This is a genomic window from Nocardiopsis moroccensis (assembly GCF_055763695.1).
The window spans coordinates 2,502,967-2,559,668 of sequence record NZ_CP199747.1 but is presented as its reverse complement, the minus strand read 5'-3'; the positions used below and the strand labels follow the sequence as shown (position 1 = coordinate 2,559,668).

The 56,702-nt window shown below is 71.9% G+C and carries 49 protein-coding genes and 1 pseudogene (2 of these 50 only partly in view); 29 read left to right on the top strand and 21 right to left on the bottom strand.

Annotated features, from left to right (window positions below):
- Together ACUKCB_RS11360 and ACUKCB_RS11355 are read left to right on the top strand one after the other, a co-directional pair.
- Window positions 1-785 carry the 3' portion of a hypothetical protein gene (locus ACUKCB_RS11360; RefSeq protein ID WP_473040477.1) on the top strand. It extends 4 nt beyond the left edge of the window, so 785 of the gene's 789 nt are visible here — the last part of the coding sequence; the start codon falls outside the window, past its left edge; it ends in the stop codon at window positions 783-785.
- On the top strand, window positions 785-3,049 hold the full coding sequence (locus tag ACUKCB_RS11355) for a TIGR03986 family type III CRISPR-associated RAMP protein (RefSeq protein ID WP_473040476.1): 2,265 nt from the start codon (window positions 785-787) through the stop codon (window positions 3,047-3,049). Before ACUKCB_RS11360 ends, ACUKCB_RS11355 begins: the two co-directional genes overlap by 1 nt.
- On the opposite strand, the gene ACUKCB_RS11350 is transcribed toward ACUKCB_RS11355, so the two are convergent.
- Both ACUKCB_RS11350 and ACUKCB_RS11345 read right to left on the bottom strand, forming a co-directional pair.
- Window positions 3,015-3,287 carry a hypothetical protein gene (locus ACUKCB_RS11350; protein ID WP_473040475.1) on the bottom strand — a complete coding sequence of 91 codons (273 nt, stop codon included), beginning with the start codon at window positions 3,285-3,287 and terminating at the stop codon, window positions 3,015-3,017. The genes ACUKCB_RS11355 and ACUKCB_RS11350 overlap by 35 nt on opposite strands.
- A 22-nt stretch (window positions 3,288-3,309) precedes the next feature.
- Entirely contained in the window at window positions 3,310-4,491 is a 1,182-nt protein-coding gene (locus ACUKCB_RS11345) for a hypothetical protein (protein WP_473040474.1), read from the bottom strand.
- Between the two features lie 643 nt (window positions 4,492-5,134).
- On the opposite strand from ACUKCB_RS11345, the gene ACUKCB_RS11340 reads away from it, so the two are divergent.
- From ACUKCB_RS11340 to ACUKCB_RS11315, 6 genes are all read left to right on the top strand, one after another.
- On the top strand, window positions 5,135-6,283 hold the full coding sequence (locus ACUKCB_RS11340) for a S1 family peptidase (RefSeq protein WP_473040473.1): 1,149 nt from the start codon (window positions 5,135-5,137) through the stop codon (window positions 6,281-6,283).
- A 241-nt stretch (window positions 6,284-6,524) separates the two neighbouring features.
- The gene (locus tag ACUKCB_RS11335; protein WP_473040472.1) at window positions 6,525-6,887 is read left to right on the top strand and encodes a hypothetical protein; all 363 of its coding nucleotides are present in this window, start codon (window positions 6,525-6,527) and stop codon (window positions 6,885-6,887) included.
- Between the two features lie 93 nt (window positions 6,888-6,980).
- Window positions 6,981-9,152, top strand: coding sequence for a CRISPR-associated protein (locus ACUKCB_RS11330; protein ID WP_473040471.1), 2,172 nt, complete (start codon window positions 6,981-6,983; stop codon window positions 9,150-9,152).
- A 130-nt stretch (window positions 9,153-9,282) separates the two neighbouring features.
- On the top strand, window positions 9,283-10,944 hold the full coding sequence (locus tag ACUKCB_RS11325; RefSeq protein ID WP_473040470.1) for an alpha/beta hydrolase: 1,662 nt from the start codon (window positions 9,283-9,285) through the stop codon (window positions 10,942-10,944).
- 252 nt (window positions 10,945-11,196) lie between these two features.
- The gene (locus ACUKCB_RS11320; protein WP_473040469.1) at window positions 11,197-12,720 is read left to right on the top strand and encodes an alpha/beta hydrolase; all 1,524 of its coding nucleotides are present in this window, start codon (window positions 11,197-11,199) and stop codon (window positions 12,718-12,720) included.
- Window positions 12,721-12,789: 69 nt separating this feature from the next.
- On the top strand, window positions 12,790-12,921 hold the full coding sequence (locus tag ACUKCB_RS11315) for a hypothetical protein (protein ID WP_473040468.1): 132 nt from the start codon (window positions 12,790-12,792) through the stop codon (window positions 12,919-12,921).
- Between the two features lie 547 nt (window positions 12,922-13,468).
- Here ACUKCB_RS11315 and ACUKCB_RS11310 read toward each other — a convergent pair.
- A complete protein-coding gene (locus ACUKCB_RS11310; RefSeq protein ID WP_473040467.1) occupies window positions 13,469-14,542 on the bottom strand; it encodes an AraC family transcriptional regulator in 1,074 nt (357 codons plus the stop codon).
- A gap of 128 nt (window positions 14,543-14,670) precedes the next feature.
- Here ACUKCB_RS11310 and ACUKCB_RS11305 point away from each other — a divergent pair, with 128 nt between their 5' ends.
- Window positions 14,671-15,099, top strand: coding sequence for a DUF6069 family protein (locus ACUKCB_RS11305; protein WP_473040466.1), 429 nt, complete (start codon window positions 14,671-14,673; stop codon window positions 15,097-15,099).
- Between the two features lie 135 nt (window positions 15,100-15,234).
- Window positions 15,235-16,791 carry a UDP-N-acetylmuramoyl-L-alanyl-D-glutamate--2,6-diaminopimelate ligase gene (locus ACUKCB_RS11300; RefSeq protein ID WP_473040465.1) on the top strand — a complete coding sequence of 519 codons (1,557 nt, stop codon included), beginning with the start codon at window positions 15,235-15,237 and terminating at the stop codon, window positions 16,789-16,791.
- Between the two features lie 391 nt (window positions 16,792-17,182).
- Here ACUKCB_RS11300 and ACUKCB_RS11295 read toward each other — a convergent pair whose 3' ends face one another.
- Complete coding sequence (locus tag ACUKCB_RS11295; RefSeq protein ID WP_473040464.1) at window positions 17,183-17,710, bottom strand: winged helix-turn-helix transcriptional regulator; 528 nt, start codon at window positions 17,708-17,710, stop codon at window positions 17,183-17,185.
- A gap of 111 nt (window positions 17,711-17,821) precedes the next feature.
- Between ACUKCB_RS11295 and ACUKCB_RS11290 the strand changes: the two genes are divergently transcribed.
- Both ACUKCB_RS11290 and ACUKCB_RS11285 read left to right on the top strand, forming a co-directional pair.
- Window positions 17,822-18,550, top strand: coding sequence for a thioesterase family protein (locus tag ACUKCB_RS11290; protein ID WP_473040463.1), 729 nt, complete (start codon window positions 17,822-17,824; stop codon window positions 18,548-18,550).
- A 143-nt stretch (window positions 18,551-18,693) separates the two neighbouring features.
- The gene (locus ACUKCB_RS11285) at window positions 18,694-19,863 is read left to right on the top strand and encodes a thiolase family protein (RefSeq protein WP_473040462.1); all 1,170 of its coding nucleotides are present in this window, start codon (window positions 18,694-18,696) and stop codon (window positions 19,861-19,863) included.
- Between the two features lie 117 nt (window positions 19,864-19,980).
- Here the strand turns inward: ACUKCB_RS11285 and pgl are convergent, their stop codons facing one another.
- From pgl to tkt, 5 genes are all read right to left on the bottom strand, one after another.
- A complete protein-coding gene (pgl, locus tag ACUKCB_RS11280; protein ID WP_473040461.1) occupies window positions 19,981-20,727 on the bottom strand; it encodes a 6-phosphogluconolactonase in 747 nt (248 codons plus the stop codon).
- Window positions 20,724-21,650 (bottom strand): glucose-6-phosphate dehydrogenase assembly protein OpcA, encoded by a 927-nt coding sequence (locus ACUKCB_RS11275; RefSeq protein ID WP_473040460.1) that lies wholly within the window; start codon window positions 21,648-21,650, stop codon window positions 20,724-20,726. The genes pgl and ACUKCB_RS11275 overlap by 4 nt, the downstream gene beginning before the upstream one ends.
- A 28-nt stretch (window positions 21,651-21,678) precedes the next feature.
- The gene (zwf, locus tag ACUKCB_RS11270) at window positions 21,679-23,226 is read right to left on the bottom strand and encodes a glucose-6-phosphate dehydrogenase (protein WP_473040459.1); all 1,548 of its coding nucleotides are present in this window, start codon (window positions 23,224-23,226) and stop codon (window positions 21,679-21,681) included.
- Between the two features lie 133 nt (window positions 23,227-23,359).
- A complete protein-coding gene (tal, locus tag ACUKCB_RS11265) occupies window positions 23,360-24,466 on the bottom strand; it encodes a transaldolase (protein ID WP_473040458.1) in 1,107 nt (368 codons plus the stop codon).
- 87 nt (window positions 24,467-24,553) lie between these two features.
- Window positions 24,554-26,647 carry a transketolase gene (gene tkt, locus ACUKCB_RS11260; RefSeq protein ID WP_473040457.1) on the bottom strand — a complete coding sequence of 698 codons (2,094 nt, stop codon included), beginning with the start codon at window positions 26,645-26,647 and terminating at the stop codon, window positions 24,554-24,556.
- Between the two features lie 622 nt (window positions 26,648-27,269).
- On the opposite strand from tkt, the gene ACUKCB_RS11255 reads away from it, so the two are divergent.
- A complete protein-coding gene (locus ACUKCB_RS11255) occupies window positions 27,270-28,247 on the top strand; it encodes a heme o synthase (RefSeq protein WP_473040456.1) in 978 nt (325 codons plus the stop codon).
- 44 nt (window positions 28,248-28,291) lie between these two features.
- Here ACUKCB_RS11255 and ACUKCB_RS11250 read toward each other — a convergent pair whose 3' ends face one another.
- Complete coding sequence (locus tag ACUKCB_RS11250; RefSeq protein ID WP_473040455.1) at window positions 28,292-28,711, bottom strand: hypothetical protein; 420 nt, start codon at window positions 28,709-28,711, stop codon at window positions 28,292-28,294.
- Between the two features lie 105 nt (window positions 28,712-28,816).
- Here ACUKCB_RS11250 and ACUKCB_RS11245 point away from each other — a divergent pair, with 105 nt between their 5' ends.
- Window positions 28,817-30,100 (top strand): PrsW family intramembrane metalloprotease, encoded by a 1,284-nt coding sequence (locus tag ACUKCB_RS11245; protein ID WP_473040454.1) that lies wholly within the window; start codon window positions 28,817-28,819, stop codon window positions 30,098-30,100.
- On the opposite strand, the gene ACUKCB_RS11240 is transcribed toward ACUKCB_RS11245, so the two are convergent.
- Window positions 30,039-31,157: a COX15/CtaA family protein gene (locus ACUKCB_RS11240; protein WP_473040453.1), complete on the bottom strand. Its 1,119-nt coding sequence runs from the start codon at window positions 31,155-31,157 to the stop codon at window positions 30,039-30,041. The genes ACUKCB_RS11245 and ACUKCB_RS11240 overlap by 62 nt on opposite strands.
- Before the next feature lie 170 nt (window positions 31,158-31,327).
- A complete protein-coding gene (locus ACUKCB_RS11235) occupies window positions 31,328-31,513 on the bottom strand; it encodes a hypothetical protein (RefSeq protein ID WP_191271394.1) in 186 nt (61 codons plus the stop codon).
- A gap of 570 nt (window positions 31,514-32,083) precedes the next feature.
- Between ACUKCB_RS11235 and ACUKCB_RS11230 the strand changes: the two genes are divergently transcribed.
- The 4 genes and pseudogenes from ACUKCB_RS11230 (at window position 32,084) to ACUKCB_RS11215 (ending at window position 37,188) form a co-directional block, all read left to right on the top strand.
- Complete coding sequence (locus ACUKCB_RS11230) at window positions 32,084-32,491, top strand: MerR family transcriptional regulator (RefSeq protein WP_473040452.1); 408 nt, start codon at window positions 32,084-32,086, stop codon at window positions 32,489-32,491.
- Window positions 32,492-32,510: 19 nt separating this feature from the next.
- Window positions 32,511-33,850, top strand: a pseudogene (locus ACUKCB_RS11225) (GTP-binding protein).
- Between the two features lie 48 nt (window positions 33,851-33,898).
- Window positions 33,899-35,221 (top strand): MFS transporter, encoded by a 1,323-nt coding sequence (locus tag ACUKCB_RS11220; RefSeq protein WP_473040451.1) that lies wholly within the window; start codon window positions 33,899-33,901, stop codon window positions 35,219-35,221.
- A gap of 467 nt (window positions 35,222-35,688) precedes the next feature.
- Window positions 35,689-37,188: a SulP family inorganic anion transporter gene (locus ACUKCB_RS11215; protein ID WP_473040976.1), complete on the top strand. Its 1,500-nt coding sequence runs from the start codon at window positions 35,689-35,691 to the stop codon at window positions 37,186-37,188.
- A 142-nt stretch (window positions 37,189-37,330) separates the two neighbouring features.
- On the opposite strand, the gene ACUKCB_RS11210 is transcribed toward ACUKCB_RS11215, so the two are convergent.
- The gene (locus ACUKCB_RS11210; protein ID WP_473040450.1) at window positions 37,331-38,245 is read right to left on the bottom strand and encodes an EamA family transporter; all 915 of its coding nucleotides are present in this window, start codon (window positions 38,243-38,245) and stop codon (window positions 37,331-37,333) included.
- A 6-nt stretch (window positions 38,246-38,251) separates the two neighbouring features.
- Complete coding sequence (locus ACUKCB_RS11205; RefSeq protein WP_473040449.1) at window positions 38,252-38,620, bottom strand: hypothetical protein; 369 nt, start codon at window positions 38,618-38,620, stop codon at window positions 38,252-38,254.
- Window positions 38,621-38,774: 154 nt separating this feature from the next.
- Between ACUKCB_RS11205 and ACUKCB_RS11200 the strand changes: the two genes are divergently transcribed.
- A complete protein-coding gene (locus ACUKCB_RS11200) occupies window positions 38,775-39,470 on the top strand; it encodes an RICIN domain-containing protein (protein ID WP_473040448.1) in 696 nt (231 codons plus the stop codon).
- A gap of 177 nt (window positions 39,471-39,647) precedes the next feature.
- Complete coding sequence (locus ACUKCB_RS11195; RefSeq protein ID WP_473040447.1) at window positions 39,648-40,043, top strand: hypothetical protein; 396 nt, start codon at window positions 39,648-39,650, stop codon at window positions 40,041-40,043.
- Here the strand turns inward: ACUKCB_RS11195 and ACUKCB_RS11190 are convergent.
- From ACUKCB_RS11190 to ACUKCB_RS11180, 3 genes are read right to left on the bottom strand one after another with little or no spacing between them, the layout of a single operon-like run.
- Window positions 40,026-40,826 carry an inositol monophosphatase family protein gene (locus tag ACUKCB_RS11190; RefSeq protein ID WP_473040446.1) on the bottom strand — a complete coding sequence of 267 codons (801 nt, stop codon included), beginning with the start codon at window positions 40,824-40,826 and terminating at the stop codon, window positions 40,026-40,028. The two genes, ACUKCB_RS11195 and ACUKCB_RS11190, sit on opposite strands and share 18 nt — an antisense overlap.
- 56 nt (window positions 40,827-40,882) lie before the next feature.
- Window positions 40,883-41,719: an ABC transporter permease gene (locus tag ACUKCB_RS11185; protein WP_473040445.1), complete on the bottom strand. Its 837-nt coding sequence runs from the start codon at window positions 41,717-41,719 to the stop codon at window positions 40,883-40,885.
- Entirely contained in the window at window positions 41,716-42,657 is a 942-nt protein-coding gene (locus ACUKCB_RS11180; protein WP_473040444.1) for an ABC transporter ATP-binding protein, read from the bottom strand. The genes ACUKCB_RS11185 and ACUKCB_RS11180 overlap by 4 nt, the downstream gene beginning before the upstream one ends.
- A gap of 498 nt (window positions 42,658-43,155) precedes the next feature.
- On the opposite strand from ACUKCB_RS11180, the gene ACUKCB_RS11175 reads away from it, so the two are divergent.
- From ACUKCB_RS11175 to ACUKCB_RS11140, 8 genes are all read left to right on the top strand, one after another.
- Window positions 43,156-43,923, top strand: coding sequence for a helix-turn-helix transcriptional regulator (locus ACUKCB_RS11175; RefSeq protein ID WP_191271377.1), 768 nt, complete (start codon window positions 43,156-43,158; stop codon window positions 43,921-43,923).
- Between the two features lie 19 nt (window positions 43,924-43,942).
- Window positions 43,943-45,355, top strand: a complete 1,413-nt coding sequence (sufB, locus tag ACUKCB_RS11170; RefSeq protein WP_191271375.1) for a Fe-S cluster assembly protein SufB — start codon at window positions 43,943-43,945, stop codon at window positions 45,353-45,355.
- Between the two features lies 1 nt (window position 45,356).
- The gene (gene sufD, locus ACUKCB_RS11165) at window positions 45,357-46,517 is read left to right on the top strand and encodes a Fe-S cluster assembly protein SufD (protein WP_473040443.1); all 1,161 of its coding nucleotides are present in this window, start codon (window positions 45,357-45,359) and stop codon (window positions 46,515-46,517) included.
- Window positions 46,510-46,845: a non-heme iron oxygenase ferredoxin subunit gene (locus ACUKCB_RS11160; protein WP_473040442.1), complete on the top strand. Its 336-nt coding sequence runs from the start codon at window positions 46,510-46,512 to the stop codon at window positions 46,843-46,845. The genes sufD and ACUKCB_RS11160 overlap by 8 nt, the downstream gene beginning before the upstream one ends.
- Window positions 46,846-46,853: 8 nt before the next feature.
- On the top strand, window positions 46,854-47,615 hold the full coding sequence (gene sufC, locus ACUKCB_RS11155) for a Fe-S cluster assembly ATPase SufC (RefSeq protein ID WP_473040441.1): 762 nt from the start codon (window positions 46,854-46,856) through the stop codon (window positions 47,613-47,615).
- A 2-nt stretch (window positions 47,616-47,617) separates the two neighbouring features.
- Entirely contained in the window at window positions 47,618-48,916 is a 1,299-nt protein-coding gene (locus ACUKCB_RS11150; protein WP_473040440.1) for a cysteine desulfurase, read from the top strand.
- A gap of 98 nt (window positions 48,917-49,014) precedes the next feature.
- Window positions 49,015-49,488: a Fe-S cluster assembly sulfur transfer protein SufU gene (gene sufU, locus ACUKCB_RS11145; protein ID WP_473040439.1), complete on the top strand. Its 474-nt coding sequence runs from the start codon at window positions 49,015-49,017 to the stop codon at window positions 49,486-49,488.
- On the top strand, window positions 49,489-49,866 hold the full coding sequence (locus ACUKCB_RS11140; protein WP_191271362.1) for a metal-sulfur cluster assembly factor: 378 nt from the start codon (window positions 49,489-49,491) through the stop codon (window positions 49,864-49,866).
- Window positions 49,867-49,959: 93 nt separating this feature from the next.
- Here the strand turns inward: ACUKCB_RS11140 and ACUKCB_RS11135 are convergent, their stop codons facing one another.
- Together ACUKCB_RS11135 and ACUKCB_RS11130 are read right to left on the bottom strand one after the other, a co-directional pair.
- Window positions 49,960-50,712: a DUF2470 domain-containing protein gene (locus ACUKCB_RS11135; protein WP_473040438.1), complete on the bottom strand. Its 753-nt coding sequence runs from the start codon at window positions 50,710-50,712 to the stop codon at window positions 49,960-49,962.
- A 191-nt stretch (window positions 50,713-50,903) separates the two neighbouring features.
- Window positions 50,904-53,255 (bottom strand): hypothetical protein, encoded by a 2,352-nt coding sequence (locus ACUKCB_RS11130; RefSeq protein WP_473040437.1) that lies wholly within the window; start codon window positions 53,253-53,255, stop codon window positions 50,904-50,906.
- 685 nt (window positions 53,256-53,940) lie between these two features.
- Between ACUKCB_RS11130 and ACUKCB_RS11125 the strand changes: the two genes are divergently transcribed.
- Window positions 53,941-54,882, top strand: coding sequence for an SGNH/GDSL hydrolase family protein (locus ACUKCB_RS11125; protein ID WP_473040436.1), 942 nt, complete (start codon window positions 53,941-53,943; stop codon window positions 54,880-54,882).
- 111 nt (window positions 54,883-54,993) lie between these two features.
- Here ACUKCB_RS11125 and ACUKCB_RS11120 read toward each other — a convergent pair whose 3' ends face one another.
- Together ACUKCB_RS11120 and fabF are read right to left on the bottom strand one after the other, a co-directional pair.
- The gene (locus ACUKCB_RS11120; protein WP_473040435.1) at window positions 54,994-56,193 is read right to left on the bottom strand and encodes an EAL domain-containing protein; all 1,200 of its coding nucleotides are present in this window, start codon (window positions 56,191-56,193) and stop codon (window positions 54,994-54,996) included.
- Between the two features lie 163 nt (window positions 56,194-56,356).
- Window positions 56,357-56,702 carry the 3' portion of a beta-ketoacyl-ACP synthase II gene (fabF, locus tag ACUKCB_RS11115; RefSeq protein WP_473040434.1) on the bottom strand. The gene runs 893 nt beyond the window's last position, so the window shows 346 of its 1,239 coding nt (coding positions 894-1,239); its start codon lies beyond the right edge, outside the window; its stop codon occupies window positions 56,357-56,359.

Sequence of the window (56,702 nt, the reverse complement as noted above, 5' to 3'; positions counted from 1 at the left end):
GCGTGCACGCACATGAACCGCCCGCACCGGCGGGGGTGGACGTCGGACCGCTGTCGCCCGAACGGGTCGAGGAGGTCCTCACCGACGTGTTCGTCCGGGGGGAGCGCTGCCGGGCGCTCGACGCCGCGGGACCGCCAGGGCCCCGGGGCGGCCCCCAGTGGCTGCTGGCCGAACTCGGCGACGGCCGGATCACCGGGGCCTGCCCCTCGGGCCGGTGGCGCCGGTCGGACGCACCGCCCACCGCGCACCTGTCCGCGCCCCCGCTCGACCCTCGCACCGACCGGTGGCGGGTCCTGGAGGTCCTGGTGTTCGGCCCGCACGCGCAGATCCGCCTGGGCGAGGGGGCGGACGCGGGGTGGGTCGCCGCCGACGCCCCGGGCGACCTCCCGGAGTGGCTGCGCCCCCGGGACAGGTCCTTCCTGCTCCAGGGCTGGGTCGGGGACGCCGACAGCCGCACCCTGGAAGGAGAGGTGCCCCTGTCGGTGACCCGGGAGCCCTCCGGGGCCGAGGCGGTCCTCCCGGTGGCCTGGACCGGTTTCTCCGGCCGCCTGCGGATGCTCCCGGAACAGGGGCGCGGAGCCCTGGAGAGTACCGGGACCTGGCTGACGGTCCGGGAGTACTGGGCCTGCGATCCCGTCACGGGCGCGGTCGGGGTGGCCTTCCACCGGCTCACCGGGGTGTGTGCCGGGACCAAGCCCACCGGCCCGGAGTTCGAGGTGGGCACCGGAGACGAGACGGGTACCGGTGGCCCGGCGGGCGTTCGGGGCCGGGCGGGGGAGCGCTGATGGTGGACCCCCGGCACGTCGCCGCCCGGCTGAACCCCGACGCACCGGAGCCCGAGGGACAGCCGCGCCACCACCGGGCCACGGCCCCCTACGGCCTGGTCCGGCTGGCCGAGACACCCGTGCCCGCCGCCGCACTGCACCCCGACCACGACACCCGGGCGGTGCTCCGCTCCCACGAGCGCACCGTCCCGGGGACGCACTCGGGCTGGATCGACCTGACCCTGACCACCCTGACCCCCACCTTCGTCGGCCGGACCCCGGGCAGGGGCGGTGTCCACGCCTCCATCCGCTTCCCGGACGGGGACCGGTCCCTGCCCGTGGTGCCCGGCTCCACCTTGCGCGGGCTGGTCCGCAACACCCTGCGCATGCTCACCGGCGGCGAGAGCGGTCCGGTCAACACCCCCATGCTGTTCTTCCGGGCACCGGTGCGCGTCGACCCGGACAGCGCCGACAGCTCCCCCTCCCCCCGGGCCCGCCACGTCGCGGCCAGGCAGCACGACCACTACCGCAGACGCCGGGCCGGGCTGCGCACCAGGCAGGGGTTCCTGTACCACTCCCCGGGTGAGGCGGCGTGGTACGCCGTCGAGGTGCCCGCCACCACGCTGGAACCCGAACCGGGCCGGGCGCTCAAGGTGTCCTTCGCAGTGCTCCGGGAGAGCCTGCGCACCTGGGACTTCGGGGTCGGCGACTTCCCCGACCCGCCCCGCGGCAGCACCTACGTCCCCACCGCGCACGAACAGCACGGCCGCCTCCAGCACCGCTGGGTGTACGCGGTCCACCTGCCGGGGCGGCGCGTGGTCGCCGCGGTCGCTCCCACCGAACCGCAGGCCCGCGCCCACCTGGCCGAACGCGCCGGGAACGGGGCGCGGCACGAACACACGGGTCCCGGGCACGGGAGCTCCGGGCGCACGGGTCCCGGACACGGCGGGGTGGTCCCGGCCCTGCTCGTGCTGACCGGGGCCGCCGCCGAGGAACGGCGCAACGCCTACCTCTTCCCCGCGCCACCGGACCTGCGGACCGGCCGGCGCCCGGTGCCCGACGCCATGGTGGAGCTGTTCGAATCGGCGGAGCAGGTCACCGACTACCAGCGGGCCGCCTTCCCCCCGACCCTGGGCACCGGCGACGGGGACCCGGCCCGGCCCCCCGTCGCCGGGACCGGGGGTGGCGGGCTGCCCCGACGGGGCCTGGAACCGGTCTGGTTCGACGTGGACCCCTCCGGCCGCGTGGTCTCCTTCGGCCGTTCCGGCGGCTACCGGATCACGGTCAGCGACGACAACCCGATCCGCCGCGCCGTCCCCGAGCGGGTCCTGGGGCCCCAGCACGGCGACCCCGACCGCGCCGACCGAGCCGGGCGGACCATCGACGTGTGCCGGGCGGTGTTCGGCGACACCGACGTCTTCGCGGGGGAGGCCGGAGCGCTCCGGGGCCGGGTCTCCTTCGGCAACGCCCTGAGTACGGACCCCGAGCCCGACTACCCCGACGGCGCCGCGCTGCGGGTGCAACTGCTCTCCCCGCAGCGCGGCTGCTTCGCCAACTACCTCGCCCAGGGCCCCGACGCGGCGGCGGGCGAGCGGCCCGACATCGTCACCTGGTCGCACGAGGGGCGGATCCGCCTGGGCGGGTACAAGGCCTACCTGCACCGGCACGACCCCCGCCTGGGCACGCCGGTCCGCTACGACGAGCGGGCCCGGAGCGAACTCGGGATCACGGTGGTCCCCCGAGGAGCCGAGGCCGTGCCGCCCCGGGACACCCAGCGCGACATCGTCCCGCTCCGCGACGGCCTCACCCTGCGCTCCCGCATCACCTTCACCAACCTCACCGACGCCGAACTCGGCGCCCTGATGCGGGCCCTGCTCCTGGCCAACCCCGCCGACGGGGGAGACCCCGCGGACCCCGGGCACGCCCACAAGATCGGTATGGGCAAGGCCCTGGGCATGGGCAGCGTGCACCTGCGCCCCGAACTCCACCTGGTCGACCGCCGCGCTCGCGCCGCCGACCTCTCCCTGAGCCCCGTCGCGGGGGTCACCCGTGCAACCGGGGAACGGGTGGAGGCCTTCCTGGGTGCCTTCTCCGCGGCCCTGGCGGGGTACCGGGGAACGGAGGACTGGAGAGAGGTGGACCAGGTGGTGGACGTACTCCTGGCCAGCCGCTGGCGGGGCCGTCTGCCGTGCTCGGAGACGGCGGTGATGTCGCTGCGCCGGTTCGCCGAGTACCCTGTCCTGCCCCCGCTCACCGAACGGTTCGGGGGAGCAGCCGCAGGATGAGCAGGCCGACGGCGAACGACACCGCGCTCCCGACGGCCACGGCGGCGTGCAGCCCGCGCAGGAACGCCTCCCGCGCGGAGTCGGCCACCGCCGCGGACAGCCCCGGGGTCGCCAGGGCCTCGTTCAGGGTTCCCGCGACCTCGGGCCCCGTCAGCCGGAAGACCAGGGCCGCGAGCGACCCGAGCAGGGAGATGCCCAGCGCGTTGCCGATCTCGTTTGGTGAATCCGGGCGGCTCACGGCCGAGGGGACTGGCCTCCGCTCAGCCGTGCCCGCTGATGGCCTCTGCGAGGGCCTCCAGCAGGTCGGCCCGGCGGTCGGGCTCGTCCTGGGCTCCCCGCCACAGCTCCGGGGGTTCGGGGCCCTTCTCCAGGAGGCGGCACAGCAGGGTGTCGAGCGAACCCCGGGGGTCGGCGTCGAAGTCCGCCCGGTGGGCCTGGGCCTGCGCGGTCAGTTCCCGGGCGAGCCGGATCAGCCACGTCCGCTCGCTTTCGCCCAGGACCTCGTGCCGGCGGCCGTTCGGCTCCGGGGTGTCGGGGGCGTCCCCGTACCGTGCGGGCGGGTCGGGGACGGGGGCGTAGGGGGCGCTGCGGGACCGCCCCCTGGCCCGTTGGACCAGTGCGAAGTGGCCGGGCATGTCCACGGCCATCCGGCCCAGCACCCCGGTGAGCCTGCGCGCCACCTCCTCACCGCTCATGGCCGGCAGCAACCGGCGCAGGAGCAGTCGTCGGCGTTGGTCGGGGGTGCGGCCGGGGTCGGCGTCACGGCCGGCGGCGAGTTCGGCGAGCTTGCGCAGCAGGTAGTCGCCGGTGGCGGTGGAGACCATCGGAGGTTCCCGGACCGCGGTGAGCGGGCGCCCGTGCAGGTCCGCGACGGGGACCGCGTTGCCGTCCTCGGTGAACGACACCGACTCGCCGGGGTGGACGTCCTCGGGCAGGTCGGCGGCGGGGTTCCCCCACCCGGCGGTGAGTACCAGCATGGCCAGGGCCTCCTGCTCGACCACGTCGGTGGCGATCCGGGCGACGTCGCGGCGCTGGGCCCAGCGCCGGGGGCGCTCGGAGAAGGCGCAGCGGATCCTGCCGTCGGGGGCGGGCTGCGGGTAGACGCGCCGCAGGTTCTTGTAGGACCGGTCGCGGCGGACGTCGTCCAAGGCGTCACGGAGCCGGTGCGCGGCGGTGCGGTCCACACCGTCGGTGCCCCCGGCGCCGGGCTCGGCCCGGGCCATGCGCACGGCCACGACGCCGCGCGGGTCGCCGCCGTGTCCGGTGCACGCGCAGTGCTCGAAGCACAGGTCGACGTAGTCGCAGAACTGCTCGGAGTGGCTGGCGCAGCCCTGCGCGGTTCCGTCCGCCGAGCACGGCCCGCAGCCCAGGACACGTGTGAACACGCGTAGGAAGGCGGCCGAACCGAACAGCTCCCCGGCGGAGCAGTGGTGCTTGCTCACGAACTCTTCTCCCCGGATGTTCCGGGGCTGGGACGCTTCCCCAGCCCTTCCGGGGAAACGCGCGAACGAGGCGTGAGCCTTTGGTGACACTCCTGCGTCAACGGGAGGTCGTACAACAAAATAGGACCGCTGTGGCTGGAATGTCAATAGCCGACCTTGGTGCCGAAAACGACCAAAAGTGAACATTTTCGATTAATCGGTCATTGTTCGCACGGGGCTCAGGGTGGACAGCGGGCCATCCCCGGTGGCGCCCCGGGCCCCGGTCGCAGGTGAGACGGAGTGCGTCACCGAACGTCAGCGGAACGTGGCCGGATCAGGCCATGCCTGCTCCCCTTCCCCTGGGGGTCGAGATGCGTTAGAGGCGCCGTTCTGGGAGCGGTCCCAGGCTTCGCGGTGCCCGATTTCCGGCGAGGTATGCGCGCGCTCCACCTGGCATTTTGGGGATTTCGTCGAATATGAAAGGAATCCTTGTGAATTCGGAGAGTATTCGACCCGTTGTCGGTATCCTCCGCTTCCCTTACGTTGGCCCGGTGTTCACCACCCCATGGACACATGGCCGTCCGCAGAGCCATTCACCTCACGGACTGTCTATCCCCCCGGGCTCAGGAGCGCGCTCCTGCCCAGAAAACGAAAGGGCAGCACCTTGCATCGACCCCCCATCGGGCGTGCCGTCGCAACCACCACCCTCGCGTTCGGACTGGCACTGGCAGCCACCGGAGTGGCCGCCGCCGACCCCGAGGTGTCCGAGATCCCCGCCGCGCAGGTCGCCGCCATGCAGGAGGCGTTCGGCCTCAGCGGCTCGGGCGTCGCCGACCTCCTCGACGCCCAGGACCAGGCCGCCGACCTGGAGGCCGAGCTGCGGGAGCAACTCGGCACCGACTTCGGTGGAGCGGTCTTCGACGTCGAGACCCACCAGCTCACCGTCCAGACAACCGACAGGTCGTCCTACGGCCAGATCCGCAGCGCGGGAGCCGTTCCCGAGTTGGTCACCCACGGCGAGGAGGGGCTCGGCGACGCCGTGTCGGCCCTGGACGCCGTCGAGGACAGCGCGGCGGTGAGCGTCCACGGCTGGTACGCCGACCCTGACCGCGACCGGGTCGTCATCGAGGTGGACGAGGGCCGGTCCGCCGACGCCGAGGCGCTGGCCGCCGAGGCCGGCGTCGACGCCTTCACCGTTCAGGAGAGCGCCGAGCGGCCCCGGATCTACGCCGACATCGTCGGCGGCAACCCGTACTACTTCCAGGACGGTGGCAGCTGGTACGTGTGCTCCGTCGGCTTCGGTGTGGAGGGCGGCTACGTCACGGCCGGCCACTGCGGCGACGAGGGCTCCGACACCTGGAACGACGCGCCGGGCACCGAACAGATCGGCACGGTCGCCGGATCCGTCTTCCCCCGCAGCGACATGGCGTGGGTCGAGATCACCGACCCCGGCTTCACCGCCACCCCGCTGGTCAACGACTACGACGGCGGCACCGTGACGGTCACCGGCTCCGAGGAGGTCCCCGTGGGCGCCTCGGTGTGCCGCTCGGGCCGGACCACGGGTTGGCACTGCGGCGTCATCGAGGCCAAGGACCAGACCGTGCGCTATCCGCGCGGCCAGCACGTCCACGGTCTGACCCGCACGACCGCCTGCGCCGAGGGCGGTGACTCCGGCGGCTCCTGGCTGGCCGGCACCGAGGCCCAGGGTGTGACCTCCGGTGGTTCCGGCGACTGCACGAGCGGTGGCACGACGTACTTCCAGCCCGTCAACCCGATCCTGGAGCAGTGGAACCTGACCCTGCTCACCGGCTGACCGGGAACCGGGTCCCCGTACCCCGCCCCGGGACGGCAGGCGCCGTCCCGGGGCGGTTCCGTGTCCGCAGGCGCGACCGGGCCGGGCTTCCTCCCTGCGGTGCCGCTGCCCGCCGCGGCTTCGGGGCCGGGCCGAAAGGTGTCCGAGAGAGTGCGGTGAGGGCCTCGGAGCGGGGTGCGTCGCGGCTGTTCGGGCGAAGCGGGCGGCCGGCATGGAGCGAGAGGGAGCGGGAGGTCGCCGGATGCCCGTGGTCAATCTGACCCCGCACGTGGTGACGGTCGTCGACGAGCAGGCGCGCGTGATCCGAAGTTGGCCCGAGTCGCCCGAACCCGCCAGGGTCGAGGCCGTCCGGATCCCCTTGCGGGAGGTGGAGGGCGTGCCGCTCATGGCGGAGGAGCGCACCCGCGCGGCCCTGCCCGAACCCGTGGAGGGGGTGTGGTTCATCGTCTCCTCCGTCGTGAGCTCGGCCCATCCGGAGCGGAACGACCTGCTGGTCCCCTCAGACCTGGTCCGCGACGACCGGGGGGTGGTCACCGGTTGCCGTTCCTTCGTGCTCACCTCCGCCCCGGTCCGCGACCGTGAAGGGAAGAAAGTGCTCCATTGATCCTTACTGCCCTTTTCGGGCGCGGGTGAGTACTGTGGTTCCGTTCCTGTCGTCTGGAGGCGGCCGAAGGCGGTGCCTCCGGGAGGGGAAACCATGGACGCACCCCGTACCGCCGTCGTCCTCGTGGGGCAGAACCCGACCCCCGCCCTGCTCTCCGGCCTGAGCCTGCCCGCCGACCAGCTCGTCCTGGTCGCCGGCGACGGAACCCTGACCGTCGCCCGACGGGTCGCGGAGGCCTTCGGACGCATCGCCCCGCGCCGTTCGGTACGCGTGCTCAGCGTGGGGCCGGACCCCCACGACCCCGATCGGGTCACCGACCTGCTGGAGACCGTCCGGCACGCACTCGACGGGCGCCCCTGGTACCTCGACTACACCGGCGGCACCAAGGTCATGAGCGTGGTCGCCGCCCTGCACCACGAACGCGCGCTGCCGCCCCGGGCCCGCGCCTGGCGCTACTACCTGGACTCCCACAGCGACCTGCTCCGCACCGCCGACACCGCGCGCCACGACCGTGCGGTGACCGGCCGCGGAATCGACCTGCGTACCCTGGCCGGGATCCACGGCGCCCACTGGCTGGCGGACCGCGACCCCGAACCCGTGCGCCGGTTCGTGCGGGGCGGGGAGAGCGCCCTGGCCGAAGCCTTCCCGCACCTGCCCGAGGGCGAGCGCAACGGGATCGCGGCCGAGGGTCGACTGCTCCGCCACCTGCGCCGCCTGCTGCGCGGACGGCCCGACACCGAGGTCCTCGGCGCCCGGCAGGTCGCCGACCCCTTCCGCCCCGGCGGTTCCGTCGCCGACTTCGACGTCCTGGTCCGCCACCGCCACCGGGTGCTGTGCGTGGAGGCCAAGACCCGGGCCGAGGACGTGGTCGCCCGGGCGGGCTGGACCGTCGCCAAGGCGCGCAGGGTCTTCGGCGGCGCCGCCCACGTCCTCTTCGTCCACTCGGGGCCGCCCGTGGCCGACCTGCGCGCCCAGGTCACCGAGTACAACCCGGCCCTGTCCGCGCGCCAGGTCCACGTGTGGCACCTGGACACCCTGCTGGAACGCCTCACCTCCTTCACGGCGCTGCGCGACGCCTTCTTTCCGAGCCTGGCCGGGGCGCCGCCGAGCAGACCCGACCCGGGGACGGCAACCCCGTCTCCCTCGGGGACTGCCGCCCCGGCTCCCGGCCCGCCCCCACCGCCCTCCCGCCATCCCGGGCCCCGGGACGCCCCGCTCCTGGTCACCCCGTTGGGCGGAAGCCGGCTGGGCACCCTGGCCGCCGTGCACGCCCACCGTCCGGCCCGGGCCCTGGTCCTGTCCTCCAAACAGAGCCTGCGGGGCGGGGTCCGGGAGGCGGCGGCGGGCACGCTGCGCTTCGCCGAGCGCCCGGACGCGCCCCCGGCCGACGCCGCCGCCCTGCGCGCCGAGGGCTACCGGGACCGGGTGCGGCTGTCGGGCGACCCGGTGGACGGTTACGACACCGAGGCGATCGACATGGTCGTGCGTGGATGGATCGAACGCGAACGGCAGGAGGGCCGCCCTGTGGTCGTGGACATCACCACCGGGACCAAGGCCATGAGCCTGGGGCTGGCCAGGGCCGCCCGGTTCCACGGGGCCTGCGCCACCTACCAGTTGGCCCGGGAACGGGCCCTGGTCTGCCTGACCCACGGCCGCAGATCGCTGGAGGGGCGGGCCGGGATCGACTGGTCACTGGTGTTGTCCGGTTACCGGCCCCTGACCGCGCCCCTGGGCGCTCTGGTCACCGGCCCGGCCCGGGACCAGGTGGACGTGGCGCTCCTGGAGTCGGCGGGGGCGGCCCTCGGCGCGGCCGCGTCGGGGGAGTGCCAGGTGTGGTGGGACGTCAGCCTGGCGGACCCGGAGGGGTTCCTGACCGCGCAGGAACGGCCCGGCCTGGTGCTGACCTTCGGGGACCGGGCCGTGGGGCTGGCCGCACCGGCGCGCCTGCGGCGGCGCACCGCCGGCGGTCCGCTGCGCGGGGTGAGCCCGGGGGCCTGGGCGCAGAGCGTGTTCGCGGCGACCCTGCACCTGAACGTGCGCTGCGACGTGGCCGGGACGGTCCTGGCCCTGACCCGCCCGGGCCGCGACGTGGCCCGGGCGGGCGAGCTGGTGGCCTGGATCTCCCAGGCCGACCCCGGTGAGGAGGGCGGAGGCGACCGGTCGGCCCCGGCGATCCGCTTCGGGGACCCGCTGCGCCCGCTGGTCGTCGAGGTGGACCCGCAGGCCCCGCCGGGCCTGCTCACGACCGACGTGAGCGGGCTCTGACCCGCCGTGTCCCCACCCTGAACTACTTATGGGCTATTTGTCCTATTTGTTACTGGTGGGTCGCAAACCGTTCGAGGCGCGCAACCGTCCATCCACAGACACATCCCCCTCCCAGAACGGAGCCGCCCACGTGCGGTACGGATCCACACCGGCCCTGACCGCCGGTGCGCTCGCCATGGCCCTGACCACCGGCTGTTCCCTGCTCCCGGACCCGGCACAGGAGACCGAGGAGGCGGCCCCGGCAGCGGAGGTCGACACCGCCGCCCTCCTCGCCGAGCGTTTTCACGACCAGGAGGTCACCTGGACCGCCTGCCACAACACCATCGAGATCGAGGAGGCCGAGGAGTGGGGTGGAGACGGGGAGTGGCTGGAGGGCCTGGAGTGCGGTTCGCTCATGGTCCCGTTCGACCACTCCGACCCCGAGGGCGACTGGGTCCGCCTCCACCTCTACCGACAGCCCGCCACCGGCACTGACGAGGAGCGGATCGGATCGCTGCTCCTCAACCCCGGCGGGCCCGGGGTGACGGGTTACGACATGCTCGCCTACGAGAGCTTCAGCGAGCCGATCCGGGAGGCGTACGACCTGGTCTCCTTCGATCCGCGCGGAATCGGCTCCAGTGAACCGGTGGCCTGCGGTGACCTCGATGACGAGGGGGACAGCGGCCCCTGGGGGCCGCTGGAGCGCTGGGACGCCGACCCGGCCGACCTCTCCGAGGACGAGGTCACCGCTCTGGTGGACGCTGCCCGGGAGTACGCCCGGGAGTGCGAGAAGGAGGGCGGCGACCTCCTGCCCACCATGGGCACGGTCAACGTCGTCCGCGACCTGGACATCATCCGCGAGGTCCTGGGAGACCAGGAGCTGAACTACGTGGGCTACTCCTACGGCACTCACATCGGGGCCCTGTACGCCGAGACGTTCCCCGAGAGCACCCGGGCGATGGTGCTGGACGGCGCCGTTCCCAACGACCGCACCGGCGAGGAGATGCTGCTGGAGCAGACCGAGAGTTTCCAGGCGACCTGGGAGGGCTTCGTCCAGGAGTGCGTCGACACCATGCCCTACTGCGCCTTCGACGGCGTCGAGGGCGCCGACGAGACGATGGGGCAGATCCTGGAGGGGCTGGACGAGGACCCCTTCCGGTTCGACGAACCCCTCTGGTCGGAGGAGGAGATCGTCATCGACGGGAACACCCTCCTGGACATGACCGCCAGCGTCCTCTACTCCGAAATGTTGTGGCCGGCCCTCAGTGACGGGCTGTACGCCCTCCAGGTCGGTGACGCGGAGACGGTCGACCTCGCCCTGCTCTTTCTGTACGAGGCCGTCTACGGGCACCCGGACGCCGCGTACGAGGACGAGGACACCGAGATCAACGGCCTCACCGCCCGTTACGCCGTCGAGTGCGCGGACTGGTCATACGGCACCGACCCCGACGGGTTCCTGGACCTGGCGGTCCGGTCCCACGAGGCCTCCCCGCTGTTCAGCGGTGTCTCCGCCTGGCTGGCGGCGGCCTGCGCGCACTGGGTCGAGGCCGAGGCGTCGCCGAACGGGTTCACCGCCCCGGACGCCCCGCCGATCGTGGTGGTCGGCACGGTCGGTGACCCCGCCACCCCCTACTCCTGGTCCCAGGACCTGGCCGAGCAGCTGGAGAGCGCCACTCTGGTCACCTACGAGGGCTCGGGCCACGGGGTCTACGGCTTCGGCTACAGCGACTGCGTGGACGACGTGGTCGACACCTACCTCCTGGAGGGCGTGGTGCCCGGTAGCGGGCACTTCTGCGCCCCCGAGGAGTACTGACCGCCCCGGTCCCGTCCGCCCGCCTGGCCGGCCGACCGGACGGGACCGGCAACTCCGAGCTCCGGGCCGGAACCCATCGGTAAAAGGCACCGGAAAGCCACCCGTACGGAGTGTTTACCCCTCCGCCGGGATGTTCACCGCGCAGGCACGGACGATGACCCGGAGTATGGAGGCTTCGATGGTTCGCGGTTCGGGGCGGAGGTGGGCGTGCGGGTGCGCTGCGCTGGCGGAAGGGCCCTGGGGGCCGTGGGGATGACGACCGTGCTGGTCGCGGCGGCGGGTTTCGCCCCGGCCGACCGGTGGGACGGCGAACTCCCCTTCTACGGGCAGACCGTCGACTGGCAGCCGTGCTTCACCCCGGAGGAACTCGCCGCCGCAGAGGGCACGGAGGGCGACCCCGACTGGACCTCGCGCCTGGAGTGCGGCACCGTCACCGTCCCCGTCAGCCACGGCGACCCCGAGGGCCGGACCATCGACATGGCGGTGGTCAGGCACCCCGCCCAGGGGCCCGCCGAACAGCGGCGCGGCTCCCTCGTGTTCGACTTCGGCGGCCCCGGCGTCCCCGGGGTCGAACGGATGAGGAGCGGCCCCCTGCCTCTGAGCAGACAGACACGCGCCTCCTTCGACCTGGTCTCCTTCGACCCGCGCGGGGTGGGGGAGAGCGCCGGGTTCACCTGCCCGCGGTGGCGGGCCATGCGGGCGCCCCTGGAGGCGCTCCGGAACCTCGGACCGCAGGAGGTCACCGACGAGCGGCTCCGTGAGCTGGACAAGGCCGCCGAAGCCTACGCCCGAAGCTGTGTCGAGGAGGTCGGCGAGGAGTTCCTCGCCAACGCGGGCACCGTCAACGTGGTCCGTGACCTCGACATCCTCCGCGACGCCCTCGGCGACCGCCGCCTGAACTACGTGGGTTTCTCCTACGGCACCCGCATCGGGGCCCTGTACGCCGAGATGTTCGCCGAGAACACCCGGGCCCTGGTCCTCGACGGGGCGATGCAGATCGAACGGGACGTCGTCGCGGACGGGGTGGAGCAGAGCGGTGGAGTCCGGACCGCATGGGAGACCTTCGTCGACTACTGCCTGGAGCGGGCACCGGAGTGCCCGTTCACCGACGCGGCGCAGGCCACCGCCGAGACGGAGGCGATCCTGGCCGGGGTCGCCGCCGACCCGGTCGTCCTCGAGGAGGGCGGCGTCGGCCGCCACGAACTGCTCGTGCTGCTCCGCGAGTCCCTGTACACCGAACACAGGTGGGAGAACGCGGCCCGGCTCCTCGCCCGGCTCGCGGCGGGCGACACCGGGGACGAGTTCGTCCGGGGCTACCTCGAGGGCGCCCTCGCGTCCCGGGACGGGGGGTCTGGGCCGGAGGAGTCCGCGTTCACGGCGGTGCGCTGCGCCGACCACACCAACCCCACCGACCCCCACGAGTACCGGGAGGGCGCCCGGCGCGCCGCGGACCTCTCCCCGCTCTTCGGGGGCGAACAGGTGTGGTCGTTGCTGCCCTGCGCCCACTGGCCCGTCACCGAGGTCGTCCCCACCGGGGTGAGCGCCCCGATGGCGCCGTCGATCCTGGTGGTCGGCACCCGGGGCGATCCCGCCACCCCGTACGAGTGGGCGCGCGAGCTGGCCGACCAGTTGGCCTCCGCGACCCTGTTCACCTACGAGGGCGGGGGCCACACGGCCTACGCGGGCGGACGGTCCTGCGTCGACCGGGTGGTGGACGCCTACCTCCTGTACGGCGAGGTCCCCCCGGAGGGCTCCTCCTGCCCGGGGGAGCTCTGAGCGGTCGGGAACCGCACGAACGACAGCACCAGGGCCAGGGCCCCGCACCCCCGGCCAGACCGGCCGGCCATGGACGCCACCCCCGACCCCCTCGATGCCGGGACCGCCGCCCGGGTCCGGGGCGGAGGCGAGCGGTTGCTGCGCCGCGTCGACGAGGCCTTCGCCGCCGTCCCCGCCAGCCTCGCCCTGTCCGCCGCCTGAGCGAGGGCAGCCGCCCGCCCTCCCTCCCGGGGACGACCCGGCTCCCCCGCACGGGGGAGGCGGCCCCGCGCCGTGCCGGGCAGACTCGGACACGAGCGGGGCAACCGAAGGGAAGGACCGGCCATGGCAGCGCGGACGCGGGCTACCGGAGGGGCCGCCACGGGGGCGGGCCCGGAACGGACGCCACCGGTGTGGCTCGGACTCTCGGCCGCGGCGGCGGCCCTGGTCCTGGCTGTCGCGCACCTGGCCGTCACCGGCGGCCCCGTGGCGACCGGGCAGCAGGACCCCACTCCGGGCCACCTGGCCTGGGTGCTGCTCCCGGTCGCCGTAGTGCTGGGCTTCGCCGTTTCGGCGGTCGCCCTGGTAAGCCCCGGGGCGGGACGGGCCCCGGGGCGTTCACCGGTCCGGGTCACCGGTACGGCGGCGGTGTGCACGGCCCTGCTCACCTTGGTCGCGTTAGCGCCGTTGGCCTTCGGGGCGGCCCCCGCGTCCCTCCTCCTGGGCCCCGGCCCCTACGCCCTGCCCTGTGCGGCGCTCTTCACCGCGCTCACCCTGAGCGCCCGTGCGGTCCGGCATCCCCGGGTTCCTCCGGCGGGACGGCGCCTGCCGCCTGCCGGTACCGGCCGGGAGGGGCCCCGAACTCCCGCTTGAACGCGTTGGCGAAGGCGAACTGCGAGGAGTAGCCCACCCTGGCGGCGACCGAGCCGATCGGCGCGTCCCCCTCGCGCAGCAACCGGGCGGCGGTGGTCAGCCGCCACCACGTCACGTAGGCCAGGGGGGACTGACCCACCAACGAGGTGAAGCGCCGGGAGAAGGCCGCCCGGGACAGTCCGGCCCGAGCGCCCAGCTTCGCCACCGTCCACGGGTGCGCCGGGTCCCGATGGACGGCCTGGACCGCCGCCCGCACCCCCGGATCGCGCATGGCACCGGCGAAACCGCAGCCGGAGCCCCCGCCCGAGGCGCGGGACTCCTCCAGGTAGGTGCGCAGGATGTACACGAGCAGCATGTCCAACAGGTGTGGGACCAGGGTGTCCCCTCCGGGCCGGTTCGTCCCCAACTCCCGGCCGAGCAGCCCCACCGCCAGCGGGAGCTCCGAGCGCTGCCCGACCCGTGCGGGCAGGTGCACCACGGAGGGGAGTTCGGTGAGCAGGGGGTGCGGGCGCGAGGCGCTGGCGTGGTAGGAGCCGCCCACGGTGACGCAGGCGGGCTCGCCCGACTGTGCGTCCCCCACGGAGGCGGCGGCGAACGGCGGCGCGGCGGCCGGGTCCCCGGGCCGGGCGTACCCCTGGGAGCACACCAGGGTGGGCACGGTCCCGTCCGGCGGGGCGGCGCCTCCCCGCTCGCGCAGGAGGCTCACGCAGTCCAACCGGTCGGCCGGTGTCTCGGGGGAGCTGGTCAGGGAGTGCGCCCGGCCGCGCGGCAGGAACAACACGTCCCCCGGGCCCAGCTGGAGCGGGTCGAGGCCGTCTGCCAGCAGCCAGCACGAACCCTGCAGGACCACCAGGAACTTGGCCCCGGGGACCTCCGGGAAGCGCATGCCCCAGGGGGCGTGCCACTCGATCCGGGCCGAGTGCGGATGACCGGTGCGCACGGTCGAGATGACGTCGCTGAGCACATCCATGCTGTCAACGTATCCGTACACGAGGCCCGGGTGGACGATCGCGTATGCGAGGGAGCCGAAAACGCATGGGAAGTCTCGCTCCGGATCCGTACGGTCGGGAAGGTACCGACCGAACGCGAGGAGACCCCGTGACCGCCATCGAGAACCGCACCGCGCGTACCGCCCGTCCCGCCTGGCAGCCGCGGCTGGCCGCCGTCGTCGCCGTCACCGTCCTCAACATCCTGCTGGCCCTGAGCGCACCTCTGCTCGGCGCGGACCTGGTGGTCGCGCCGCCCGGCCAGGAACCCGCCCCCGTCGACTGGCCCGCCTTCGCCGTCTTCAGCGCCGGCTTCGCCCTCCTGGGCTGGGGCGTCCTGGCCCTGGCCGAGCGTTTTCTCGGCGCCGCCCGCGGCCGCCGGGCCTGGACCGTCGCCGCGGTGGCCCTCACCCTGGTGATGTTCCTGCCGCCCCTGGCGGCGGAGGCCTCGGCCGCCACCGTCGCCGTCCTCGAACTCAGCCACCTGGTGGTCGCCGCCGTCGTCATCCCGGTGTTCCGGCGCAGCTCCGGGGCGGCCTGAACCCCGTCCGCGCCCTCCCGGAAGCGGGGCGGTGGGAGCACCGCGGCGTTCCCACCGCCCCGCGGCCGGGGCGGCCCGGGTTTTGGGTGTGGGCGTATAGTTCGGACATACCGGCTGGCGACCGCATCCGCGGCCGTGCCGCCTTCGAAGGGACACCCCCTGCAACTGAGCACACTGCTCAACGGCCATGCCCACCAGGTCATCCACGGGGATCCGGCCCTCCCCATCACCGCGGCGCCCTGCGTCGACATCGACCGGGTGGCGCCGGGCTCCCTCTACCTCGCTCTCCCCGGGCATCCCGAGGGCGGCCCGGACGGGATCGCCACAGCGTTCGCCCGGGGCGCCGTCGCCGCCATCGTCGAGAAACCCCTCCCGGCGGACGGGCCGTCCGCGCCATCCGGCACCTGCCTGGTGCAGGTCGCCGACGCCCGGATCGCCGCGGCGCTGGTGTCCGCCCGACACCACGGCGAACCCGGCGCCGCCATGGACGTGGTCGCGGTCACCGGCACCAACGGCAAGACCTCGGTGGCGGCCGTGTACGAGTCGCTGCTGCGGATCGCCAACGGGGCACGGGTCGGTGTCATCGGTACCTCCGGTGCCCGGACCGGCGGCGACTCGATCCCGATGCCCCGGTCGCTGCTGACCACTCCCGAGGCCCCGGACCTGCAGTACCTGCTGGCCCGGATGCGCAGCCGCGGCACCCTCAGCGTCGTCCTGGAGGCGACGTCCATGGGACTGCTCCAGCACCGGGTGGACGGTTCGCACATCGACGTCGGGGTCTTCACCAACCTGACCCAGGACCACCTGGACGACCACGGCACGATGGACAGCTACCGGGACGCCAAACTGCGGCTGTTCCAGGGCCTGTGCCGTCAGGCCGTGGTCAACGTGGACGACCCCGTGGGCGCCACCATCCCCGCGATGATGCCGGGTGCGGTCACCACCTACTCCGTCGAGGGCCCGGCGGACTACCGGGCGAGCGACCTGGTGGTGGACGCCTCGGGCACCCGGTTCGTCCTGCACCACGGGGGCCGCGAGTACCCGGCGGCTATCCCGATGCCGGGCCGCTTCTCGGTGTCCAACGCACTCGCCGCGCTGGCCGCCTGCCACGTGCAGGGGCACGACCTCGAAGGCCTGGTGGCCGCACTCGAACACATGCCGCAGATCCCGGGCCGGTTCGAGCACTTCGCCGCGCCGCACGGGGTCTCGGTGATCGTCGACTACGCCCACTCGCCCGACTCCCTGGACAAGGTCCTGGCCACGATCCGCGGCTTCGCCCCGGGCGGTGTGATCACCGTCTTCGGGTGCGGCGGGGACCGGGACACCACCAAGCGGGCGCGGATGGGCGAGATCGCGGGCACCCACTCCGACCGGTGCGTGATCACCTCGGACAACCCGCGCCACGAGGACCCGGAGGCGATCATGGATCAGGTGGCGGAGGGGGTGGAGCGGACCGGGACCCCGTTCGCCCGGATCGCCGACCGCCGGTCCGCCATCAGCCGGGCCCTGTCGGTGGCCCGCTCCGGTGACGTCGTGCTGATCGCGGGCAAGGGCTGCGAGCCGTACCAGATCTTCGGCGACCAGATGCTGCCCTTCGACGACATGACCACCGTCCGCGAGTTCTCCACCGCGTCCGTCGGCCCGCTGACCGGGATCTACGAACCGACCTCGCGGGTCGCCGAGAAGGGCTGATCCCCGCACGGTGGCCCGGGTGCTGTACGTCGCCCCGGCCACCACCCGGTACGGGGGCGGGGGAGTTCCGCCCCGTCCGAATGACGGGCTCCGGTGAGGCCACCCGGCCCCGGGCCCGTCAGGTCCCCTCACCGGTCCGCGGTGGCACGGCCCCGGTGAATCCGCTGCCGTGTCAGGCAGGAGCGCACCACCACGGCTGCCGGACTGAGTGCGCGTCCTCGTCCGGGGCCGCCGCGCCCACCCTGCCCGGCTGGTGAACTTCGGGGTCTGCCTCGCCCGACCCTGGTCCGCGCTCCGGAGGACTTCTTCCCCGGCTTCTCCGGGGCGCCCCACGTCCCGCACGGGACGGCGCCGAGTCCGCCATGCGTCTGCGGCCACCGGGCAGGAACGGTCATTCCTCTCCGGGGTCGGTACGGTCGTCCGAAGCCCCCGCGTCCCGCCTGGCGTGCCTGGTGGGCCTGATGCGCAGTTCGTCGCTGGTTCGCTCGGTGCCGTCCTGACCGACGAAGCCCACGCGGACGGGCTGCTCGGAGATGTCGTCGACCACGGCCAGGGGCGCGCCCTCAGGCTGGAGGTGCTGGGCGCCCCACTGCATCAGGGCCAGTACCACGGGGGTGAGGTCGCGGCCCTTGTCCGTGGGCACGTACTCGTACCTGGTGCGGCTGCCCGGCTCCTTGTACGGCTGCCGGATGAGCAACCCGGCTTCGGTGAGCTGTTTGAGGCGGGTCGAGGCGACCGCCTCGGTGACCCCGACGCGTTCGACGAAGAGCTCGAACCGCCGGGTCCCGTACAGCAGGGCCTCGCGCAGGATCAGCATCGACGAGCGGGGTCCGATGACGTCCAGCGCCATCGCCATCCCGCAGGCGTCCGGATGCCAGGAGCGCAGATCGGCGAGGGATCGGTCAAGCTTGATGGTCATGTTCAGCAGCTTAGCCACGCCCGCCTGACTTGACATTCCCATAGTCAGCGATCTATTTTCCTGACTATGGAAAGCCAAAGTCAGACTCTGGGTGAAGCAACGCGGCCCGCCGTGTTCACGGACCACTGGGCCGGTTTCGGCGGGACCCACGGCGGTCTGGTGGCCGCCGCGCTCCAACAGGCCGTCACCGACCTCCTCGGCGGCACGCCCGGGACGCTGTCAGCCCACTTCCTCCAAGCCGTGCCGCCCGGACCCGCCGAGATCAGCGTCCGCCGGCTCCGCGGCGGCCGGTCCGCGGCCGCGCTCGCCACCATCGACGGCCTGGCCACCGCCCTGATCCGGCACTCCCACGGCCCCGAGGAGCCCCCGACGATCCGTTCCGGTGACGCCTCGCCCCCGGAGCGGCGTCCCGATCCCGCATCCCTGGAACGCTTCACCCCTCCGCGCGCCCTGGTCGCCTTCGGTTCCCACGTGGATATCCGGCCGCTCGGTGCGTCCCGACCGCTCGCCGCCGGAACCGACCCCGCTTACGAGGCCTGGATCCGGATCTCCCCGCAGGCCCCCGGCGTCGACCACCTGGACGCCCGGTCCCGGCGCCTGATCCTCGTCGACGCGATGCCGCCCGGCCTGTTCGCCGTCTGGAACCGGCCCGCGCTCGTTCCGACCCTGGAACTTTCGGTGCACTTCGCTCCCTGCCCCGACGACTCCCCGTGGCACCTGGTGCGCCACCGCACGGTGTGGGCGTCCGCTGACCTGTGCGTGGACGAGACCACCCTGCACACCCGGCACGGTGAACTCGCAGCCCAGGGGCGCCAGCTCCGCCGGATCCTGCCCGCCTGAGCCCCGACGCCCGCCCCCCCCGCGTCCGCACCCGGGACGGCACCGACGCGGACCCCGGGCCCGCGCTCGACCACACACCGCGCGTCCCCCACCCCGTCTCCGCTGAAATCCGCCGCGGGGACCCCACCGAGGAGACCACAGACATGCCCGAAGCCGTCATCGTCGACGCAGTACGCACGCCCATCGGTAAGGGAAAACAGAGCGGTGCCCTGCACGGCGTCAACGCCGTGGACCTGCTCGCCCACAGCCTCGAAGCCCTCGTCGAGCGCACCGGCCTGGACCCCGCACTGGTGGACGACGTCATCGGCGGCGTCGTCACCCAGCACGGAGAACAGGCGGCCAACATGACCCGCCGCGCCCTCCTGGCCGCCGGATTCCCCGAGTCCGTGCCCGCGACCACCGTCGACCGTCAGTGCGGCAGCAGCCAGCAGGCCGTCCACTTCGCCGCACAGGGGGTCATCGCGGGCGCCTACGACATCGTCGTCGCCGCAGGCGTGGAGTCGATGGGGCGCGTGCCCATGGGAACCAACCTGGCCGGGTCGGCCGACGCGCTCGGCTCGGGCTTCGCCAAGCGCTACCCCGAAGGACTCGTGGGCCAGGGCGTGTCCGCCGAGCTGATCGCCGCCCGCTGGGACATCTCCCGGCGGCGGATGGACGAGTTCGCCCTCACCAGCCACGCCCGGGCGGCGGACGCCACGCGGCGCGGCGCCTTCGACGGCCAGCTCGCACCGGTCAACGGCCTGGCCGCCGACGAGGGCATTCGTGAGGGCGGCACCCCGGACACGCTCGCCGCGCTGCGCCCCGCCTACCGCGACGACGCCACGGCCGCCCGCTTCCCGCAGATCACCTGGAACGTCACCGCGGGAAACGCCAGTCCGCTCAGCGACGGCAGCGCGGCCGTCCTCATCATGAGTGCGGAGCGCGCCGCCGAACTCGGCCTGCGCCCGCTCGCCCGGCTGCACAGCTTCGCCGTCGCCGCCGACGACCCGCTGTACATGCTCACAGCGGTCATCCCCGCCACGCGCAAGGTGCTGGACCGGGCCGGGCTGACCATGGACGACATCGACCTGTTCGAGGTCAATGAGGCCTTCGCCTCCGTCGTGCTGGCCTGGGCCGCCGAGACCGGTGCCGACCTGGGCCGGGTCAACGTCAACGGCGGCGCGCTCGCGCTCGGCCACCCGCTCGGTGCCAGCGGTGCCCGGCTGATGACCACCCTCGTCCACGGGCTCCACGAACACGGCGGCCGGTACGGACTGCAGGCCATGTGCGAGGCCGGGGGACTGTCCAACGCCACCGTCGTCGAACGGCTCTGAGCGCTCCGCCCCCGAGCCCCGGCCTCCGGCCCCCGGACACGACGGCGCCCCGGCCGCGGATCTCCTGAACGGAAACCCTCCGGCCGGGGCGTGCGTACGTACCGCTCCCGGGCGACCTCAGAGCTTCGAGGCCGCCTCCTCGTCCACCCAGAACACCGTCCGCTCACTACCGCGCGCACCGGCCACCGGGGCCCGGTCCACGCTCGCGCCGGACAGCCCCAGGCGTACGGCCTCGGCCTTGGACTCACCCGAGGCCAGCACCCACACCTGCCGTGCCGCCCCGATGGCCTGCAGGGTCAGGCTGATCCGCGTCGGCGGCGGCTTGGGGGAGTCGTGCACCGCCACCACGGCGGCCTCGTCCTCGTGCACCCCCGGCAGTCCCGGGAACAGCGACGCCACGTGCGCGTCCGGCCCCAGACCCAGCAGGCACACGTCGAACTCGGGCACCGGGCCGTTCCCCCGCGCCGCCACGGACAGCGCCGCCGAGTAGTTCGTGGCCCCCCGCACCGCGTCGTGGTTGTCGGTCCCGTCCGAGGACGGCATCGGGTGCACCTGGTGCGCGGGGATGTCGATGTCGTTGACCAGCGCCTCGCAGGCCTGGGTCTCGTTGCGTTCGGGGTCGCCCTCGGGCAGGAAGCGCTCGTCCCCCCACCACAGGTGGACGTGCGACCACTTCATCCCGCTGGCCTTGGCCTCGTCCCGCAGCGCCGCGAGGGTCCGGATACCGACCCCGCCGCCGGTCAGCACCAGGTGGAACTCGCGCTCCTCCACCTCGGCGCTCACGATCAGCTTCGCCAGCCGCGACGCGGCGCTCTGCGCCAACTGGCCCGCGTCGTTCGTACGGACGATCTCCGGTTCGGTCATCGGTCCACTCCGCTTCCAGCGAGCAACGGCCCCAGGTGGCGGGCCGCGCTCGCGTAGGTCTCGTCGGCGTCCAGACGGCGCAGCTCCTCGGCCAACGCCAGGGCCGCGCCGCGCCGGGCCAGCGCCACCGTCTGGTCCGGCTGCCCGGTCCGGGACAGGGTCGCCACCCGGCCGTCCACCCGGGAGATCGTGATGTCCCCCTGGTCGGTGGTCAGCCGGACCTCGGTCAGGCCGGGCCCGTCCGAGGTGCCGCGTTCCACCGGCACCTCCAACCGCTCCGACAACCACGCCGCCAACAGCTCGGCGCTCGGGTAGTCGCGTTCGGCCGTCACCCTGGCCGAGGTCACCCACCCGCACGGCTGGTCCATGGCGCTGGCCAGCAGCGAACGCCACGGGGTGAGCCGCGTCCAGGTCAGGTCGGTGTCACCCGCACGGTAGTGGGCTACCCGCTCCACCAGGTCCCATACCGGGTCCGGGGCGCGCAGGGCGTCGGTGATCCGACGGTGGGCCAGGCGGCCCACCGGGTCGGCGGCCGGGTCGGCGGGCCCCTGGCCCGGCCACCACACCACCACCGGGGCGTCCGGGACCAGCAGCGGGGTCAGCACCGAGTCGGGGTGCTCGCCCAACGGCCCGTACAGGCGCAGCAGCACCGCCTCGCCCGGCCCCGAGGTGCCGGGGCGGCGGATCTCCGCGTCGATGGCCGGTTCGGCCTCCGGGTCGCGGCGGATCAGCGCCACCACCCGCGAGGGGTGCTCGCGGCCCGCCTCGGTGGCGGCGCGCACGGCGTCGTAGTGGTCGGCCTCGTCGGTGACGATCACCAGGGTGAGCACCATGTTCATGGCGCCCCCGCCGACACTGAGCCGCTCGGCCATGAGCGCCTCGGTGATCTGCGAGGTCGTGGTGCGCGGAAGATAGAGCGTCATCTGTCCCTCCGGAAGCGGGCTCGGGCGGTCACGGGCGGCGCCACTGGCGGCCGTCCCTGCTGAGCAGTTCCTCCGCGGACTCGGGGCCCCAGGTACCCGAGCCGTACTGTTCGGGCCGGCCGTCCTTGGCCCAGTACTCCTCGACCGGGTCCAGGATCTGCCAGGACAGCTCGACCTCCTCCTGGCGCGGGAACAGCGGCGGGTCGCCGATGAGCACGTCCAGGATGAGCCGCTCGTAGGCCTCCGGGCTGGCCTCGGTGAAGGACTGCCCGTACGTGAAGTCCATGCTCACGTCGCGCACCTCCATGGAGGTGCCCGGCACCTTGGAGCCGAACCGGAGGGTGACCCCCTCGTCGGGCTGGATGCGCAGCACCAGGGCGTTCTGGCCGAGCTCGCTGATGTCGCTGCGGGCGAACATCTGCTGCGGTGCCGCCTGGAACACCAGCGCCACCTCGGTCACCCGGCGGCCCAGCCGTTTGCCGGTGCGCAGGTAGAACGGGACCCCCGACCAGCGGCGGGTGCCCACGTCCAGCTTCAGCGCCGCGTAGGTCTCGGTCACCGAGTCGGAGGGGATGCCCTCCTCCTCCAGGTAGCCGCGGACCGACGCCCCGCCCTGCCACCCGGCCGCGTACTGGCCGCGCGCCGTCCCCTTGGCCAGGTCGTCGGGGAGCGTCACCGCGGACAGGACCTTCTCCTTCTCGGCGCGGATCGCGTCGGCGCTGTAGGAGACGGGCTCCTCCATCGCGACGAGCGCGAGCAGCTGCAGGAGGTGGTTCTGGATGACGTCGCGTGCCGCGCCGATGCCGTCGTAGTAGCCCGCGCGGCCGCCCACACCGATGTCCTCGGCCATGGTGATCTGCACGTGGTCCACGTAGCTGCGGTTCCACAGCGGCTCGAACAGGGTGTTGGCGAAGCGCAGCGCCAGGATGTTCTGGACCGTCTCCTTGCCCAGGTAGTGGTCGATGCGGAACACCGACGACGGCGGGAACACGTCGTCCACCACCGCGTTGAGCTCCTTGGCGCTCTCCAGGTCGTGGCCGAACGGCTTCTCGATCACCACCCGGCGCCACGGCGTGGCCCCGCCCGGGCCGGCGGGTTCGGGGGTGGCCAGACCGCTGCGCTTGAGCTGGGTGACCACGGTCGGGAACAGCTTGGGCGGCAGCGACAGGTAGAAGGCGTAGTTGCCTCCGGTCCCGCGCTCGGAGTCCAGCTCACGGACGGTCCGGGCCAGGTTGTCGAAGGCGCTGTCGTCGTCCAGGTCGCCCTGGACGAACCGCACGCCCTCGCTCAGCTGGCGCCACACGTCCTCACGGAACGGGGTGCGCGCGTGTTCGCGCACCGCGGCGTAGGCCTCGGCCGCGAAGTCCTGGTCCTCCCAGTCACGGCGGGCGAAACCGACCAGGCCGAAACCCGGCGGCAGCATGCCGCGGTTGGCGAGGTCGTAGATGGCGGGCAGGAGTTTCTTGCGGGCCAGGTCGCCCGTGACGCCGAACAGCACCAGCACGCTGGGCCCGGCGATACGGGGGAGCCTTCGGTCCAGGGCGTTGCGGAGCGGGTTGGGTACCGCTCCCGGCATCACCGGTTCTTTCACGCTTGTCCGCGCTTCCTGTCGAGAGTGGCCGGTGGATCGGTGGCTGGCGGTACCCGCGTCCGCGCGCCCCGGGCCGGGTGCGCGCGGACGCGGGTCGGGCCCCGAAGGGCCCGTCGGCTCAGGCGAGCTCGTCGAGCTTCATGGTGAGGCGGCCGAGCAGGCTCTCCCAGGAGTCCACGAACTTGACCACGCCGTCCTCCTCCAGGTGGCGGGTCACGTCGGCCAGGTCCACGCCGACCTCGGCCAGGGCGTCCAGGTCGGCCTGGGCGGCCTCGTAGCCCGCACGGACGGTGTCCCCGGTGACCTCGCCGTGGTCGGCGGTGGCGTCCAGGGTGGCCTGCGGCATCGTGTTCACGGTGCCCGGGGCCACCAGCTCGGTGACGTACCGGGTGTCCGGGTAGGCCGGGTCCTTCACACCGGTGGAGGCCCACAGCGGGCGCTGCGGGGTGGCGCCCCCGGCGGCCAGGGCCTTCCAGCGCTCGGAGGAGAACACCTCCTCGTAATCGCGGTAGGCCAGACGGGCGTTGGCGATGGCGGCGCGGCCGAGCAGCTCCTCGGCGCGCGGGGTGCCGATCCCCTTCAGGCGCTTGTCCGTCTCGGCGTCCACCCGGCTGACGAAGAACGACGCCACCGACTGGATGCGGGACAGGTCATGGCCGTTCTCCCGGGCCAGCTCCAGCCCGGCCAGGAACGCGTCCATGACCGCGCGGTAGCGCTCCAGGGAGAAGATCAGGGTCACGTTGACGCTGATGCCCAGCCCGAGCACCTGGGTGATCGCGGGCAGACCCTCGAGGGTCGCCGGGATCTTGATCATCAGGTTGGGCCGGTCGACCAGCCACCACAGCGACTTGGCCTCGGCGACGGTGCGCTCGGTCTCGCGCGCCAGACGCGGGTCCACCTCCAGGGAGACCCGGCCGTCCACGCGGTCGGTGGCCTCGTACACCGGGCGCAGGGTGTCCGCCGCCCAGCGGATGTCGTAGGCGGTCAGCAGCCGGACGGCCTCGCCCACCGACACCCCGCGCACACCGAACTCGTGCACCTGCAGGTCGTAGGCGTCGCCCTCGGCGAGCGCCTTGTCGAAGATGGAGGGGTTCGAGGTGACGCCGGTGACGTTGTGCGTCGACATCAGTTCGGCCAGGTTGCCGGTACGCAGCCGGTTACGGCTGATGTCGTCCAGCCAGACGGACTGTCCGGCCGTGGCCAGGTCCTTCAGAGCGGTGCTCATGGTTCTCTCACGCCTTCCTCACGGGGCGCGTGCGCCCCTGTCACACGGAGCGGGCCCGCCGGGGATCCTCCCGGCGGGCCCGCGTCGTCAGCTTCCGGCCTTGGCCAGACTGTCGCGGACCGCCGCGACGACGGCCTCGGAGGTGATGCCGAACTTCTCGTAGAGCGTCTGGTAGGGAGCGGAGGCACCGAAGTGCTCCAGGCTCACCGACACGCCGGCGTCGCCGACGTAGGAGCGCCAGCCCATGGCGATCCCGGCCTCGACGGACACGCGGGCGCGCACCGAGGAAGGCAGCACCTGCTCCCGGTACTCCTCGCTCTGGGAGTCGAACCACTCCACGCACGGCATGGAGACCACGCGGGTGGGCGTGCCGGCCTTCTCCAGTTCGGCGCGGGCCTCCAGGGCCAGGTACACCTCGCTGCCGGTGGCGACGACGATCGCCTCGGGGGTGCCGCCGCCGGCCTCGGCCAGCACGTAGCCGCCCTGGGCGGCGCCCTCGGCGGAGGCGTGGGTGTCCCGGTCCAGGACGGGCACGTTCTGGCGGGTGAGCGCCAGCGCGGACGGGCGGTCGGCGTTGGCCAGGACCTCGCGCCAGACGACGGCGGTCTCGTTGGCGTCGGCCGGACGGATCACGTCCAGGCCGGGGATGGCGCGCAGCGCCCACAGGTGCTCGACCGGCTGGTGCGTGGGGCCGTCCTCGCCCAGGCCGATGGAGTCGTGCGTCCACACGTAGGTGACCGGCAGCTTCATCAGCGCGGCCAGGCGCACGGCCGGGCGCATGTAGTCGCTGAACACCAGGAAGGTGCCGCCGTAGGGGCGGGTGGGGCCGTGCAGGGCGATGCCGTTGAGGATCGAGCCCATGCCGTGCTCGCGGACGCCGAAGTGCAGCACACGCCCGTAGGGGTTGCCCGGGAACATGCTGCTGGCCCGGTCGAAGGGCAGGAAGGACGGCTCGCCCTTGGGCGTGGTGTTGTTGGACCCGGCGAGGTCGGCGGAGCCGCCCCACAGTTCGGGCAGGAGCGGGGCGATGGCGCCGAGCACCTCACCGCTGGCCTTGCGGGTGGCCATGCCCTTCTCGCTGGCCTCGAAGGACGGCAGGGACTTCTCCCAGCCCTCGGGGAGCTTGCCCGACTGGAGGCGGTCGAAGAGCTCGCCGTGCTCCTCGGCACCCTTGCGCCAGGCGTGCAGGGCCTCGTCCCAGGCGGCGTGGGCCTCACGGCCGCGGTCCAGGGCCTTGCGGGTGTGCTCGATCACGGCGTCCTCGACGGCGAACGGCTCGTCGGGCAGGCCCAGGATCTCCTTGGTGGCGGAGATCTCGTCGGCACCCATCGCCGCGCCGTGGATGGCGCCGGTGTTCTGCTTGTTCGGCGAGGGCCAGCCGATGACGGTGCGCAGACGAATGAAGGTCGGACGCTCGGTCTCGGCCTTGCCGCGCAGGATCGCCCGGTGGAGAGCCTCGACGTCCTCGACGTACTCGCCGGTGGCGGTCCAGTCGACCTCCTCGACGTGCCAGCCGTAGGCGGCGTAGCGCGCCACGACGTCCTCGCTGTGCGCGATGCGGGTGTCGTCCTCGATGGAGATCTGGTTGTCGTCCCAGATCATGATGAGGTTGCCGAGGTTCTGCGTCCCGGCCAGGGCGCCGGCCTCATGGCTCACGCCCTCCTGGACGTCGCCGTCGGAGCAGAAGGCGTAGACGTGGTGGTCGAAGGGGCTGGCACCCGGACCGGCCTCGGGGTTGAACAGGCCGCGCTCGCGGCGGGCGGCCATGGCCATGCCGACGGCGTTGCCGACGCCCTGCCCCAGTGGGCCGGTGGTGGTCTCCACGCCGGCGGTGTGGCCGACCTCGGGGTGGCCCGGAGTCAGGCTGTCCCACTGGCGCAGCCCCTTGAGGTCGTCGATGGTGAGGCCGTACCCGGCCAGGTAGAGCTGGATGTACAGGGTGAGGCTGGAGTGGCCGATCGACAGCACGAACCGGTCCCGGCCCACCCAGTCGGGCGCGGCGGGGTCGTGCCGCATGATCTTCTGGAAGAGGAGGTAGGCGGCGGGAGCGAGGCTCATCGCGGTGCCGGGGTGACCGTTACCCGACTTCTCTACCGCGTCCATGGCCAGCGCCCGGACCGTGTTGACGGCGCGGAGGTCGAGGTCCGACCACTCCAGGGTGTTCGGGGTGTGGGCGTTCACGGCCTTTGGTCTCCTTCTCGGGCACCCGTGCACCCGGTTCCGGGGCGGGTGTGCGGTTGTGCGTGCAGGTTGTCGCCGGGCACCCCGTCGGCGGCCCGCCGGTCGGGCGGGTCGCGGGGGGAACGCGGGAGGGCGGGGTCGCCATCGGCATCGGCATCGGCTGTGGACGTGGCTCGGCCGCACGTTGCCGACTTTGAGCCTATCGTCCGTGGCCGGGGATGTCGTTGCCCGACACCTCCTATTAGTTGTGGGTAACGCAGCAGGTGCGCGGGTTCCTGCACACCCCGGCCCTCCTCCCGGGCGCGTGGCACGTTGGAAGCACGGCGAGGGCTGTGCGAACCTTCTCTACACCCGTGCGGGCGGCGGGCGCCCGATGCGGAGGCCGCCGGGCCCCTGCCGGAGGCCACCCGTACGGAGGGGGTTGGTCACCGGCCCCCGCAGCCAAGTACTACACTTTGTCGTTGACGGGGTTTTGGCTGATCCTGACGCTTTGTCGGGCCGTTCGACCCCGCGTGGCGAGCAGTGTCGAAATCCCCAAGAGTTGTCGAGGTATCCGCGTGTCTGAAACCGAGCCGGCCCCCCGGGGGACAGCAGTGCTTCCGGACGTGAGGACGCGGAACTGATGGCGCTCACCAACCGTTCCCCGCAGACCCAGGAGAGCGGCGAGGCGGCCGCCCCCGCGCCGGAGGCCCCCCGCAGGGCCTCGTTCGGCGCCTACGCCCGCGCCTACGTCGCCCTCTCCAAGCCGCGCGTCATCGAGCTGCTGCTCATCACCACCATCCCGGTGATGTTCGTCGCCGCCGGGGGTGTGCCGCCGCTGTGGACCGCGGTCGCCACCCTGCTGTTCGGCACCATGTCGGCGGCCAGCGCGAACGCGATGAACTGCTACATCGACCGCGACATCGACCGTGAGATGCGTCGCACCCGCCAGCGTCCGGGCGCGATGGACCTGGTGACCCCGCGCGGCGCCCTCGTCTACGGCCTGATCCTGGCGGTCGGTTCCACCGTCGGCTTCCTCGCACTCGTCAACGTGCTCTCGGCCGTGCTGTCGCTCTTCGCGATCGCCTTCTACATCTTCGTCTACACGATGCTGCTCAAGCGGCGCACCGCGCAGAACGTCGTGTGGGGTGGCATCGCCGGCTGCATGCCGGTCCTCATCGGCTGGGCGGCCGTCACCAACAGCCTCGACTGGGCACCGTTCGTGCTCTTCCTGGTCGTGTTCTTCTGGACGCCGCCGCACACCTGGACGCTGGCCATGCGCTACCGCGAGGACTACGCGGCCGCCAAGGTCCCGATGCTGCCCGTGGTCGCCAGCGACCGCCGGGTCCTGCTGGAGTCGGTGCTGTACAGCTGGGCGACCGCGATCGTCTCGCTGATCTTCTGGCCGGTGGCCGGAACCACCTGGTTCTACGGTGCGGTCGCCCTCGTCCTGGGCGCCCTGCTGGTCATCCAGGCACACCGCCTGCTCAGCCGCTCGAAGGCGGGGGTGACCGGGGCCCGGCTGAAGACGATGGGTTTCTTCCACCTCTCCAACGCCTACCTGGCGCTGCTGTTCGCCGCGGTCACCGTCGACCCCCTGATCGCGCGCTTCCTCGTCTGATCCTCGTCCGAGGGACGCCCCGAAGACCCGGGGCGGTCCGGGGCTCAGCCCCGGCGGCCCCAGACGAGGACCGCGGACCACACGACCAGCGCCACCAGCAGCATCGCCAGCGGCACGTGCGCCTGGAGCGGCCCGTAGGTGCCCAGCGCGGCCTGGCCGAAGCCGAGCAGGAACGCCAGCAGGCTCACCACCGCGACCAGGCGGTCGTGCCGGGGCCCGCCGGGCGACCCTGCTCCCGGCAGCCGCCACACCAGGAGTGCCGCCAACAGCTGCACGCCGGTGGCCGCATGCACGGCGAAGGCCCCGCCGTAGTGCAGCGGCAGCGCTTCGGTGTTGAAGGTGACCAGTTGCCCCGCCGTGGCGAACTCCCACAGGAGGGCGGCCAGACTGGCACCGACCGCGATGCGCAGTACCAGGAGCCAGAGCGGGTTGCCCGCCCGGTCGGCTGTCGTTTTCGGGTCCATGGTGCGGCCTTCCTTCGTGACGGTTGAACAGGTCCGATTGTGTCGTACCCGGGTCGGCCCCTCCGGCTCCTCCCGGCGGGCGTCCAACCGCTACGATCTGTCCCCATGCCCCGACTCGACAGCAAGGCGATCCTCCAGGGACGCCGCTCCCGTTACTCGACGACCCTCATCCTGGGCACCACCGTCAGTGTGGTGTGCATGCTCGGCATGCTCGGGTACCTGTGGATGCTGGCGATGGCCGGGGGAGCGGCGGCCGGGATCGACGGTGCGACCGGGTTCCTCGTCAGCCTGGTGACCGCGGTCGTCCCGGTCACGATCCTGGTGCCGCTCATCCTCATGCTCGACCGGCTGGAACCGGAACCGGGCTGGGTGCTGTTCTTCGCGTTCGTGTGGGGCGGGGGCGTGGCTGTCGTCGCCTCGCTCCTGCTCAACACCTGGGGGCTGACCTACTTCACGGTGCCGGTGTTCGGCGAGGGGGTGGCCGACTTCCTCAGTACGGCGCTGGTGGCTCCGGTCGTGGAGGAGAGCGCCAAGGGCGTGGTCCTGCTCATCCTGCTCTGGCGGCGCCGCAACGAGATCGACACCTTCACCGACGGTGTGATCTACGCCGGGATGGTGGCGACCGGGTTCGCCTTCACCGAGAACATCCTCTACTTCCTCAGCGCCTTCTTCGACGGCACGCTCGTCGCGACCTTCGCCATCCGCGGCCTCGTCGCGCCCTTCGGGCACCCGGTCTACACCGCGATGATCGGCCTCGGCGTGGCCTACGCCGCCATGCGCACCGGCGGCCTCCGCTTCCTGGCGCCGTTCGCCGGATGGGTGGCGGCGGTCCTCCTGCACGGCATGTGGAACGCGGCGACCACTTTCGGCTGGTCCGGGCTGGGGGCGGCCTACCTGGTGCTGTTCCTGGTGCTCCTGGGCATCCTGGTGCTCGCCGCCCGCGACCGCCGCAGCCAGGTCGCGGCGATCGACCGGTACCTGCCGCCCTACATCTCCACCGGCCTGGTCACCCCGTCCGACATCACCATGCTCAGTTCGATGACGGCGCGGCGCCAGGCCCGGGAGTGGGCCGCGCAGAACGCGGGAGCCCGCGGCCGCCTCGCGATGAAGGAATACCAGCTGGCCGCGACCGAGCTCGCCCTGCTGCACCAGAAACTCGACCTCGGCCTACCCCGACAGGACTGGAAGGTTCGCCGTGACTCGTTCCTGGCACTGATGCACGTGGCCCGGGACACCTTCCTGGGGCGGCTGCCCCAGCCGGTGAAGCCGGGGTGGGCGGAGAACCCCACCGACTCGGGTTTCCTGCGCCGCGCGGACTTCGCGCACGTCATCGCCCAGACGCAGGCTCAGCAGGACTACGTGCCCCGGCACGGGCAGCCTCCGCAGTGAGGTCCTCGCCCGGCGGCACCAGCCGTGTGGTGGCGAAGTACAGGCGGGAGACCGCGACCCAGGTGAGCGCGGAGCCGAGCACGTGCAGCACCACCAGGGCCTCGGGCAGTTCCAGGGCGTACTGGGTGTAGCCGAGCACGCCCTGGAGCAGCACGATCGCGAGCAGGGCCGCACTGCTCCTGCGGGCGGGCCGGGAGGCGCCGCCGCGGAAGGCGATCGCGGTGGCGAGGAGGCTGCCCAACAGGGTGAGCCAGGCCAGGGCCGAGTGCACCCGGGTGATCGCGGGCAGGTCCAGGTCCCAGCGCGGGGCCGCGGCGTCACCGCCGTGCGGCCCGGTGCCGGTGACCACGGTTCCGGCGATCAGCAGCAGGAAGCCGACCACGACCAGGCCGACGCTCACCGTGTGCAGCATGGGGCCCACACAGATCCGGGGCCTGCCCTCGGGCTCCTGGCAGCGCACGTACAGCGCGACGGTGATGAAGACCATCACCATGGACAGCAGGAAGTGGGCGGCGACCGAGGCGGGGTGCAGGTCGGTCCAGACGGTGATGCCGCCGACCACGCCCTGGCCCAGCACACCGATCGGGATGATCGCGGCCAGCCGGACGAGATCGCGTCGGCGCGGGCTCGTGCGCAGCACGGCGACGAGGGTGATCACGGCGACCGCCAGGACCACGAAGGTCAGCGTGCGGTTGCCGAACTCGATGGCGGCGTTGAGGGCGGCGTGCCCGGTGTCGATGGGTACGAAGCTGTCCGGGGTGCACCGGGGCCATTCGGAGCAGCCCAGGCCGGAGGAGGTGACCCGTACGGTCGCCCCGGTGACGGCGATCCCGGCGTTGACGACGATGTTCCCCAGGGCCCAGGCGCGCAGCGACCTCGGGGTGGGCTCCCAGATGCTGCGGGCCAGCAGGACCAGCGCCAGGACACCCGCGGCGGCCAGGACGATCTGCCAGCCCCAGAGGGGGACGCCGAGGAGGACGATGTCCTCCATCTCGTCCGCAGCGAGCGGTGTGAGTGTGTTCGTGGCCGTCGCCGCGGAGGCCGGGGATGCAAACATACGACAAAGCGTAGTACACGCTTCCGGGGTTTCCGACGCACCCCCGACACAGGTCGCCACCTGCGATGACGGGTTTCTTCCGGAACACGCGAGGGGTCCCGGAACGCGTTCCGGGACCCCGGGCGGGCGGTCGGTGCTGACCGGCCTCGGTGCCGGTCAGCCGCGGCGCCTCAGTCGTCGTACTGCGCGATGCACTGGTTCAGCAGGTTGAGGTTGAGGTTGAGCAGGCCGAGCGACTGCTGCTCCTGGACGCACTGCTGGTAGGCCCACGTGCCGGCTGAGGCGGCACCGGCGCCCAGCCCGAGCAGGCTGGCGGTGAAGAACAGGGTCAGGGCGAGCTTGGCGGCGATGCGCATGGTTTCCCTTCCGGATGCGAGTACTCAGGAGCGGGTCGGCCTTCCCAGGGGCATCAATTGCCGGGCTCGGGTGGGAGAAAACGCAGCCCGTGCGATGTTTGTCCTACTTGTGGTGATGTGCTGCCGTGCTGATGGCTCAGCAGGCGGGGGCGTGGCCTCCCGTTGTCCCGGGTCGTGCCCGCATTGGCCCGACAGGGGCCGGTGTGGTCCGGAGTCCGCGACGGGTACACGGGCGAAGCTTCACCGACAAATATACCCTCACGAGAGGGTAGGGTTTGCTGTGGAGGGTCGACCTGCTTCCTTCGCGCTCCGCGCCCTCCCGTGGTGGCACGGCCGCGGCCGCGACCCCTGCCGTGGTCCGTGCCACCTCGCAGGTGTTCCGGTCGGGCGCGGGCCCCGCGCCCGAGTCCTCATCGACGGGGCTCCCCTTTCCTACGTGGTTCGGACGGGTCATCCGACGCGGCATGAAATCCTCCTGGTGCGGGAGCGCACTAACATGGCGCCTTCGACGGCCAACATCACCCGAACGAACCTGACGTTAGAGTAGAGTTAATAAGAAGGGGCGCCCCGATGCCTGAACCGGGCCACATGCAGATCGGTGAGGTGGCCGAACGGACCGGCCTGTCCTTGCGGACCATCCGCTACTACGGCGAGGTCGGCCTCGTCGTGCCGTCCGCCCGTTCGCGTGGGGGCTTCCGTCTCTACACCCAGGAGGACGTCGACCGACTGAACCTCATCAAGCGGATGAAACCGCTGGATTTCAGCCTGGAGGAGACCCGGGAGCTGCTGGAGACCCTCGACCGGCTCGGGGCCGAGCAGACCTCCGTCCAGGACCGGGAGGCCCTCAGCGAGAGGCTCGACGCCTTCGAGGCGGCCATCGTCGCCCGTTGCCAGGCCCTGCAGAAGCAACTGGCCATGGCCGAGGAGTTCGCCGGACGGCTACGCGAACAACGGGCCAGGGCCGACGCCCCCACCTGAGAACCCACACGTGCGAGGAGTGATCGTGACGGCGCCGGCGACGGACAAGGTGACTGCTGAGGTCGTTCACGAGGCGGAGCGGCGGCGGACCTTCGCGGTCATCTCGCATCCGGACGCCGGTAAGTCGACGCTGACCGAGGCCCTGGCGTTGCACGCGGCGGCGATCTCCTCGGCCGGGGCGGTGCACGGCAAGGGCGACCGTCGTGGGGTGACCTCGGACTGGATGGAGATGGAGCAGGACCGGGGGATCTCGATCACCTCGGCCGCGTTGCGCATCGACTACGCCGACCGGGTGTTGAACCTGGTGGACACCCCCGGTCACGCGGACTTCTCCGAGGACACCTACCGGGTGCTCTCGGCGGTGGACTGCGCGATCATGCTGCTGGACGCGGACAAGGCCGCCGAGGTCGAGCTGGAGGCCTGGGAGCAGGCCACCGAGGAGATCGAGCCGTTGGAGGCGCTGGGCGCCGACTTCGATCACGAGTCCTTCATGGCGGGTGAGTCCTCTCCGGTGCTGTTCGGCGCGGCCCTGTCCAACTTCGGGGTGGGCCAGCTGTTGGAGACCATCGTCGGCCTCGCCCCCGCTCCGTCCGCGAAGACCGACACCAAGGACGTGCCCCGGCCCGTGAGCTCCCCCTTCTCGGGGCAGGTGTTCAAGATGCAGGCCAATATGGACCGTAACCACCGGGACCGGATGGCGTTCGTGCGGGTCTCCTCGGGCCGGTTCGATCGGGGATGGTGCTCACGCACGCCTCGACGGGGCGGCCGTTCGCGACCAAGTACACCCAGGCGGTGTTCGGCTCGGACCGCTCCACGATCGACACCGCCTACCCGGGTGATGTGATCGCGCTGGTCAACGCGCATGCCCTGGCGGTGGGCGACACCCTCTACGACGGCCCCAAGGTGGTCTTCCCGCCGATTCCCAGCTTCGCGCCGGAGCACTTCGTGGTGGCGCGGGCGGTGGACGCGGGTAAGTACAAGCAGTTCCAGCGGGGGATCGCCCAGTTGGACGCCGAGGGTGTGGTGCAGGTGCTGACCTCGGATGTGCGGGGTGAGCAGGCCCCGGTGCTGGCGGCGGTGGGTCCGCTGCAGTTCGACGTGGTGCGGCACCGGATGGAGCAGGAGTTCCGCTCGCCGATCGAGGCCTCGCCGTTGGAGTACTCGGTGGCGCGGCGCACCGACGCGGAGTCGGCTCCGGTGTTGCACGCGCTCTCGGGTGCGGAGGTGCTCAGGCGGCGCAACGACGGGGAGTTGTTGGTGCTGGTGCACAACAAGTGGCGGTTGCGGGTGATCGAGCGGGACAACCCGTCGTTGTTGATGGAGCCGCTGCTCGCCGGCGGCGTCGACGAGGAAGACTAGGGGCCCGGCTGTCCCCGCCCCCACGGAGCGCGCGGCACCGCGCCGCGTGTGAGCACCGAACAGAGCGCCCGTACCCGCCACGTCCGAGGAGTTTCCCTGCCCTCCGCGCCGTCCGCCTCCGAGACCTCCGCCCCCAACCGTTCCATCCCCAGGATCGTCATCGCCTCCGCGCTGGTCCTGGCGCTGAGCGGCCCCGGACAGACCGCCGGTATCGCGGTCTTCGTCGACCACGTCATCGCCGACCTCGGGGTCGGCCGTTCCGCGGTCTCCCTGGCCTACATGGCCGGGACCCTGTCCGGCGCTCTGGCACTTCCCTGGATCGGTCGTGCGGTGGACCGTTTCGGGGTCCAACGGGTGCTGGCCCTGGTGGCGCTCGGCTTCGGGAGTTTCCTGATGCTGCTGGCCTGCGCCCAGGAACTGGTCGGGCTGACGGTTGGTTTCGTCGGGGTGCGCGCCCTGGGACAGGGCGGCATGAGCATGATCGCGACCACCGCCGTCGCGATCTCGGTGACCCGTAACCGGGGCACCCTGCTCGGCCTCACCAGTGCCCTGGGGGCAGCGGGGATCTCCCTGTTCCCCCTGCTCGCCGAGCGGGCGATCACCGTCCTGGACTGGCGCTACACCTTCGTCGCCGAAGGGCTGCTGATCTGGGTCGTGGTCCTGCCGCTGGCCCTGTGGGGGCTGCGCGGCGCGACCCGGGCGCCCTCGGCGGACCAGGCCTGCCCGCAGAGCCCGGGCTCGGGCACCGGGACGTCGGCCTGGCCCCTTTCCGCGATCGCTCGCACCTCCATGTTCTGGGCGATGGCCGGAGCCATCGCGTGCAGCGGTCTGGTCTCCACCGCCGTGTTCTTCCACCAGATCTCCGTCCTGGGGGAGCAGGGGCTCACCCCCGCCCAGGCCGCCGCCAACTTCCTTCCCCAGACGGTCGCCGGTCTGGGCGCGGCCCTGCTGTTCGGGTCGGCGGCGGACCGGGTCTCCCCGAAAGCGCTGATGAGCGCGGCCATGGCCATGCACGCCCTGGCCCTGGTTGCCCTGCCGCTGGTGGCCCCCGGGTGGGGCGCTCTGCTCTACGGGGCCGCACTGGGCGCGGCGGCCTCCGGAGCCCGTGCCGTCGAGAGCGCCGCGCTGCCCTTCTACTTCGGTACGGCGAGTCTGGGGACCCTGCGCGGTCTGACCCAGTCCGTGGCGGTCGCCTCCACCGCCGTGGGGCCCATCCTGCTGTCCCTGGCCCACGGCTGGGCGGACTCCTATCGCCCGGGAATCATGGGTCTGGTCCTGCTGTGCGCCGTTGTCGCGGTCGCGGTGTGTTTCGCGCGCAAGCCCCGGACCTCCCTTGCCCCTCCTGCGCCACACCACGATCAGGTCGGCTGAAACCCCAGGTGAACCGCCCCGTCGAGGGGGCGCTCCCGGTGTGGCTGAGCAAGGCGTGTGAAAATCCCAGGATTCCGCCCAAAAAATCACTTTGGGTTATCCCGCCGGAAATGCGGCTGCCATCGAGATCACATATTTTGATCAGGGAAGATCCGTCATTCTCCGCCTCTGTGACAGTTGTCTCAGTCGCTCTGCGTGACTCGAACCCTCACGTAACTGTAAATTTGAAGCAGGTCGGTTCCGCACGCACAAGGCGGAAACCCCACATGCCTCCCGATCCGCCTCCAGGGACGGAGTCGGGCACGCGGCGACGAGGCCGCGCTCCGGGGCACCCGTCGGGTGCCGCACCGGAGAACCCCAGGCGCCTGCCGCCGCGGTCCCACCGGGCCGGGTGGCGCCCTCCGCGCCGTCGCCGCACCACCTGACGTGTGAACACCGCAGTCCTCGACGTGGACTGCCCGAACCAGATGGGTTCCATGAGTCTGCTGAAGACCCGACGAGGGTCCCTGATGTCCAAAATCCCCAGCGGGGCCCAGTTGCGCGCCGACGTGATGGCCGGTCTGGTCGTCGCCCTGGCCCTGATCCCCGAGGCGATCGCGTTCTCCCTGATCGCCGGGGTCGACCCCCGGGTCGGCCTGTACGCCTCCTTCATCATGGCCGTGTCCATCGCCTTCCTGGGCGGACGGCCGGCGATGATCTCCGCCGCCACCGGCGCCATGGCGCTGGTGGTCGCCCCGCTGTCCATCGAGTACGGGGTCGACTACCTGATCGCGGCCACCATCCTGGCCGGTCTGATCCAGGTCGGACTGGGTCTGCTGGGCGTGGCCAAGCTGATGCGGTTCGTGCCGCCCAGCGTGATGACCGGGTTCATCAACGCCCTGGCCATCCTGATCTTCCTGGCCCAGCTGCCGCACCTGGCCGGGGTCGGGGTGCCCATCTACGCGATGGTCGCCGTCGGGCTGGTCATCATCTTCGGCCTGCCGCTGATCACCAAGGCGATCCCCGCCCCGCTGGTGGCCATCGTGGTGCTCACCGTGGGCGCCCTGGCCATGGGCATCCCCGCTCGCACCGTGGGTGACATGGGCGAGCTGCCCAGCACCCTTCCGATCCCGCTGATCCCGGACGTGCCGTTCAACGTCGAGACCCTCACGCTGGTCCTGCCCTACGCGGTGACGTTGGCGCTGGTGGGCCTGATGGAGTCGCTGATGACCGCCAAGGTCGTCGACGACCAGACCGAGACCTCCTCCGACCACGCCCGTGAGGCCCGCGGCCAGGGCATCGGCAACGTGCTGGTCGGCTTCTTCGGCGGGATGGCCGGTTGCGCGATGATCGGCCAGACGATGATCAACGTCAAGTCCGGCGCCCGGACACGGATCTCGACCTTCCTGGCCGGTGTGTTCCTGCTCATCCTGTGCGTGGGGCTGGGCGACATCGTCGGGATGATCCCGATCGCCGCACTGGTCGCGGTGATGTTCTTCGTGTCGATCGTGACCTTCGACTGGCACAGCATCGCCCCCTCCACGGTCAGGCGCATGCCCTGGACCGAGACCCTGGTCATGGCCGTCACCGTCGTCGTGGTGGTCTGGACCCACAACCTGGCGCTCGGCGTGATCGTGGGCGTGATCGTGTCCATGGTCCTCTTCGCGCGCAAGGCCGCCATGCAGGCCGACGTCACCAGCGTGCTGGACCCCGACGGCGGTACCCGCGTGTACTCGGTCAACGGCGAGGTCTTCTTCGCCTCCACCGGTGAGCTGGTGCAGCGATTCGACTACGCCGAGCAGGGGCTGAGCAAGGTCGTGGTGGACATGTCGGGGGCCCACGTGTGGGACTCCTCCGCCGTGGCCGCGCTGGACCAGGTCACCGAGCACTTCCGCAGGCACGACGTGGAGGTGGAGATCACCGGTCTGAACAAGCCCAGTGCGCACCTGCACAAGGAGCTGACCGGAACCCTGGTGGGCGGCCACTGAGCCACCGGTCGGGCGCCCGGAAGCGACTCCGCGGGGCCGTCGGAGATCCTCCGGCGGCCCCGCCGCCTTCTCCGGCCGTCCAGCCCCGTCGGCCGCGCCCCGTCCCGTGGCGGTCCCGCCGCCCGGTGCCCCGCCGGGTCGGTTACCGGTCGTCCTCCTGTGCCGCCTCACGCGCGTCGCGTTTGGCCGAGGTGCGGGTCGAACCCGCGCTCGCGGTGATCACACACGCCACCGCCAGCCACTGCCACACGGTCAGCAGCTCACCCAGCAGGACCAGGCCCACCAGGGCGGCCGCCGCGGGCTGGAGGCTCATCAGCACCCCGAACACCCTCGGCGGCATCCGGCGCAGAGCGTTCAGCTCCAGGGTGTAGGGCACCACGGAGGAGAGTACGCCCACCGCCAGGCCGAACAGCAGCAGCCGCCAGTCCAGCAGGGCGGCGCCGCCCTCGGCGATCCCGGCCGGAGCAAGCACCACCACACCCACCACACTGGCGACGGCCAGGCCGGAGGCCCCGCTGAACCGCTGCCCCGTGGCGGCGCTCAGCATGATGTACCCGGCCCAGGCCGTGGCGGCCAGCACCGCGAACAGCACGCCCACCGGGTCGAGTTCACCGAACTCGATCCCCAGCGCCGCCACGCCGAGCCCCGCCAGTCCCGCCCACAACAGGTCGACGCGGCGGCGTGAGCCGATGATCGCGATCGCCAGCGGCCCCAGGTACTCGATGGTCACCGCGATACCCAGCGGGATACGGGCGAAGGCCTGGTAGATGAGGTAGTTCATCGAGGCCAGGGCCACGCCGTAGCCGATCACCACCAGCCAGTCGCCGCGGCTCCGGGCCTTCAGCGCGGGCCGGGCCAGCAGGACCAGGAGCACCGCCGAGGTGAGCAGGCGCAGCCACACCACCGCGGCCGGGGGCAGGGACTCGAACAGGTTCTTGGCCACGCCCGCACCGGTCTGCACCGAGACGATGCCGGCCATCACCAGCCAGACGGGGGGCAGTGATCCCAGCGCCGCGCTGGGGGAGAAGGTGCTGGTCGAACCGGTCCGGGTGCTCATGATGGGTCATCCTACGTTTTCGGCTGCCCTCTTCGTCTCCTCGGCTCCCGCGCTGTCCGGGGCCGTTTCTTCCGGCCTGCGCCGGGACACCGCCGCCCACAGGAGCAACAGCCACGCCACGACCACCACACCCGGTTGCAGCAGCGTCATGACCAGCCCGACCACCGTCGCCTCGCCCAGCCCGGTGAGGAGCTGGACCGCGATCCACAAAAAGGGCAGCGCCGCCGCGAGCAGGTTCACCACCAGGGCGGCCCACACCAGCCCCGGGCGGGCCGGGCGCCGCCACACCAGGAGGACTCCGCCCACCGCGAGCAGGAACAGGGGAGGCCCGAGGTAGCGGACGACGATGAACCAGGGCACTCCGATGGCTTCCATGGCCGCACAGCCTATCGGGGGTTCCCGTCTGCCCCCGGTCTGCCCCGGACGGGGCGCGAGAGGCCCCTGATATGCGCGAAGTAGGGCGATTGGTGTGGAATAGTCCGGACCCGTAGTGAACCGGACCGCCCCCGTCCCGCAGGAGAGTTCCGCCATGTCCCGACGTAGAGCACCGCGTGCCGCATCCCCGGAGTGGCACGTGCCCAGGTGGCCGATTCTCGCCGGTGCGCTGGCCCTGGTCCTGGCGGTGGGGCTCGCCGGCTACGTGGCGGGCCTGTTCGTCGCCGACACCGACGCGGAGCCCGAGGAGATGGCCGTGGTCTCGGGGATCCTCGTCCAACCCTCGGACGCCCCGGAGGAGGAACCCGAACCCGAGGAGCAGGAGGAGGAAGAGGAGGAGCCGACCCACCCCGCGGGGCTCGACCCCGAACGGACCTACGTCCTGCAGAACGTGCACGGCGACCGGGTCCTCGACGTCGCGGGCTCCTCCGACCAGAACGGGGCCCACGTCCACCTCTGGGACCGACACGACCAGGGCAACCAGCAGTGGCGCTTCGTCCACCTGGAGGCCGACCTCTACGAGATCGTCGGTGTGGGCAGTGGCAAGCTCCTGGAGGTCCCCACCGGGGAGGAGGCCGGTCCCGGAGCCGCCATCCTCACCCGGACCGGCGGGCAGAACCAGCACTGGAGGGTGGTCGAGGCCGGGGACGGGGTGGTCCGCCTGATCAACCGCGCCACCGGACGGGTCCTCGAGGGGCAGGGCGGCGCCCCCGACAACGGGACACTGGTCACCCAGGCCGAGGACGGCGGCCACGCCCACCAGCAGTGGCGGCTGGTCCCGCTGGACTGAGCTCTCTCCGGGCCGACCGGGCCCCAGGGACCGGCCCCGGGGCTGCTGGTGTGTATCCGTGTTCTCCACCCGTGCGTAGACCGACGCCCCCGCCGCGGCGGGCAGCCGCGGCCCTCCGGCGTTCACGCACACCCGCGGCGCCGACCACCCGCGGCGCCCTCCTGACGGAGAACACCCATGTCCTCGCCCCACCGGGCGCCGACCTTGCCCGTCACGCGGGTCCCCCGTTTCCTCGTCCCCGCCTTCCTGGGCCGTCTGTCCTACGGGATCGTCTCGCTCGCCCTGACGCCGGCCGTCACCCACACCACCGGCTCCTACACCGACGTGGGGATGGTCCTGGGCCTGTTCGGGCTCACCGTCACCGAGGAGCTCATCTTCCTCACCGGGCCGCTGCTCCTCGGCGGGTGGCGCGGCCGTGGGCCTGTTCCTCGCCACGGCTCCGCCGGGCGCGGGCTACCTCCTGGCCGGGCGGTGCTCCTCGCGGCGTCCGCCGCCGTGCTCCTGGTCTCGGCGCGCACCGCCCGGTCCGTGCAGCCCGGCCCGCTCCCGGGCGGCTCAGGCCAGCAGGAGTGAGCGCACCGTCCGCCAGGTCGTCTCGTCGGCGGCGTTGAGCAGGCCGACCCGTTCGTCGTCGGGCCGGTAGGGGTCGCCCTCGGGCCTGAGGGCGACCCCGCCCGCCTCGGTCAGCAGCAGGCTGCCGGGGGCGTGGTCCCAGGGCAGGGTCCGATGGAACAGGACGAAGTCCAGGTCGCCCTCCACGAGCTGGGGGTAGTCCACCCCCGCGCAGTGGGCCCCCGGGCCCACCTCGGCGAACGCGGGGGTCGCGGAGACCACGCGCTCGCGGGCCGTGGGGGACAGGAAACGGGACAACACCGCCCCGCGCAGTTCGGCGGGGTCGGCGGGTGCGGGTTCGCGGTGCAGTCGGACGCCGTTCCGCCACGCACCGGAGCCGAGTTCGGCGACGTAGACGCGGTCCTCGGTGGGTCGCAGGATCCAGGAGGCGACGGTCCGCCCCTCGCGGACCAGGGCGGCCATGACGGCGAACGCGGTGCTGCCCCGGGCGAAGTTGCGGGTGCCGTCCACCGGGTCGACCACCCAGGCCGCCGGCTCCCGACGCAGCGCCCGGAGCAGGCCCGGGTCGGTCGAGGCGGCCTCCTCGCCCACCACAGGGACGTCGATTAGCTCCCGCAGCCGGGGGGTGATGAGTTCTTCCGCCTCACGGTCGGCCACGGTGACGATCTCGCCGGGCGACTTCTCCGAGACCTCGTGCTCGGCCAGGGTTCGGAAACGGGGCAGGACCGCGGTGTCGGCGGCCTCGCGGAGGATCCCGGTCACCGCGTCGATGTCGATCGTCATGACCGACAGCCTAGAGGGGCGCGCCGGTCGGCCCGGGGCCGCGTCCGGGTGGAGCGCTACTCCCAGCGGAACAGGCGCGAAGCGAGGAAGCCGGCGCCCGCGGTCCACACGGCCAGCACCACGAAGGCACCCGGTCCGGGGAGGGCCCCCTCGGTGAGCACGGCGCGCAGGCCCGAGCTGAGCGCGGTGATCGGCAGGGCCGAAACCGCCTGCTCCATCGGGCCGGGGAAGCTGCTGGTGGGGAACAGGACCCCGCCCAGTCCCAGCATCAGCACGTAGACCAGGTTGGCTCCGGCCAGGGTCGCCTCGGCGCGGAGCGTGCCCGCCATCAGCAGGGCCAATGAGCTGAAGGCCGCGGTCGCCAGCAGCAGGAGCCCCAGCACGGCGAGCACACCGGCCGGTTCCAGCGACGGCGACCAGCCCAGGAGCAGGGCCACCGCGCACAGCACGGCGATCTGGATGGCCTGCACCGCCAGCACGGCCAGGGTCTTGGCGGCGAGCAGCCCGAACCGGGACAGCGGGGTGGCACCCAGGCGTTTGAGTACCCCGTAGCGGCGCTCGAACCCGGTGCCGATGGCCAGTCCGGTGAAGGATGTGGACATGACCGCCAGCGCCAGCACCCCGGGCGTCAACGCGTCCACGCGCGCCCCCTCGCCCACGTCCAGGACGTTGACGAGGCTGAACCCCACCAGCAGCAGGACGGGGATGACCATGGTCAGCAGGAACTGCTCGCCGTGCCGCAGCATGACCCGCAGTTCCATCCCGGCCTGGGCCGCGACCATGCGCCGCATCGGGGCGGCGCCGGGCGCCGGGATGAACAGGCTCGCGTCGGGGGCGGGTGTCTGGGCGTCGGTGACGGCCGGGCGGGCCGTCCCTGAGGTGTGCTCGGTCATGTGTCGCGCAGTTCCCGGCCTGTGGTTTCGAGGAAGACGTCTTCGAGGGTACGCCGCCGCATGCGCAGGTCCTCCGCCAGGACACCGGAGGAGGCGCACCAGGCGGTGACGGTGGCCAGGAACTCCGGGCCGAGGTCGCCGGGCTCGTCGGTGGCCACGGCGTACTCGTGCCGTCCGCCCGCGGCGGTGGCCGACACGCGGCTTCCGGAGGGCAGGGCTGCTTCCAGCGCCTCGGCGTCCACGGGGGCGTCGGTGTTGAAGCGGACCTCACGCCGCCCCTGGGTGAGTTCGGCGGGGGTGCCCTCGGCGACGACCGCACCGCGGTCGATGATGACCACGTGGTCGGCGAGCCGTTCGGCCTCCTCCATGTAGTGCGTGGTCAGGATCACGGCCACGCCCGCCTCGCGCAGGGCCGAGACCAGGTCCCAGGCGGCCATGCGCGCCTGCGGGTCCAGTCCGGCGGTCGGCTCGTCGAGGAAGACCAGCTCGGGGCGGCCGATCACGGCGCAGGCCAGGGACAGGCGCTGCTGCTGGCCGCCGGACAGGCGGCGGAACGGTGTCTGCGCGGCGGCCGTCAGGCCCAGGCGCTCCAGGAGGACGCCGGGGTCGATCGGGCTGGCGTGGAAGGAGGCCATCAGCCGCAGCCACTCGGCGGTCCGGGCGCCGGTGGGCACCCCGCCGGACTGGGGCATCACACCCACGCGGGGCTTGAGCGCGGTGGCGTCGGAGACCGGATCGAGTCCCAGTACCCGGACCTTCCCGCCGTCGGCGTGGCGGAACCCCTCGCAGATCTCGATGGTGCTGGTCTTGCCCGCGCCGTTGGGGCCGAGCAGGGCGGTCACCGCGCCGCGGCGCGCGGTGAACGTGAGGCCGGTGACGGCCGTGGTGGCGCCGTAGCGCTTGACCAGGTCGACGACCTCGACGGCGGCTGTGTCCATGGGGCCTGAGTTTACGTGCGTCCCGGCCTCGTGCCGCACCACCCCGCCCCGGGGCGGGCGGCGGTGGGCCGGGGCGCGGCGAAGGGCCTGATCGGGGCGGTCGGAACCCGCCGGCGGACCGTGCCCCGGAGAACAGGTCCGGGTCCCCGCGGTGGAAGAATGGTGCGGCCCGGGTGGTTGTGCCACACGGTGCCCGGCGAGGACCGTTTCGTTCCGAGCGGAACCGTTCGCCGTGCCCGGGCGCGGTCGGGCACACCTGCGATATTGCCCGAATGGCGGTATTCCAGTCTCAGTGGCTGGGACGGTTTGGGCGGTCGGTCCCGTGCGGAGGTGGGCCTGTGCGGCTTTTCCCGCGCGTTCGTCCGCACGAAGCGCCTGGTTAGGCAAGCCTGACCTTCGTGATGAAGTGCATGAATCCGGGTTTGCCTAGGTGGACTTATTTAGGCCACACTGATGTTGTCTAAACCAGAAGCCGAGTGACTACGGGAGGGGAGCACCATGCCTGAGGCAGCGAGCGCGCCCCGCCCCCTGAACGGGCCCGACCACGGAACCCGTGCCCGCGTCGCCCGGCTCATCCTGGAGAAGGGACCGATCACCGCCTCCTCACTGGGGGAGCGGCTCGGCCTCACCCCGGCGGCCATCCGCCGCCACCTCGACAACCTGACCAGCGAGGGCATGGTCGAAGCCCGCGACGCGCGGCCCACACACGGTCGCCGCCGCAGGGGCCGTCCCGCCCGGGTCTTCGCCATCACCGAAGCCGGCCGTGACGCCTTCGTCCACGCCTATGACGACCTCGCCTCCAACGCGCTGCGCTTCCTGGCGCGGACCGCTGGCCCCGAGGCCGTCGGCGACTTCGCCCAGAGTCAGGTAGCCGACCTGGAGCGGCGCTACAAGCCCCTGCTGGACGCGGTTCCCCAGGAACAGCGCGTCCGGTTGTTGGCGGAGGCGCTCTCCAACGACGGCTACGCCGCCACCGCGGGCCAGGCACCCGCACCCGGAGGCGGCGACCAGTTGTGCCAACACCACTGCCCCGTCGCGCACGTGGCCGCCGAGTTCCCGCAACTCTGTGAGGCCGAAGTCGAGGCCTTCGCGCGGCTGCTGGGCACCCCGGTGCGCAGGTTGGCCACCATCGCCCACGGCGACGGTGTGTGCACCACGCACGTCACCCCACGGGGGGACGGGGCGAGCGGGGAGGACGGCACCCCCGCGTCCAAGAAGGCCATCCGCCAGCGGGCGGGCGGCTCAGTTCACCAAACGGACGTCTGAGTCCAGGAGGAGTCCGCGCATGACTTCTGTCGCGCACCCCGAGCTCGAAGGGCTCGGAACATATGAGTACGGCTGGGCCGACTCCGACGACGCCGGGGCCACGGCCCGTCGCGGCCTGAACGAAGAGGTTGTCCGCGACATCTCGGACAAGAAGAGCGAGCCGGAGTGGATGACCAAGCTCCGACTCAAGTCGCTGCGGCTCTTCGACAAGAAGCCCATGCCCGACTGGGGCGCGGACCTGTCCAAGATCGACTTCGACAACATCAAGTACTTCGTGCGGTCCACGGAAAAGCAGGCCACCTCCTGGGAGGACCTGCCCGAGGACATCAAGAACACCTACGACAAGCTGGGTATCCCCGAGGCGGAGAAGCAGCGCCTGGTCGCCGGTGTCGCCGCGCAGTACGAGTCCGAGGTCGTCTACCACCAGATCCGCGAGGACCTGGAGGAGCAGGGCGTCATCTTCATGGACACGGACACGGCGCTCAAGGAGCACCCGGAGATCTTCGAGGAGTACTTCGGCTCCGTCATCCCGCCCGGTGACAACAAGTTCTCCGCGCTGAACACCGCCGTGTGGAGCGGCGGGTCGTTCATCTACGTGCCCAAGAACGTGCACGTGGAGATCCCGCTCCAGGCCTACTTCCGGATCAACACCGAGAACATGGGTCAGTTCGAGCGGACGCTGATCATCGTCGACGAGGGCGCCTACGTCCACTACGTCGAGGGCTGCACCGCGCCGATCTACAAGTCGGACTCGCTGCACTCCGCGGTCGTCGAGATCATCGTCAAGAAGAACGCCCGCTGCCGTTACACGACCATCCAGAACTGGTCGAACAACGTCTTCAACCTGGTCACCAAGCGCGCCATCGCCGAAGAGGGCGCGACCATGGAGTGGGTCGACGGCAACATCGGCTCCCAGGTCACCATGAAGTACCCGGCCGTGTACCTCATGGGTGAGCACGCCAAGGGTGAGACCCTCTCGATCGCCTTCGCGGGCGAGGGCCAGCACCAGGACACCGGCGCCAAGATGGTGCACTGCGCACCCAACACCTCCTCCAAGGTCGTCTCCAAGTCGGTGGCGCGCGGCGGCGGCCGCTCCTCCTACCGCGGCCTGATCCAGGTGCAGGAGGGGGCGCACTCCGCCAAGTCCTCGGTCGAGTGCGACGCCCTGCTGATCGACACGATCAGCCGTTCGGACACCTATCCCTACAACGACCTGCGCGAGGACGACACCGAACTCGCGCACGAGGCCACCGTCTCCAAGGTCAGCGAGGACCAGCTCTTCTACCTGATGAGCCGGGGAATGGGCGAGGAGGAGGCCATGGCCATGGTCGTCCGAGGATTTGTGGAGCCCATCGCACGGGAGCTCCCGATGGAGTACGCACTGGAGCTGAACCGTCTGATCGAGCTCCAGATGGAAGGATCGGTGGGATAAGTTGACGACCGCGAACACAGAGCCCAAGGCGCACAGCCACGGGCTGGGGCAGATCCCTGTCTCCAAGCTCGACACGCACGGCTCCTACGACGTGGCCGCCTTCCCCGTCCCCAACGGGCGTGAGGAGGAGTGGCGCTTCACTCCGGTGCGCCGCCTCAAGGGGCTGCACGACTGGAAGGGGACCGCCGACGGCACCGACGAGACCGTCGTCGACGCCCCCGAGGGCGTCACCTTCGAGACGGTCGGCCGTGACGACGAGCGCCTGGGCAAGGCGGGCCTGCCCGTCAACCGCGTGATCGCGCAGGCCTACACCTCCTTCGAGGAGGCCACCGTCGTCACCGTGCCGCAGTCGCTGGTCGCCGACAAGCCGATCACGATCGACCGCCAGGCTCTGGGCGGCACCGCCTTCGAGCAGCTGGTCATCGACGTCAAGCCGATGGCCGAGGCCACCGTGATCATCAGCAACACCGGTACCGGTGTGCGCGCGGGCAGCCTCGACGTCCACGTCGGTGAGGGCGCCAAGCTCACCCTGGTCAGCCTCCAGGAGTGGGACCACGACACGGTCGAGGTCAGCCAGCACAACGCGCGGGTCGGCAAGGACGCCAGCTTCAAGTCGATCGTCATCACCCTGGGCGGAGACCTCGTGCGGCTGTCGCCGCGCGTGTCCTACGAGGGCCGCGGCGGCAACGCCGAGCTCTACGGGCTCTACTTCGCCGGTGACGGTCAGCACCACGAGCACCGCTCGCTGATCGACCACAACGTGTCCAACACCCGCTCCCGGGTGGACTACAAGGGCGCGCTGAACGGTTCCGGCGCCCACACGGTCTGGATCGGCGACGTGATCATCGGGGAGGGCACCACCGGTACCGACTCCTACGAGAACAACCGCAACCTCCAGCTCACCGACGACACCCGGGTGGACTCCGTTCCGAACCTGGAGATCTTCACCGGTGAGGTCGCCGGGGCCGGGCACGCCAGTGCCACCGGGCGTCTGGACGACATCCACCTCTTCTACCTGCGTTCGCGCGGGATCCCGGAGGAGGAGGCCCGGCGCCTGATCATCCGCGGCTACTTCCTGGACATCGTCAACCGGATCGAGAGCCAGGAACTGCGGGACCGGGTCATGGAGAAGGTCGAGCGAAAGCTTGCCGCACATGAGTGAGACGGGTAACTGGACCAAGCTCGCCGAACTCGACGAGATCCCCGAAGAAGGGGTTCTGGCGGTCGAGACCGACGACGAGACCCCCATCGCACTGGTGCGCACCGAGGGCGAGGTCTTCGCCCTGCGGGACGTGTGCTCGCACGCGGAGGTCCGTCTCTCCGAGGGAGAGGTCGAGGACGGCACCATCGAGTGCTGGCTGCACGGTTCCTGCTTCGACCTGCGTTCGGGGGCGTCGATCAACCCGCCCGCGACCCAGCCGGTTCCCACCTATGACGTGAAGATCGACGGCGACGACGTGTTCGTGTCGCTGGATGAGAAGAATTCCTGAGGCCTGAAATGACGAAGTTCGAAATCCGCGGTCTGCGCGCCGACGTCCTCATCAGCGAGGACGAGCGGCAGGAGATCCTCAAGGGCGTTGACCTGACCATCAACTCCGGCGAGACGCACGCCATCATGGGCCCCAACGGCTCCGGCAAGTCCACCCTCGCCTACGCGATCGCGGGCCACCCGCGCTACGAGATCACCGAGGGCGAGGTCCTCCTCGACGGTGAGAACGTCCTGGACATGGAGGTGGACGAGCGGGCCCGCGCCGGCGTGTTCCTGGCCATGCAGTACCCGGTCGAGGTCCCCGGTGTGTCCATGTCCAACTTCCTGCGCAGCTCGGTCACCTCGGTGCGCGGCGAGGCCCCCAAGCTCCGCCAGTTCTCCAAGGAACTCCAGGGCGCGATGAAGAACCTCTCCATCGACTCGGCCTTCGCCGCCCGCGGCGTCAACGAGGGCTTCTCCGGCGGTGAGAAGAAGCGCCACGAGATCCTCCAGCTGGAGCTGCTCAAGCCCAAGGTCGCCGTCCTGGACGAGACCGACTCCGGCCTGGACGTCGACGCGCTCAAGATCGTCTCCGAGGGCATCAACCGCGCCCAGGCCAACAGCGACCTCGGCGTCATGCTCATCACGCACTACACCCGCATCCTCAACTACGTGAAGCCGGACTTCGTGCACGTCTTCTCCGAGGGCCGTATCGCCGAGTCCGGCGGTCCGGAGCTGGCCGACGTGCTCGAGTCCGAGGGCTACGAGCGGTTCGCGAAGGCGGGCGCATAACCATGGCCCTCCGCGAGTCCGGTCAGCCCGACACTGGCCTGCTCGACACACAGGCGATCCGGGAGGATTTTCCGATCCTGTCCCGGACCGTCCGTGACGAGCGCCCGCTGGTCTACCTCGACTCCGGGGCGACCTCGCAGAAACCGCGCCAGGTGCTGGACGCCGAGCGCGGGTTCTACGAACGCCACAACGCGGCGGTGCACCGTGGCGCGCACCAGCTCGCGGAGGAGGCCACCGACGCCTACGAGTCGGCCCGGGAGACGATCGCCGGTTTCATCGGCGCCGACTCCGACGAGGTGGTCTTCACCAAGAACGCCACCGAGGCGGTGAACCTGGTCGCGTACGCGATGAGCAACGCGGCCACGGCCGAGGACGGCCTGCGCGGGTTCCAGGTGGGCCCCGGGGACGAGATCGTCGTCACCGAGATGGAGCACCACGCCAACCTGGTGCCCTGGCAGCAGCTGTGCCGGCGCACCGGCGCGACGCTCCGCTGGTTCCCGGTCACCGAGTCGGGCCGCCTGGACCTTTCGGACCTGGGCGAGCTGGTCAACGAGCGCACCAAGCTGGTGGCGTTCGCGCACCAGTCCAACGTGCTCGGCACCGTGAACCCGGTCGGAGCCATCACCGCACGGGCCCGCGAGGTCGGCGCGATGGTGCTGCTGGACGCCTGCCAGTCGGTCCCGCACATGCCGGTGGACGTCAGCGGGCTGGACGTGGACTTCCTGGCCTTCTCCGGGCACAAGATGCTCGGTCCCAACGGGATCGGGGTGCTCTGGGGGCGCCGGGAACTGCTCGCCGCCATGCCGCCGTTCATCAGCGGTGGTTCGATGATCGGCGTGGTGCACATGAGCCACTCCACCTGGGCGGACCCGCCGCAGCGCTTCGAGGCCGGGGTGCCGATGGCCCCGCAGGCCGTCGGCCTGGCCGCGGCCTGTGACTACCTGTCGAAGGTGGGCATGGACCGGGTCGCCGCACACGAGCACACGCTCACCGAGTACGCCCTCAAGCACGTGGGCGCGATCGAGGGCGTGCGGATCGTGGGCCCGACCGAGGCGGTGGACCGGGGCGGCGCGGTGTCGTTCGTGGTGGACGACATCCACCCGCACGACCTTGGCCAGGTCCTGGACGACAAGGGCGTCGAGGTGCGGGTGGGCCACCACTGTGCCTGGCCGCTGCACCGCAAGCTCGGCATCGTCGCGACCACGCGCGCGTCCTTCTACCTCTACAACACGTTGGAGGACGTGGACGCGCTGGTGGAGGCCATCCGGGCCGCCCAGAGGTTCTTCGGGACCAGGGCCTAGGAACGATTCGGTGAACCACCGGGGGTGTTCTTCGCACGGGCCGAAGCGCAGCGCAGGCCCACGGAGAACACTGCTTAGGACGAGGATTCTGGCTGACCATGCAGTTGGACGCGATGTACCAGGAGATCATCCTGGACCACTACCGGAACCCGCACAACAAGGGGCTGCGGGATCCGCACGACTCCGAGGCGCATCACATCAACCCCACCTGTGGGGACGAGGTGACGCTCCGGGTGGCGCTGACCCCCGCCCCCGGCTCGGTGCTGGACGAGAAGGCCGTCGTCAGCGACATCTCCTATGAGGGGATGGGCTGCTCGATCAGCCAGGCCAGCACCTCGGTGCTCACCGACCTGCTCATCGGCAGAACGGTGGCCGAGGGTATGACGACCCTGGACGCGTTCACCGAGTTGATGCAGTCCAAGGGCAAGGGTGAGCCCGACGAGGACGTGCTGGAGGACGCCGTGGCGTTCGTCGGCGTGTCCAAGTACCCGGCTCGGATCAAGTGTGCCCTGCTGGGATGGATGGCCTGGAAGGACGCGGTGTCGCAGTCCTTGGAGAAGGAAGGCGCCTGAATGAGTGACAACGAGACCACGACGACCGAGCCCGCCGAGAAGCCCGAGGCCGCTCCGCTCTCCCCTGAGCAGGAGGCGTTGGCCGAGGAGATCGGCGAGGCGCTCAAGGACGTGATCGACCCCGAGCTCGGCGTGAACATCGTCGACCTGGGTCTGGTCTACGGGGTGAACCACGACGACGAGTCGATCACCCTGGACATGACCCTGACCAGCGCGGCCTGCCCGCTGACCGACGTGATCGAGGACCAGGCCAACAGCGCTCTGGACGAGTTCGAGCGCGAGGTCAAGATCAACTGGGTCTGGATGCCGCCGTGGGGTCCGGACAAGATCACCGACGACGGTCGGGACCAGCTGCGCATGCTGGGCTTCAACGTCTGATCTGATCCGACGTGCGAACGGGCCGGGCCCTGGGTGACTCCCAGGGGCCCGGCCCGTTCGTGTGTGCACCCGAACGGGCGTGCCGCGTCCTGGTCAGCACCGGTGCCGGTCGAGTCCGGCCATCTCCTGGACCTCGTGGGCGATGTCGTGCGGGGTGCGCACGAGCCTGCGGAACGGGATGCGGACGTCGTGGTCGCCGCCGGGACCCTCCAGACGCAGGCACAGGCCGTGCCGGTCCACCCCGAGGGGGCGGGGGCGGCCCTGGGGGAGCGGGGTGGGGCAGTGGGCGACCAGGGCCCGGAGCACGTCCGGGTGGTCGTCTTCGAGGTGGCGCAGCCAGGGCCCCTCCCAGCGGCCGAACGGGTCCGCGGCGGCTTCGGTGAACTCCTCCGGGTGCAGCAGGTGGCAGCCCTCGTTGTCGGAGTGGACGACCAGGTGGGGGTCCATGACGACCATGGTGCGGCCGTGGCCCAGGTCGAGCAGGCGCTCGTCGGGGTCCTCGGCCAGGACGGCGAGCGCACGGCCGCGTGCCTGGGCGGGGGGTGCGACGCTCAGGTCCCCGCTGATCCAGAGCAGCGAGCGGGTCGGGTCGCGCAGGTCCACCGGGGCGGTGTCGGTGAACTCCACGGTGGCCTCCAGGGTGCCTTCGCCGATCTCGGCCAGGACCCGGTGCTGGTCGGGGAGCAGCAGGGTGACCTCGCCTTCGGCCGTGGTGTGGCAGACGGCCCCGGTCAGGTGCAGGCAGGCGCGGGCGGTGGTGACCGTGGCCGGGTTGGGCCGGGAGAGGACGGAACGGGCCCTCTCGGCGGGGGAGGGCGCGAGGGAGTGCGGAGACAGGAGGACCACCTCAATTCTTTTAGGTAAGCCTAACCTATCTCTTTTTGGGTCGGTTCGGAACCCGGCAGGGGGTGGTTCACGGAGCGGCCCCCGCCGGGCGGGGTGCGACGGTCCCCGGCCGGATCCGGACCATCCGGACAGAGAAAAGGGGCCCGCGGTCGGAAGGTGTCCGGCCGCGGGCCCCGTCACGGGCTCGGGCGTCAGTGGGCGGCGAACATGGCCGAGCGCAGCTCGCTCGCGATGTCGTCGTCCCCGCGCAGGGACAGCACGTCCAGCAGCGCCTGGGGGTCGGCGAGGGACTCGTCCCCGTTGTCGGTGATCCGCCGGGAGAGGATCCTGAGCGCTTCCTCCGGGGCGGCCGGCGCCGTGTAGCCGATCAGGTGCAGGGCACGGGCGGTCGGCGGGTGCCCGCTCAGATCCCCGGCGGGCAGTTTGCGTGCGTCCAGACGGTCGCCGGAGACCGTGATGAAGATGCGGTCACCCGGCTGTGCGGCCTGGCGCCGCAGCAGCGGACGCAGGGAGTCGAAGGCGGGCTGGTCGCGCCAGACCAGGACCAGCAGGTCCGCGCCGGGGGCGGTCAGGCACAGCAGCCGACCGGGCTGGAGGCCCAGGAGGGTCGCATAGCCGTTGGGCACCGCCACGGGGGCACCGTTGAGGTGGTCGGCGGTGACGTCGATGCGGTGCCACCAGCGGCCGTCCGGGGCGCGGAAGCAGCGGGCCGACATGGCCGGTCCGCTCGCCCCCGGACGGACGGGCGCCTGTGCGTGGGTCGCCGCCGGAGTGGGGGGCATCGGCGGACGTGCAGCCGGAGCGGGGGCGTGCGGGGGCGGGAAACCGCCGTGGTCGGGTCCGGGTCTTTGCTGGTAGCCCTGGTCCGCGCCGGGCGGGGAAGGGTTGAAGGGCTCGGTGGTCGGCTGCCCGTCGGCGCGGCGGCGGATCGGTAGCCCGTTCTCCGTGGTGATCCCGGACTCCTCCGGTGAGTGGCCACCGCTGGGCGCCTCCATGGGCACCGAGGCGTCCACGAACACGTGGCCGTCGCGCAGGCTCACCCCGGGGGTGCTCAGCAGCCAGGCGCGCAACTCCTGCTGGCGGATACCGATCCGGCCCAGCCGGATGCCCGCCTCGGTCAGACTGGGGGCGTCGCCCAGCAGTTCCCGGGTCTGCCAGCGCAGCCGGTTCGGGTCGTCGGCGATGAGCCAGCCGTTGTGCATGCGCCGGTCGGTGAACAGGGTGATGATCACGCGCCACAGGGGGGTGTGCAGCGTGGGCACGTCCACCGGGTGGTCCGGATGCGCGTTGATGAGCCGGTCGATGGTGGTCGCGGCTCCGAGCTGCTCGGAGAGCTCCCGCAGGTGCTTGGTGATGGCGGCGCCCTCGGGGGAGCCGAGCCAGTGCAGCAGGCGTTCCTCGACCTTGCGCTGGGCGCTGCGGATGTCGGTCACGTCCACCGAGATCTGCTCCGACAGGACGCGGATGCTGATCGGGTCGGTGGCGAAGAGCCGTTCGGCGGCCACGGTCCGCTCCAGGTCCGGCCAGGAACGGAACATCTCCTCGACCAGGTCCACCAGCGGGTGCTGGCCCAGTGCGGGCGGGGCGGGGCGTTCCTCCGCCTGCTCCGGGAGCGGTGCCTTGGTCCGGCGGAAACTGGGGCGGCGCAGGGTGCGGCCGGGGCCCAGGAGCGAACTCCGGAACTGGGAGCGCAGGTCGCCCACACCGCTGTGCTCGGGACTGTGCTCCTGTGCGCCTCCCGTGTCGGAGGCCAGGGCCGCGCCGGGCAGCATCGCGGCGGAGCTGACCATGCCCCCGGCCACCGCGGAGGGCTGGGCCTCGGCGTCGGGGGAGTGGTGGTCCGCCGGGGCCTGCCGGCTCTCGGGTACCTGCTCCTGGTCCCGTTGGGCCCGCAGGGCCCGCAGGGTCCGGATGGCGCGGGTGGCGGGGGTCTGCGGCGGGACCGAATCGTCCCCGCCGCCCTCGGCGGAACCGGTGGACCCGTCCACCCCGGTGGCGGAGGTGAGGTAGTCGAGCGCGTTGCGCACGTGTTCGGGGGCCGACTCGGGGAGCCAGTGCGAGATGGTGCGCACGGCCTCCAACATGAGTGCGGGGGAGGGGGTGGGGCCGCTGGGGAGCTCACAGCAGGGCTGGAGGGCGCGCCAGGCGACCGTGCTCACGACGTCGAGGACCCCGCAGCTCTGGAGGTGCCACTCGTGGATCTCCGCGGGGCTGGCCGAGATGAGCCGGTCCCAGTCCCCGGCGGTGGCGGTCACGGCGCCGCGTACGGGATCGGCCAGGTCCGAGCAGTCCACCGGTTGGGTGCGCAGGCTGGGCAGGAACTCCGCGAGGGGGATGTGCCCCCACTGTTCCACGGCGAGGCGGGCCAGACCGTTGGCCAGCCAGGGCGGTCCCGCGATGTCCAGGACGCGGGCGACGGGCAGCGAGTGCCACCAGCCGTCGATCAGACGGTCGTGGTGGAGCAGGGGTGCCACGTCCGGCGACCTCGACCACCGCAGGGCGGGCGCGAGGTCGACGAGGCAGATCGGAGAGACGGCGTTCATCCGCTGGGGACCTCGACCTCCTGGTGTCTGCACGTGAATTCGGGAGGAACCGCACGGGCCTTCGGTTCGATGCACCACAGTACGCGTCCTTGACCCGGAGGGGGACGGGTCGGGAGCCGGCTCGGCCGTTTCGCGCGGGGCACGGTCAGCCGAGGGACAGGGGTGCCGTGAGCACTTCTCCGAGATCGTACGTGTCCTGGGGCCACATGGGTAGTCCCAGGACGTCCCGGTACGCCTGCGCCCGGGGGTGAACACGCTGTGTGATGGCCGTGACGGAAGAGATCCGTGCCAAAAACAGACCAACTTATGTGATCTACCTCATGTCGGACTTTCGGCTCTTCTCGTCGCCGTCCTTCGTTCTCGGTACGACGCTCTCGCTGCCCGCACCGCCCTCGGTCGGAGCCGGGTTCCCAGGGGCGTCGGGCCGGGACGCCCCGGCCGGAGAACTCCTGTCCAGGCCCGGCGCTCCGATGCCGGGCGCGGGTATGCTGAACGGGCACTGTCCTCGCCCGAGCGCCCCTCGGCCGGGTGGCCATGGCGCGGCCGACCCCGGGGCCGACGGTGCTCGGACATTCGGGCCAGCGGCACACCGCGACCCGCCAAGACTTCCGTTCCCGCGCACCCCGGCGCTTGGCAGGCGTGGGACGGTCGATCCGGATGATTGGTTGACGTGACAGACCTTGAGATGAATCCCCCCGCTGCCGCGCCCGTGGCCAGACCGGAACTGATCCGGTCCTACGTGGCGATCGGTGACAGCATCACAGAGGGGATGGAGGACGACAGCGGCCCCGGCGGCGAGTACCGGGGGTTCGCGGACCGCCTCGCCGAACACCTGGGCACGCTCTCTCCCGACTTCCGCTACGCCAACCTCGGTGTGCGCGGGCGCCGGATGAAGCACATCTTCGGCGAACAGCTCGACCAGACCCTCGCCTGGAAACCGGACCTGGTCACCGTCCTCGCCGGAGGAAACGACGTCCTGCGCCCCGGGGGCGACCTGGACGAGCTGGCCGAGAACTTCGAGTGGGGCGTACGTCAGCTGCGCGACGCGGGAATCCGGGTCGTGATCCTCGCCGGGCACGACACCGGATGGATCCCCGTCCTGCGCCTCTACCGCGGCCGTATCGCGGTGTTCAGCATGCACATGCGCGCGGTGGCCGAACGCACCGGAACCGAGATCGTCGACCTGTGGGCGCTCAACGCCCTCAACGACCCCCGCGCCTGGAGCGACGACCGGCTGCACCCCAACGGCGCGGGACACCAGATCGTCGCGGCCCGCGTCGCCGACCTGCTCGGCCACCCGATGGGACCGCCCGAGTCCTGGACCGACCCCTGGTCCACCCCGCCCCAGCAGCTCCCCCGGATCCTGCGCCGCCGTGAGGGCCGACGCTGGGCCCGTCAGCACCTCGTACCGTGGCTGCGCCGCCGGGCCATGGGCCGTTCCTCCGGGGACGGCCGGCTGCCCCGGAGACCGGAACTGGACTACCTGCACGACGAGGAGACCCGCGAACTCCTCCGCCGGAAGTTGCAGGAGGCCGGGGCGGACACGCACTACAACGACTACTCCGCGGACGACACCCCGCCGACCAGCAGCCCCTCCGGCACCAAGGGCCCCGAGCCCCAGCGCTGACCGGGCACCGGCCGACTGGGCGGTGTGAGCGCAGGCGAGCCCGACAGGGGCCCGCGGCGGGCGGCAACCCAGGTTCGGTGGGCCCCAGGGCTCCTCGCGCCGGGCGCCGCCTCAGTTCCGGGACAGGGACTGGATCAGAGCGCTGACGTGCACCATCCCCAGGCACTGACCGTAGGGGTTGGTCGCGATCAGGTCGTCGTAGACGCGCTCGCGGTCCTGGCCCGCGACCCGTAGCGCGGCGATCGCCGACATCCAGGCCGGAACCGTCCGCGGGGCCTCGGCCAGCCGAAGGGCCGGGCGCTTGGCGTGCAGGGCGTGCCCGTAGCGCCCCGTCACCGACAACAGGAAACGCGTCCGGTCGATCACCCCGAGCGGACGCTCCCGGTGGTCGATCAGCACGACACTGTTGAGGGCGGGGTCGTCGGTGAAGGCTTCCAGGATCTGCTCGGCGGTGGAGTTGGAGTCGAAGCCGACCGGCGGGACCATGAACTCGGTGACGCGCGGGCCGGAGTCCACGTCGCCCTGGGCGGCCGCCGCCGGCTCGGGCACCGGGGTCACCCGCTCACCGGGCCGCCACCCCTGGTCGGCGAAGAACGTCCCGCCACCCAACCGCACCCCGCACTCGCGCAGCCGAACGATCTCCTCGGCACTGGTCACCCCCGCGGCCACCGCGTACACGCCGCTGCTCCGCCCGATCCGGGCCAGCCCGGCCACGATCCCCCCGTTGCGGTGGTCGCCGTCGATCCCCGAGACGAGGGAGGGGTCCAACCGGATCAGGAACGGCGCCGCCTCCACCACCAGGTCCGGGCGGGCCATGGCCGTACCGAACCCGCAGCGGAAACCGGAGGCCCGAAGCCGGGCCACCCCCGACAGGACCGTGGTCCGCGGCAGCTCCGCGAGGTCGGCGGTCAGCATGAACGTGACGTCACGCGGGCGTCGCCCGGCCCGTCGCAGGCCGCTCTCCGCGAGGACCGCGAAGTCCTCCCCGGCGGCCAGCGCCCAGGCGGGCAGCGGAAGCACCAGGGGCAGGAGGCCCTCGGCCCCGGCGGCCTCGCGCACCAGTGACAGCAGCCACTCGGCCACGGCCGCGGCCTCCCGTTCGGAGACCTCGGCCCCGCCGCGTCTGCCCGGCGGAGCCGCGGCCACCTCCACCGCCACGACGGCGCCGGAGTCCAGGTCCACCACGGGGCGGTAGGACAGGGCGGTACGGGCCCTCGTCGGGTCCGTTTCAGGGGTACCGGACGCCGGGGCAGCGGTGCCGGGGGCCGGGGGCGGGTCCTGGCGTACTGGGTGCGGGGGAAGCGTGGACACGGGACCCATGGTGACGGGCGGGGGCACCGACCTGAAGACCTGTCCGACTCTGTTCAACACACCTTCACGAGCCGTTTCGCGCGGGCGGCCGGTGCGGGGAAGGGCCCGGGTACGCAGAACGGGCCCCGTCCGGTGGACGGAGCCCGTTCGCGGGTGCGGTCGGTCAGGCCCGGCGGAAGGCCACCGCGATGTTGTGGCCGCCGAAGCCGAAGGACTCGTTGATGGCCGCGACGTCCCCCTCGGGCATGTCCCGGGGCTTGTCGCGGACGATGTCCACGGCCACGTCCGGGTCGAGCTCGGCGATGTTGATGGTCGGCGGGATCCGGCCCTCGTGCAGGGCCAGGATCGTCGCGATCGACTCCACCGCGCCCGCGCCGCCCAGGAGGTGGCCGGTCATCGACTTGGTGGAGGTCACCGCGACCCGGTCGGCGGCGGAGTCGCCCAGAGCCGAGCGGATCGCCCGGGTCTCACCGACGTCTCCGGCCGGGGTGGACGTGGCGTGCGCGTTG

Coding starts and splice junctions, on each gene's coding strand:
- ACUKCB_RS11255 (WP_473040456.1), top strand. CDS start 27,270: ATGGCGCTCACCAACCGTTCCCCGCAGACCCAGGAGAGCGGCGAGGCG.
- ACUKCB_RS11185 (WP_473040445.1), bottom strand. CDS start 41,719: ATGACCGAGCACACCTCAGGGACGGCCCGCCCGGCCGTCACCGACGCC.
- ACUKCB_RS11210 (WP_473040450.1), bottom strand. CDS start 38,245: ATGAGCACCCGGACCGGTTCGACCAGCACCTTCTCCCCCAGCGCGGCG.
- ACUKCB_RS11295 (WP_473040464.1), bottom strand. CDS start 17,710: ATGACCATCAAGCTTGACCGATCCCTCGCCGATCTGCGCTCCTGGCAT.
- ACUKCB_RS11250 (WP_473040455.1), bottom strand. CDS start 28,711: ATGGACCCGAAAACGACAGCCGACCGGGCGGGCAACCCGCTCTGGCTC.
- ACUKCB_RS11245 (WP_473040454.1), top strand. CDS start 28,817: ATGCCCCGACTCGACAGCAAGGCGATCCTCCAGGGACGCCGCTCCCGT.
- ACUKCB_RS11190 (WP_473040446.1), bottom strand. CDS start 40,826: ATGACGATCGACATCGACGCGGTGACCGGGATCCTCCGCGAGGCCGCC.
- ACUKCB_RS11310 (WP_473040467.1), bottom strand. CDS start 14,542: ATGGATGTGCTCAGCGACGTCATCTCGACCGTGCGCACCGGTCATCCG.
- ACUKCB_RS11180 (WP_473040444.1), bottom strand. CDS start 42,657: ATGGACACAGCCGCCGTCGAGGTCGTCGACCTGGTCAAGCGCTACGGC.
- ACUKCB_RS11130 (WP_473040437.1), bottom strand. CDS start 53,255: ATGAACGCCGTCTCTCCGATCTGCCTCGTCGACCTCGCGCCCGCCCTG.
- ACUKCB_RS11320 (WP_473040469.1), top strand. CDS start 11,197: ATGACGACCGTGCTGGTCGCGGCGGCGGGTTTCGCCCCGGCCGACCGG.
- ACUKCB_RS11230 (WP_473040452.1), top strand. CDS start 32,084: ATGCCTGAACCGGGCCACATGCAGATCGGTGAGGTGGCCGAACGGACC.
- ACUKCB_RS11200 (WP_473040448.1), top strand. CDS start 38,775: ATGTCCCGACGTAGAGCACCGCGTGCCGCATCCCCGGAGTGGCACGTG.
- ACUKCB_RS11235 (WP_191271394.1), bottom strand. CDS start 31,513: ATGCGCATCGCCGCCAAGCTCGCCCTGACCCTGTTCTTCACCGCCAGC.
- ACUKCB_RS11355 (WP_473040476.1), top strand. CDS start 785: ATGGTGGACCCCCGGCACGTCGCCGCCCGGCTGAACCCCGACGCACCG.
- ACUKCB_RS11330 (WP_473040471.1), top strand. CDS start 6,981: ATGGACGCACCCCGTACCGCCGTCGTCCTCGTGGGGCAGAACCCGACC.
- ACUKCB_RS11240 (WP_473040453.1), bottom strand. CDS start 31,157: ATGTTTGCATCCCCGGCCTCCGCGGCGACGGCCACGAACACACTCACA.
- ACUKCB_RS11285 (WP_473040462.1), top strand. CDS start 18,694: ATGCCCGAAGCCGTCATCGTCGACGCAGTACGCACGCCCATCGGTAAG.
- ACUKCB_RS11275 (WP_473040460.1), bottom strand. CDS start 21,650: ATGACGCTCTATCTTCCGCGCACCACGACCTCGCAGATCACCGAGGCG.
- ACUKCB_RS11215 (WP_473040976.1), top strand. CDS start 35,689: ATGGGTTCCATGAGTCTGCTGAAGACCCGACGAGGGTCCCTGATGTCC.
- sufU (WP_473040439.1), top strand. CDS start 49,015: ATGCAGTTGGACGCGATGTACCAGGAGATCATCCTGGACCACTACCGG.
- ACUKCB_RS11175 (WP_191271377.1), top strand. CDS start 43,156: ATGCCTGAGGCAGCGAGCGCGCCCCGCCCCCTGAACGGGCCCGACCAC.
- tal (WP_473040458.1), bottom strand. CDS start 24,466: ATGAGCACCGCTCTGAAGGACCTGGCCACGGCCGGACAGTCCGTCTGG.
- ACUKCB_RS11205 (WP_473040449.1), bottom strand. CDS start 38,620: ATGGAAGCCATCGGAGTGCCCTGGTTCATCGTCGTCCGCTACCTCGGG.
- ACUKCB_RS11160 (WP_473040442.1), top strand. CDS start 46,510: ATGAGTGAGACGGGTAACTGGACCAAGCTCGCCGAACTCGACGAGATC.
- ACUKCB_RS11140 (WP_191271362.1), top strand. CDS start 49,489: ATGAGTGACAACGAGACCACGACGACCGAGCCCGCCGAGAAGCCCGAG.
- zwf (WP_473040459.1), bottom strand. CDS start 23,226: ATGCCGGGAGCGGTACCCAACCCGCTCCGCAACGCCCTGGACCGAAGG.
- ACUKCB_RS11195 (WP_473040447.1), top strand. CDS start 39,648: ATGTCCTCGCCCCACCGGGCGCCGACCTTGCCCGTCACGCGGGTCCCC.
- sufB (WP_191271375.1), top strand. CDS start 43,943: ATGACTTCTGTCGCGCACCCCGAGCTCGAAGGGCTCGGAACATATGAG.
- ACUKCB_RS11150 (WP_473040440.1), top strand. CDS start 47,618: ATGGCCCTCCGCGAGTCCGGTCAGCCCGACACTGGCCTGCTCGACACA.
- ACUKCB_RS11335 (WP_473040472.1), top strand. CDS start 6,525: ATGCCCGTGGTCAATCTGACCCCGCACGTGGTGACGGTCGTCGACGAG.
- ACUKCB_RS11125 (WP_473040436.1), top strand. CDS start 53,941: ATGAATCCCCCCGCTGCCGCGCCCGTGGCCAGACCGGAACTGATCCGG.
- pgl (WP_473040461.1), bottom strand. CDS start 20,727: ATGACCGAACCGGAGATCGTCCGTACGAACGACGCGGGCCAGTTGGCG.
- ACUKCB_RS11315 (WP_473040468.1), top strand. CDS start 12,790: ATGGACGCCACCCCCGACCCCCTCGATGCCGGGACCGCCGCCCGGGTC.
- sufC (WP_473040441.1), top strand. CDS start 46,854: ATGACGAAGTTCGAAATCCGCGGTCTGCGCGCCGACGTCCTCATCAGC.